Raw genomic sequence first — 56,972 nt, 5'->3', positions numbered from 1 at the left:
AATAGGCCGTGGCCTGGCGCAGGTGCGTGGGCGCGAAGTGGGAGGCGAAGGCATAGGGCAGGCCGTACTTGGCGGCCAGCGACGCGCCGAACATGGAAGAGCCCAAGATGTACAGCGGCACGTGGGTGTTTACGCCGGGGATGGCCTGCACGCCGGGGACCAAGGACTTGCCGGAGAAGTAGCCCTGCAGCTCTTTAACGTCCTCGGGGAAGCGCTCTGCTGCGTGGGCGTCGCGGCGCAGTGCGCGACCCAGGGTGTGCATGTCTGTGCCGGGCGCGCGGCCCAGGCCGAGATCGATGCGGTTGGGGTAGAGCTCGGCCAAGGTGCCGAATTGCTCGGCCACTACGTAGGGGGCGTGGTTGGGCAGCATCACGCCGCCAGCGCCAAGACGGATGGTGTTGGTCTTGGCGCCGATGTGGGAAATGAGCACCGCGGGCGACGAGGAAGTGATCGTCGGCATGTTGTGGTGCTCGGTGTACCAGATGCGGGAGTAGCCGGCCTTCTCTGCAACTTGTGCAAGCTCGACGGAGCGGGCCATCGATTCTGCGGCGGTCTCGCCTTCGTAGATGGTGCAGAAGTCAAGCAGGGAAAGCTTTGCGCGGTTGGTCACTAATAGTCCTTAAGTTGCAGGTTGAAGTTGCAGGTTGGAAAGTGCTCTTATTTCCAACGCTACGCCCGGACTATTTATTTCGCTGTGCGAGGTCGATGCCCATGCCGATGAGGGCTGCAATCGCGGTCGGCGCGAACCAGCCCAGGCCCACGGCCTGGCCCGGTGAGATGTCCAGCAGCGGCTGGATGCCTGCGAGCCAGCCCTGGCCCGCCAGGACGGACAGCGCAGACCAGATGACCGAGGTCCACAGCGCGAGCAGGAACGCCCAGCGGAAGCGCACGGCATTCTTGACCACTGGCTGCAGCAGCGTCAGCGCAATCAGGGTGATGGCTGGCGGGTACAGGAAGGTGATGAATGGAACTGCGATGGCCAGGACGGTCTCCAAGCCCTGGAAAGCAAAGGCGATGGACAGCAGGGTAAAGAGCACGGCCCAGAAATGGTAGGTGGTCTTTGGAACCAGCTGCACGAAGAACTCAGAGGTGGCGACGATAAGTCCGACCGCGGTGGTCATGCACGCCAGGATGACGATGGCGGAGAAGACTGCCTGGCCGATGCCGCCCATGGTGGAATTCGCGGCGTCGGCAAGCAGGGTAGCGCCGGATTCATAGCTCTGACCGTTCGGGATGGTCTGGCCGATCCAGCCCAGGCCGAGGTAGATGGCTGCCAGCAGGCCGCCGGCAATAACGGCTGCGGTGATGGTGCCGGAAACCACCGGCTTGCCTTCCTTGAAGCCCTTGGACTTCAGGGAGGTGACGATGACGATGGAAAAGGCCAGGCCAGCGATGGCGTCCATGGTGTTATAGCCTTCGAAGAGGCCGGTGACCATGGCGGAAGAAGTGTAGTCCTCCGAAGGGGTGGCCGGGACGCGTTCGGCGCCGAAGGAGGCCAGGGTGATCAGGACGAAGAGCAAGATGACCAGCGCAGGGGTCAGGAACTTGCCCAGGGTGTCGATGATGCTATTCGGCTTCCACGACAAGACGAGCGCCACGAGGAAGAAGATGATGTTGTAGGTGACGTTGGCGCCGAAGCCTTCCCAGCCGAACAGCGGGGTGATGGCGGTTTCCATGGAAACTGCGCCGGTGCGTGGCAGGGCGTAGAAAGCGCCGATGGCCAGGTAGGCCATGGCGGAGAATACGATGCCGAAGAATTTGCCGCCGTGGTTTCCGATGTCGCGCACGGATTGGCCGGAGATGGACACAGCGACGACCGCCAGGACCGGCAGCAGCACGCCGGCTGCCAAAAAGCCCAGGATGGCCGGCCAGAAGTTGGTGCCGGAGGCTACGCCGACCATGGGTGGGAAGATAAGGTTGCCGGCGCCGAAGAACATCGAAAAGAGCATCAGCGAGGCCACCACGATGGTGGTGACGGAGCCGCCCTTTTTGCCGGTCGGAGTCGCAGGTGTTTGTGTTTGTGTTGTCATATCTTCCCTCTGGTTTCCCACTATTTGGGATAACTGTCTCATAACACGTTATACGGTGGAGGGAAGTCTGGCAAATTTCTAATTGCTATTAGAAAACCTTCTCCAAACGGTCGAGTGCTTCTTCCAAGATCTCGCGAGAAGTCGCGAAATTCAAACGAGCATGGTGGCTGCCGCCGGTGCCAAAGGTCTCGCCCTCGTTGAGGGCCACCTTGGCGTTCTCGCGCAGCCACTTCGCGGGCTGGGGGCTATCACCAATCGCGGTGTCCCGGAAATCGAGCCAAAGCAGGTAAGTTGCCTGCGGAACGGTGGTTTTCAGCCCCGGTATGTGCTTTGGCAGCTCCTCGACGAGCCAATCGCGGGTCTGCCGTAGATACTCAATCTCCTGGTTTAGGAACTCATAGTCGCGGTAGGCGGCCTCGGCTGCTAGCACGCCTAAAGTTCCGGTGCCGTCCTTGGCCACGCCGCTCAAGCTATTCCAGGTGGCAACGTCGCCAGCGTTAGAGAAAATGATCTGCGCGCACTTTAGCCCCGCAATATTCCACGCCTTGGACGTAGCGGTCACGGTGATGGTGCGCCGTGCGCCGGCCTCGCCCAAGGAAGCGACCGGAATGTGCTTGCCCTCGTAGACCAGAGGAGCGTGGATCTCGTCAGCGAGGATGCGCGCGTCATATTTCTCCGCCAGCGCTACCAACTTAGTGAGATAGTCTTCCTCAAAGACGGTGCCCAGTGGGTTGAAGGGATTGGCCAGCAAGATGGAGCCAGCACCTTGCTGGAAGGCGCGCTCGATGTCTGCAAGATCGAGAGTGGTCTCAATCTTTTCGCGGCCGGCGGCTTCTGGCAATTCCAAAAGCGGCGGGTAGGAAGGAACCGGAACCACCACTGGGGAATCGGGCCGCGTGAAGTAGTTCAGCGCCAAGAAAAGGCCCCGGACTACATCGCCGATCCAGAAAATCTGCCGCGGGTTGGGGCGCCAGCCGTAGCGCGTCCCATAAAAGTCAGCCACGGCGTCATTAAGCCCGGCCGACTTCGGCGAGGGGGTGTAGCCAAAGGCCTCGGCATCCACGGCGCGCTGGATTGCATCCTTGACCGCAGGAGAAGTTTCAAAATCGGACTCTGCAATCCACAGCGGCAGTACGTCATCGCCGTACACCGTCCACTTCCGGGTGCCGCGGGCTTGTAACTTTTCTAGTGATGGAAACTGCATAAGCCCCACACTAGCGCGGGGCAAAAGCAGGCAACAGGTTTATTATTCTTCCGTCTCAGCGGCGGTGTTTTCGACGAATCCGTAGCGCTTCAAACGCTCACGGTCTGCACGCGAGCTGGACTGGGTAAGGCGCAGCAGCTCGGCATAGATGCCGCCGGACTGGGACAACTGCGCCGGCGAACCAATCTCATCAATGCGGCCTTTATCCAGGGTGATGATGGTATCCACGTCGGCGATGGTGGACAGGCGGTGGGCGATGATCAGCGTGGTGCGATTCTTCATCAGCTCATCCAGGCCTGCTTGCACGGCGCGCTCGGCCTTGGTATCCAGCGCGGAGGTGGCCTCGTCCAGGACCAAGATCGGCGCGTCCTTGAGCATCGCCCGCGCCACGGCAACGCGCTGTTTCTGTCCGCCTGAAAGCTTTAGGCCGCGCTCGCCAATGACGGTGTCGTAGCCCTGCGGGAAAGCCTCGATGAAGTCGTGAGCATTGGCGCGCTTGGCGACGTCGATTATCTCCTGCTCGCTCGCACCGGGCTTGCCGTAGGCGATGTTTTCGCGGATGGTGCCCGAGAACAGATAGGACTCCTGGAAGACCACGCCGACAGAGGCGCGCAGGCACGCGGCCTTGAGTTCGTCGACGTCGTGGCCCAGCACGCTAAGGCGGCCGGCGGTGGGGTGGTAGAGGCCGAGCAGCAGATTGACCAGCGTGGACTTGCCACCGCCAGATTCGCCGACCAAAGCCACCTTGTGGCCTTCCTCGGCAGCAAAGGTGATTTCTTCGACCACGGGCTTGTCTTCTTCATAGGAAAAGGACACGTCCTGGAAAGCAAAGACCGGCTTGCCCGGCGTCGGCTCCAAAGGCTGAACCGGTTTGAGGTCAAGCACCGGGGCGTCGGAAGCCGTGGTGGCCTCGATGAGGCCCTTGTTCGCCGTCGGCTCGAAGTTTTCCTCCATGACCTTGAAATAGTCCTTGGAACCGGCGATGGCGCGCTGGGCCGTGTCCACAATCCAGCTCATCATGAACACCGGCTGCTTGGCCAGGTTGACCAGCTGCAAGATCATGACCATATCGCCGATGCTGAAATGGCCATGGAGGGTGCGCCAGAACACGATGGCGTAGATGCCCAGGAAGATGAGGGACATGGCCACGCCGCGCAGGGTATCCATGGAGTGCCACCAACGCGACTGCGGCTTGGTGGTATCGACGATGCGGCGGTAGAGCTTGCCAAAGCTATCTAGCTCGCGCACCTCCGCCACGAAGGACTTGGTCACCTTAACCTGGCCGATGACCTCAGCAAAGCGGCCATTGGCCTGGTCCACATCGGCATTCTTTTTCCCCTCGTATTTTTGCCAACGCGTCGAGGTCATGGCGGTAAGCCACATGTACAGCGGAAACAGCAGCGCGAGCAGGATGGCCAGCGGCCAGTAGTAAATGCCCATGATGACCAACACCGCGATGGCCTGAATCAGCATGGTGAAGAAGTTGTTGGAGAAGGACTGCACAAACTGCGTGATATTGGAGATCGAGCGATCCAGCCGGGCGATGATGGTGCCGGTGACCTGATTGTCGTAGTAGGCCTGCGGCACGGAAAGCAGCTTGGCAAAGTAGCGAGTGGACAGGATCTGACGCAGGCGCGCCACCATGACGTCGCCGATATAGCCGCCGACGTTTTTAATCAGGTTGCCCAGGGCGTCGGCAGCAAACAATGCGATGACGAGCCACATGACGGTGCGCAGGGCGCTTTCGGCCGGGGTGTCGCCCTGCAAGGACTCAACGATGGCGTCGGTTGCCTCGCGGACTAAGAAGGGCGAGATGAGCGAGAGCACCGCGGTCACCGTGGCGGTGGCAAGCACTCCCAAATAAAAAGGCCACAGCGCAGAAGCACTGCGAGTAATGCGCAAGATGGAATTCATAAAGCTAGCTAGCGCCTCTCAATTCTGAGGTAGGGGTGAGAAGGATTCGAGAAGGGACAGTATGCCACCTGTACGGCAATAAACACTGACTAGGTTAAGGTATTAAAGAAAAGTTTTGATCCGTCCCAAAAGCAAAAGGAATTCGCGGTGAATAGGTCTCTGAAGTTGATTGCTGCTGTGGCAGCAATCGGTACCCTTGCCTCCGGTTGTGCCATCCTGCAGCCAGAGGAAACCGGATTGGGCGAAGACATCGTGGTTTCTAGCTCGGAAGAGCCGCCTTATGAGCCCAAAGATGTAGACAACAAGGAGATCGCCTCCGACTTGGGCGCCAAGGTCAAAGACGATGGCCTGAACGTCGAGTGGGATCTGCAGGGCGTATATAGCGACTCCGTGCAGGGATCCGTGGTGACCATCAAGCTGCACAACCTCAATGACCAGGCCCTGCCTGTTGATGCTTTCGAGGAGCCCGTCCTCGAGCGCGCTGACGGCAATGGCGGTTGGTCCAAGATTGAGCTTTTGCCTTATGACCCAGAGGCCAACGCCGACGTAGCCGCGCCGGGCCTGGACCTGCCTCTGGGCGCGGGTGCTTCGACGAACCTGCAGTACCGCTTCAACGTCACCCCGGGCAACCTCTGGAATGCCCGCTTTAGCATCGGCAATGTCACCTACGTGGGAGACCTCAACCTATGACAGAACTCGTAGTCCTCGCCGGCCCCGACGGACTACCTGCCGGAACAGCTGATAAAGCGGCCGTTCACACCACGGATACCCCGCTGCACTTCGCGTTTTCTGCGTGGGTTATAGCAGGCGGCAAGGTGCTTGTGACCCGCCGCGCGCTGGCAAAGCAGACCTGGCCTGGCGTATGGACCAATTCTTTTTGTGGCCATCCAGCGCCGGGGGAGGACAACGTCTCGGCGGTGCTGCGTCGGGCGCACTTCGAGCTGGGCATCCACGCGGAGGCGGACCAGGTGCGCGAGGTTCTACCAGACTTTTCTTATCGGGCCGTTGATTCCTCCGGCATCGTCGAGCATGAGATCTGCCCGGTCTTCGTCTTGGAGCTCCCGGAGGATGTGCAGCTGCACCCGAATCCTGATGAGGTGGATTCCATCGCGTGGGCAGCACCCGCCGCGCTTATCGACGCCGCGGATTCCGCCCCGTTTGCTTTTAGCCCCTGGATGGTTGAGGAAATTGCAGAGGTCCCGCTGCGCGAGGCCATTTCTGCGCTATAGCAGCCCGCCGGCGCGGGTGTCCTCGCTGAAAGCGGCGGCCACGTAATCGAGGCTGGCGTAAGCAACTCGCTGCTTGCCGCTATCCATCTCGTATTCCCAGATGGCGTGGTCGGGGCGATACTCCGGGAAACCGGTCTCGCCGGTGCAGGTAAATTCTTGCAGCCAGCGGTTGAGTCTTTTCGTGGAGTCGTTGTTGTGCACGCCGAAGAGATAGCGCAGCTCGGCGCAGTGGAGTGCCGGGCCATCGGCGCGGGTGAATTCGATCATCCAGGTAGGGCCAGGGGCGTCGGCGCCTGCTTGTGTCACCCAGCGGCGAATATTGCCATCGCCAATCATGCGGCCCAGCGGGCGGGTTTCGTCCAAATAGTTGGCCACCTGCATCCAGGTATCTACCGAGTTGCGTGGGAAGCCGAACTTGGGCGCGAGATAGCGCGCGATAAGCCTGCGGAACGGGCTGGCGTCGGCCTTCTGTGCGGAGGCTACGTCGTAGAACTCATCGCGGGTAGAGCCGAGCACCAGCGGGATGTCGGCGAGCTCGCGGGCGTCGAAAGGCGCGGGGCCCAATGCCATGCCGTACTTGTACTTCTTTGCAAACTTGCGGTAGCCCGCCTCCAGCTTTTCTTGTGGCAGGCTCTCTAGCGAGCCGCGGGTAATCGCGGTGCCCATGGCCTGGCGCAGCGTGGCCTTGCGCTCCTCGAAGGGCTGCAACGGGAAGGCCGGGGAAAGCGCGACAACGCGGCGGAAAGCGCCACGGTAGTGGTCGCGGCGCATCAGCCACAACGCGGTGGTGGCGCCGGCTGATTGGCCGATGAGCGTGACGTTAGTGGGGTCGCCGCCGAAGGACTCGATGTTGCGCTGGATCCATTCGAGCGCCAGCTGGCAATCATCGATGCCGCGGAAGCGGAAGGCCTCGTCGTCGCGGAAGCTCGCAAAGCCTGGCAGCCCCACTCGGTAGCCCACCTGCACCTGCACGATTCCGGCCTGCGCGTTGGCGGTGCCTTCGGCGCGTGGATCCTCGTGGGTGCCATGCTCGTAGCGCCCGCCGTGGATGTAGACCAACACTGGGGCATCCGTGGTCTCGGCAGGCGCGGTGATAGTCAGCGCAACCGCCTCCGGACGGGGAACACGTGCGTCCTGGTTGCGAGGTGTCTGAAGCGGCCGCGCATCGGCGAAGTCGCTGGGTATCTCCGAATAGTCCACGGAGTGGAAGTAATTGACCGTATCAGTGGTGTATCCGGTGATCGTGCCTGCCGGGCAAGTGACGTGAACTGGCGTGTTAGTCATACGGGCTAGAGTACTCGGCTAAAATCCCGCTTTATGGAATGGTGGACAAATTTGACCGGTGCTCTATCGCAGGCGATGGTGCAGGCGCCGGTGTGGCTGCAAATGCCGGTGCTCATCGCGGTGGCGGTGCCGCTGCTTGCGCTCGCAGCCTGGGCATTGATGTTCGCCATCGACTTCACGGCCCGCCACCTGAAGTGGCCGAAGAAGACTTCCACTTCCGCCACCCGCTAAGCTTGGAAACCATGTCAACGCCCGAAGATCCGCGCGAAGGCCTCTGGGATCCCGAACGCAATCAAACTCCCGCACCCCGCAAGCGCGCCCTGCCAAAGTCACGCGTCAGCCTGACGCTGTGGACGATGATCGCGCTCGTCGTTGTGGTGGCAATCATCGGCCTGTTTATTTAATCGTCTTATTTAATCGCCGCGGCGGGCGCTAGCGCGTGCCATTTTCTGGAAGAACTCGTTGCTTTCCAAGTCCTCAATGAGCACGGGCGTGCCCGTTGAATCACACAACGGCACGCACCAGTTGGGGTAGAGATCCTTCGTGGTGCCGGGCTGGTTCTGCGCGCGAACGTCGCCCACCATGTCCACCAGGCTCGTACTTGTTAGCGCCGAAGGCGTGCCGGCGATGTAGCGGTGCAAAGCCAAGACAACCTCTTCCTCTGGCTCGCGCCGCGGCAGCAGCCCGGTGCGCTCCACCTCATTCAGAAGCCGTGCCTGCCACTTGCGGTCATCTGCTACTTCCTCGGCCACGGAGCGGGTGAGCACGCCCAGCCGTGCACGCAGCGCGATATGCTCGCCGCGCAGATAAGCCAGGGTCGGCGGAAGATCATGCGTGCCCACGGAGGCAAGCGCCAAGCGGCGATATGCGTGCTGCGGCAAGGGCGACTCGTTATCCTCGGCGCGCTCGAACCACACGATGGAAGTTCCCAGCACCCCGGTCTCTGCCAGCACATGCTGAATCCACGGCTCGAGAGTGCCCAAGTCCTCGCCCACGAGCACCGCTCCAGCTCGTTGGGCCTCTAGCGCGAGAATGCCGAGCATGGCCTCGTGGTCGTAATAGACATAGGTGCCGTTCTGCGGCGACGTCATGCGCGGAATCCAAAACAGGCGGAACAACCCCAAGATGTGGTCCACCCGCACGCCGCCCGAGTGACGCAGGATGGTCTGCAACATCTCTCGCCACGGCCTATAGCCCGACTCCGCCAGGCGCACCGGGTGCCACGGCGGCTGGGACCAGTCCTGGCCCTGCTGGTTGTAATCATCAGGCGGGGCACCCACGGAACTCTGCGGCGCGAGGTACTCGGCGAGGTTCACCGCGTCCGCGCCACCCGGGTGCACGCCCACGGCTAGGTCGGTGACCAACCCGATGCGCATGCCCGCCTCCTTGGCGCGACGCTGCGCGGCAGCCAACTGCTCGTCGCACAAGAACTGCAGCCAGGCATAAAAACGCGCGAGTTCGCCGGCCTCTTCCTCCACCGCGTGACGCTGGCCCGTGCGCAGCGAAAGCTCTTGCTCGGCACACCAGCGCGCGAAGTCCTGTAGGCCTTTTCCTTCTGCCTGCTGGAATTCCAAGAACTTATTTTGGCGCTCAGCAGAAAATTCCTGGTTATAGAGCTCTCTTAATACCTGGAGCTTGGCTTCGTAGATGCAATCGCGCTCAATTTCAGCGGCACTGCGGTTGCGCTCGCGGAACTCGGCAGCGAGCTCGTGGACGTCGTCAAGCAGCTCCGGGGAAAGCTGCTGCAGCTCCGGAATGGACTCGATGTTGAGGTAGAGCGGATTGATAAAACGCCGCGTGGTGGGAAGATACGGCGAATCCTCCACAGGCGGCACCGGCTCGGCGGCATGCAGGGGATTAATCAGCAGAAAATCGGCGAAAGGCGCCACGGTCTGCGCCAGGCGCCCCAAATCCTGGAAGTCGCCGATGCCCCAGGAATTTTCCGAGCGCACCGAATACAGCTGCGCCATCACGCCTGCGGCAGGGCGCTCTAAGTACGGGTCAGCAGTGTTAAGGCGTGCCGGGGTGATGATCAGCGGGCATGAATGCGCGCCTATGCCCGGCGAGGACATTTGGATTTCGTGAAAGCCCAGCGGCAGATCACCCGGAATGTGGAAGGTGGCCTCGCCCCAGTGGGTACCGGCGACGTCGGCAGGCGGGGCGTTGTTTTCGTCCTGATAGACCTGGCGGAGCTGCCCATCTTCGAGCTCTACCTGGATATCCACCGGCTGGCCCGCATGCACGTGCACTAGGAATTGCTTCTCGACGCCCTCTTTGGCCACCACGCACGGCGGCAACGGGCGCGATGCCCGCTCTAAGTAATCCTCGTAGAGCAGGTGTGTCAGGCGCTCCTCGCTCGCGCGGTCTTCCACCGCCACGCCCAATGCGCGCAGGGTATAGGCGATTGTTTCATCCGTTACATAAATGGGGTAGCCGGATTGGGAGGAGTACTTAGCGGCAACGCCATGGCGCTGGGCGAGTTCTTCGAGCAGTTCACGCGTAGTCACATGCCACATTCTGCCACGGCTTTAGGTCACACGTCGGGGTATCGGTTGATAGAGTGGGCTGGAGTTATATAGATGTGCGAAAGGATATCCAGTGACTATGCAAGAAGCGCACACTCCTGCGAAGTTTGAAATCGAAGACGGTGAAACCTGTCTAACCCGCATGATGGCCACGGCGAAGGCGCGCCCACACGGCGTGATGTTTACCCGCCCGGCCAGTTATGAGTGGGTTAACGTCACTGCCAAGCAGTTCGTCGAAGAGGTCTACGCAGTTGCAAAGGGCCTTATCGCCGCTGGCGTGGAGCAGGGCGATCGCGTGGTCTTGCTATCAAACACCCGCTACGAGTGGTCGCTTCTGGATTTCGCTATCTGGGCTGCCGGCGCAGCTTCGGTGCCCATCTACCCATCCTCCTCGCTGCCCCAGGTGCAGTGGATCGTGGAGGACTCCGGCGCGGTGCTGGCAATTACTGAATCGCGCGAGCACTCCGAGCTGGTTGCGCACCTGAAGCTGCAGGATGACGGCAAGCCGGCGCTGAAGAATTCGCCTTCACAGCTGCGCCGCATCCTGGAGATCAACTCCTCGGCCATCGATACCTTGATGTTTGAGGGCCGCGAGCTTTCCGACGACGTCGTTGACGCCCGCATCGCTGCCACCAAGACCGATGACCTTGCGTCTTTGGTCTATACCTCCGGTACCACCGGCCGCCCGAAGGGCTGCATCCTGACCCACCGTAACTGGCTGGCGGAGACTTTGGGCCTGCTGACCAACCCGATTGGCGGCATTGCCGTGCCGGGCAACCACGTGTTGACCTTCCTCCCGCTGGCCCATGTGCTGGCGCGTGCAGTATCCCTGGCCGTTGCCATGAGCGGTGCTTCGCAGAATCACTGGTCTGACTTCAGCACCATCACCATCGAGTTCCAGCGATCCCGCCCGAACCTGATTCTGGGCGTGCCGCGCGTATTCGAAAAGGTGCGCAACGGTGCGGCTGCCAAGGCCAAGGAGGGCGGCCCAATTAAGGCGGGCATCTTCCGCGAGGCCGAGAAAGTGGCCATTGAGTATTCCCGCGCGCTGGATACCCCGGAGGGGCCGGACCGCTTCCTGCGTGCAAAACGCCAGCTCTTTGACCGTTTGGTCTACTCGACCATCCGCAATGCCATGGGCGGCGAGGTGCGATACTGCATCACCGGTGGCTCCGCGATGAGCCATGACCTTCTGCACTGGTTCCGCGGCATCGGCGTGACCGTCTACGAAGGCTACGGCCTTACCGAGGTTGCGGCAGCTGCAGCCGTGAACTTTGAGGATCTGAAGATCGGCACCGTTGGCCCGCCACTGGAGGGCACCACCATCCGTGTCAACGAAGACGGCGAAATCTTGATCAAGGGCGACATCGTCTTCAAGGGCTACTGGAACAACCCGGAGGCCACCGAGGATGCGCTGGAAGATGGCTGGTACAACACCGGCGACTTGGGCGAAATCATGGATTCCGGCCACGTTGTCATCACCGGCCGCAAGAAGGACCTCATCGTTACCGCAGGCGGCAAGAACGTCTCTCCAGGGCCGATGGAGGACATGCTGCGTGCACACCCGCTTATTTCCCAGGCGATGGTCGTGGGTGACGGCAAGCCATTCATCGGTGTGCTGCTGACCCTGGATGAGGACCAGCTCAAGCGATGGAAGGCTGACCACAATATCCCGGCCAACCGTTCCATGCGCGAGGTGTCTACCGACGCCACGCTGCGTGCGGAAATCCAGGACGCTATCAACCAGGTCAACACCACTGTCTCCCATGCGGAGGCTATTAAGAAGTTCTACATTCTGGAATCTGACCTGACTGAGGAAGACAACGAGCTGACCCCAACGATGAAGGTCAAGCGCTATGTTGTGGCACAGCGCTACGCTAACGCGATTGACCACATCTACTCGAAGAAGCAGTAGGCATCTAGGGCCGGCGGGTGCTTCGCCGGCTCCCCGCAATTTTCAAGTCTGTGAGTTTGTTCGGAGTGTCGCGCAGATCGTTCACAGGATCTGGAATAAAGTCAGCACTCGTTACAGAGAAGTCTCAACCTCAACTAGAGGTTAGTTTGCGGAAAGGACCGGCATGCACAAAATCGCCGCCGAGCTACGTCACCGCGAGCTGACCCAGGAGATTTACAACATCGGCGACGAAGTTGTCGAGTATATCGAGCACCTCATCGAGGCGATTGAGGATTGGGACGATGAACTCGCACTGGACTGCCTGGCGGAACTCGGCGACATCGTCGAGGACGCCCGCATTGATTCCGGGCGCTGCGTAGGCGAACTGATTGGCCTGCGCCACGCGCTGGTCTCAGGGGTGCGCTCGGGCACTATCTCCGCCGCCGCATCTGGCAACAACGATATCGCCGAGCCAGAGCAGCTCACCGCGCGCAGCCTGGATGCCGCCTTTGCGATTGATTCCCCGACCATCGTGGTCTCCGAGCTCGCTGCCACGCTGCGCGGCCGCACTGGGGCGGTGGCGGATTACCTGCGCGAGCTGGTGGATTATGTGCTCGGCCAAACCGACGCCGTGGCCCGCAACTTGGACATGATTTCCCTGCCGCACCTGTACAAGCGTGCCGGTCAATCCGCGCTCATTGCGGTGCAGGCTTGGCGCCATACCGTCGTCGAAGCCCACCCGGCCTACGTGCGCACGATGCGTGGTCACAACCCGCCGCCGTTCTTAGAAGAGCGTGCCCGCGTTAACGCTGTGGTTGCCCGCGTCCGTGCCAAGCGCGAAGCCGCGCGACAGGCCGCGACTACCGCTTAAAAGCCAATAAATAGACTTCCTTGTTGCCAACACACAAGGAGACACCAACACCGCCGATTCCCTCGTTCGGCGGTGTTTGTCTTTTCTAGCTCGCCTTAACCGCGTGCGCCTGCGCCAGCATGTGCAGGGTCCTCCGGCAGGTATCCGGATCTTTGGCTAATTGCTCGGGCGTAAATTGAACTACTCGGTATCCCAAGGAGCGCAGGTATGCCGTGCGGCTCGAGCGCCGAGATAGGACCGCTTGCGGGCCAATCTCGACGATGATGGCCTCTTCGATGAGCAATGCCTCGATGCCAGGGGCCACGCGTTGCCGCGGCTTGGCGTCTAAGCCCAGCTCCACAGCCAGTGCGCGCACGAGTGACTCGAAAGGCGAGCGCGATAGGGAGCTGGCGCAGGCAATTGCCTTGCGGGCTGCTGCGGCATTATGCACGCGCCCTAAGTCATCGACCTCGGCTTGCAGCCGGGCAGGGCTAATACCCATGTTTAACGCCGAGTCTGCGGCGATGAGGCCGTGGCGGAAGCCGTGGTAACGCGCGACGTCGGCAACCGCGCGGGCAATGCTAACCACGCGCGCACCGTCGATGGTTTCTACGTCCCCGACCATGGTCTTGCGGTAGCGGCGTCCCGGCGCATGGCGGTTGTGGCGGGGCAGGCTGCCGCAGGGAAGCGCTAGCTCGACCGGGTCTTCGGGGCAGGGGAGCAGCCAAAGGTCATGCAGGAGTGCGGCGGACTTGCTAATCAGTACCGCGGTATAAGAGCTGCGGGCTATGGCTATGCATTCGAGGCGCTGGCGTTCGACGGCGGATAGCGCTAAGTATTCCTCGCGGTCTACGGCCATGCGCGGTGCTAGCTGTAAAAGTGTGCCGGATTTAAGGTCGTTGGACGTGGCGGGTTTGGCTGGGTGGATGGTCTCAAGAGTGGTCATGGCACTAGTTTCGCCCGCCGCGGGTGTGTAGCTCTAGAGGCAATTTTGAAAGCTGTGGATAACTTGTTGGCGGCGTCAACAACTGGGTGTGAAATCTTGTGGCTGAACCCCCAGCCCTAGAAAACCAGCCCTGGAAACCCAGACGTCGTGGTCGCGATTTTTAAGAGTTGAAAAATATTTTCTCGCGACCACGACGTCTGGGGTTCCAGGGCTGGGTATTTGCGGGGAAGGGGTAGAGGAAGCGGGAAGGGGGGCAGGAAGGAGGGCTGCGCGTTAGTTGGCCAAGTCCAACTGCTCCGTAATCTGCGGCCACAGCTGGCCCATGATGTCATCCCACGTCAGAATCCACATCGCTTTATCCTTGTCCGCCTTGCCCACGGCCACGAGCTGCTCGTTGCGAGCGCGCATGTGGTCCAAGGTCTTCTGGACAGTCAGCGAGGAGGAAACCGTCAGCGCGGGGCGGGAGAACTCGAGCACTGGCGTGTCCGGTTCGGCGAGGAGCGTATCGCGCACGTGCACGATGCGCGGCACGCGGGAATCCTTCGGGAAGACCAGCACGCGCATGATGGACTTGCGGGTGACCAAGTCATGGAGTTCAGCCACCGTAGCGTCGGGGGACAGCGGGACGACCTGGGAGCCGTGCTCGCGAGCCAGCGCGCCAACGGTAGAGGCCTCCAACTCAATTACGCCGGTGATCTGGTTCGCCGAATCATCGTCCAGAGTGCCCGTCTCGCGGGAATGCTCCACCAAGTGGCGCAGGGTATCTGCGTCGTAGCCGGCGGCACCGGCCCTGTCGACGGGCTCCTCGCCAGTCCAGCGCACCATCGCATTCGCCATGTGGTTAATCCACTTCAGAAGCGGGCGGAAGAGCCAGATGAAGCCGCGGGCAGGAACCGCGATGAGCTGCAGCGCGGTCTCCGGGTGGGTAATCGCCCAAGACTTCGGAGCCATCTCGCCGATGACCAGGTGCAGGAAGGTCACGATGAACAACGCCAAAATAAACGAGACCACGTCGGCCACGCCCAGCGGCAGGCCGAGTGCCTCCAGCGGGGTCATGAGCAGGTGGTGGACCCACGGCTTGGTCACTGCACCCAGCACGAAAGTCGCCGCCGTAATACCCAGCTGCGCGCCGGCGAGCATGATGGTCAGCTCGTTCAAAGAGCGCAAGCCCGAGCGCGAGGTGCGGGAGGTCTCAGCGGTTTCTTCCAAACGGTTGCGGCGCGCGCCCATCATCGAAAACTCGATGATGACGAAGAAGGCCGAGGCGGCGATGATGACAAGCGTGATGAGGAGGTTAAACCACCAAGTATCAGTCATTAGCTCTCCTCCTCCGTTTGATCGGCGTATTCCTCAACGAGCTCCAGTGCCAAGGTCGCCGGCACGTGGCGGTCAATCTCCTCGACACGCAGGTGCAGCTTTCGCACTGGGGCGTCGTCGCGCTCTACCCAGTCATCCGGCTCCGCCTCGAGCTCGATCGTGTACTCCTCGCCCTCCTCAGGCAGCGCGCCGGAGTGGGAAATCAGCAGGCCAGCCACGGTCTCGAAGTCGCCTTCTGGCAGATCGTGGCCGATGGCGCGCTCGATTTCGTCAATCGGTGTATCGCCATCGACGAGCCAGTGGGACTCATCCTGCTCGGTGATTTCCTCGGTCTCTTCGATGTCGTGCTCGTCGCTGACATCGCCCAGGATCTCCTCGGCTAGGTCTTCCATGGTCACGATGCCGACGAAGCCGCCGTACTCGTCGATGACGCAGGCCAGCTTGTCGTTGGCGTCGCGCAACTCGGTCACGACGTCGGGAAGCGGCATGAGCTCTGGCACCACAACGGCGGGCTGCATGATCTCGGTGGCCGCGGTGGCGTCGGGAAGTTGCGTTCCCAGCACGTCGAACAAGTGCACCACACCGATGGGGTTGTGTTCATCGTCGATGATGGGGTAGCGCGTGTGATCCGTGGACATCATCTCGCGAACCTCGCCGATGGTGGTCTGCGGATCGATGACGTCGACGCGGGAACGCGGAATCATCGCGTGCTCGACGTCGTGTTCTGGGAAGTCCAACAGGCGGTCCAACACGAGGTAGGTTGCCTCGTCGATGTCGCCGGCCTCGTGGGAGGCATCCACGATGGACTCGAGATCATCGGTGGTGGCGGAAGAATCCACGTCTTCTACAGGCTCGATGCCGAAGACCTTCAAGATCGCATTCGAGGCGTACTCAAAGAAGTGAATAAGCCAGCCGAAAATGCGCAGGTACCACATGGTGGAGGTGGACAAGAACAATGCCGTCTTCATCGGGGCTGCGATGGTGTAGTTTTTGGGGAATAGCTCCGCAAAAAGCATCGTGGCGATGGTGGAGATGAAAAGCGCTGCCACCGTGCCAATGGTGATGGAAACGCCGGCGGGAATGCCCACGCCGCCCAGCAGCTCACCCAAGCCGCGGCCCACCAGGGGTTCGGCCACATAGCCAATCAGCAGGCCCGTGATGGTGATGCCCAGCTGGGCACCGGAGAGCATGAAGGAGGTGCGCTGGGTAATTTTCAGGGCACGCTCAGCTGTCTTATTGCCCTCGGAAGCCATGGAGCGCAGTTGTGCGCGGTCCACCGACATGAAAGAAAATTCTTGCGCAACGAAGTACGCGTTCGCGACGATAATCAGGCCAATGACCAGAAATCCCGCCAAAATCATAAGGATTGCTTGCACCATGGCCTACCCCGCCTGCCATTCGGTGAGGCGGGGACATCGACTCGGAGGTTCCACTGAAGCTGCCTTTCTATTTATGGGAAACTGCAGAATAGATTACATCCTTCAACGTACCGGTGGGTTATTTAGTTCCTGGCCCAAGCTAGCCTAGAGGGCATGTCTCAAGACTTTGGCCTCTATATCCACGTTCCCTTTTGCTCTTCGCGGTGCGGGTATTGCGATTTCAATACCTATACCCCAGGTGAGCTGGGCGGCGATCTGACCGCCGCATACCTGGACGCCCTCGAGTGCGAGCTGGGCATGGCGGCGCAGCAGGTGGGAAGGCCGGCGCAGACCGTATTCATCGGCGGCGGCACGCCTTCGATGTTGGGCGCCGAGGGGCTTAGCCGCATTCTGGCCCGCGTGAAAGAGACTTTTGGTTTGGCCCCAGGGGCGGAGGTGACCACGGAATCGAATCCGGAGTCGACGGACCCGCGCTATTTCGAGCAGCTGCGCGAGGCGGGGTTTACGCGCATTTCGCTGGGCATGCAGTCGGCGTCGGATAGCGTGCTGCGAGTGCTTGAGCGTGCGCATACCCCGGGCCGGGCTTTCGACGCCGCGCGTGAGGCCCGCGCCGCAGGTTTCGAGCACGTAAACCTGGACATGATCTATGGCACGCCCACGGAGACTGACGACGACGTGCGGCTTACCCTTGACCGCGTTCTCGAAACGGGAGTCGACCACGTCAGCGCGTATTCGCTCATCGTAGAAGACGGCACCCGGATGGCGCGCAAGGTGAAAAAGGGAATCTTGCCTGCACCCGACGAGGACGTGCTGGCAAGGCGCTATGAGGCCGTCTCTGCGACGCTCGAAGCGGAAGGCTTCGAGTGGTACGAGGTCTCCAACTGGGCCAAGCCCGGCGGCGAATGCGAGCACAACCGCATCTACTGGGTCGACGGCAACTGGTGGGGCGCGGGCCCTGGCGCGCACTCGCATTTGAACGACGAGCGCTTTTATAACGTGAAGCTGCCGCGCCGCTACATCGAGATGCTAGGCCGCGGCGAGTTGCCGGTGAAGGAACGCGAGGTTTTAACCGAGGTCGAGCGGCACACCGAAAAGATCATGCTCGGTTTGCGCTTGCGCGAGGGCATTCCGGCTGGCTGGCTGGCTCCGGGTGCGGAGCCGGTCATCGCGGACTACATCTCCCGTGGGTTGCTGCAGCGCGCCGGCGACCGGCTGTGCTTGACCAAGCCGGGGCGCCTTTTGGCAGACGGCATCATCACCGACTTGTTGGTTGCCGAGGAAGCTTAAAGGCCACGGCGAAGGTAGGTAACATAGGGCGCATGTCCAATTCCACTGATGCTCGCCGCCGCGAGGTTCTGCGCGCCATTGTGGCGGACTATATTGCCTCCCAGGAACCCGTGGGGTCCAAGACCCTGCTGGAGCGCTATCAGCTGGGCGTTTCCTCCGCCACCATCCGCAACGATATGGCGGTGCTGGAATCGGAGGGCCTGATTGCCCACGAGCACACCAGCTCCGGGCGCGTGCCCACGCAGAAGGGTTACCGCCAGTTCGTCGATTCGCTGCACGACGTAAAGCCTTTGTCTGCGCCGGAGCGCCGTGCCATGCTGACCTTCTTGGAAGGCGGCGTCGACCTGGAGGATGTACTGCGCCGCAGCGTGCAGCTGCTTGCTCAGGTGACCAAGCAGGCGGCGGTGGTGCAGATGCCCAACCTCAAGGTTTCGCGCGTGAAGCACTGCGAGGTCGTGGCGCTTTCGCCAGTGCGCCTGTTGTTGGTGCTCATCACGGATAACGGGCGCGTCGATCAGCGCAACGTCGAGCTGGACAGCATCATCGACCCACTGCAGACCGCACGCCTACGCGACGTCCTCAACAACGCCTTGGAGGGCAAGACGCTAACCGACGCCTCGGTGGAACTTGCCAGCCTCGTCGAAACCTCCCCGCTGGACATCCGCCCGCACGTGCTCAATGCCGCCACGACTCTCATCGAGACGTTGGTGGAGCGCCCCTCCGACCGCCTGATCATGGCTGGTACCTCTAATCTCACGCGTATCGCGCGAGACTTCCCAGAAGGGCTGCCCTCGCTCATCGAGGCTCTCGAAGAGCAGGTCGTGGTGTTGAAGCTTTTGGCTCGCGTGCCGGATTTGGGCAACGTCTCCGTCGTCATCGGTGAGGAGAATGAGGAGGACAAGCTGCGGCAGGCATCCGTCGTCGCCACTGCGTACGGCGCCGGCAATGAAACGTTGGGCGGCCTTGGCGTTGTAGGCCCGACCTATATGGATTATTCGGGAACAATCTCGAAGGTTGGCGCTGTTGCACGCTATGTAAGCGAAGTTCTGGCCGGCGAGTAAGCTGGCACGGAAAACTTTTCCCAGTGACTCTAATTTTAGATAAGGACTTTCATTAAGTGGCTCGTGACTATTACGGCATCCTTGGTGTAGAAAAATCCGCAACCGACGCCGAAATTAAGAAGGCCTACCGCAAGCTCGCCCGCAAGTATCACCCGGACGTTAACCCGGGCGATGAAGAGGCGGCGGAGAAGTTCCGCGAGGCCTCCCTCGCGCAAGAGGTGCTCCTGGATCCGCAGAAGCGCCAAATCGTTGACATGGGCGGCGACCCAATGGAAGAGCGCGGCGCTGCCGGCGGCGGCTTCGGCGGTGGTTTCGGTGGCGGCGGCCTAGGCGACATCTTCGCTGAGTTCTTCGGCGGTGGAGCAGGTGGCTCCCGCGGCCCGCGTTCGCGCGTGCAGCCGGGCAACGACGCCCTGCTGCGCACCACCATTAGCCTAGAAGAGGCCTATTCCGGCCTGAAGAAGCAGGTCACCGTCGATACCGCTGTGCTCTGTGACCGCTGCGAGGGCACGGGTTCTGCCTCCAAGTCCAAGCCAGTTACCTGTGATGGTTGTGGCGGCATGGGCGAGGTTCAGGAGATGCAGCGCAGCTTCCTGGGCAACGTTATGACCTCCCGCCCGTGCCCGAAGTGCCAGGGCTTCGGTGAAGTCATTACTGATCCTTGTAACCACTGTGGTGGCGATGGCCGCGTGAAGAAGCGCCGCGATCTCACCGTAAATATCCCGGCCGGCATTGGTGATGGCATGCGCATCCGCATGGCTTCCCAGGGCGAGGTCGGCCACGGCGGCGGCCCGGCGGGCGATCTTTATGTGGAGGTCTCCACCAAGCCGCACGCCGTCTTTGAGCGCAACGCCGACGACCTACACCTGACCGTGCGCGTGCCGATGGTCGATGCCGCACTTGGCACCAACTTCACCATCGATCAGCTAGATGGCGAGGAGCTCAACATCGACATCGAGCCAGGCACCCAGCCGGGCGAGTCCATCAAGGTCGAGGGCAAGGGCATGCCGCGTCTGCGCACCGACGGCTTTGGCAACCTCTTCGCGCACGTCGACGTCGTGGTGCCGAAGGAGCTGGACAAGAAGACCCGCGAGCTGCTCGAGAAGGTCCGCGATTCTCGCGACGAGGGCGCCCGCGTCCGCGAGACCGGCGACGGCCAAGAGGAGTCCTTCTTCTCCCGTATCCGAGATAGGTTCCGCCGTTAATGTCTCTTCCCGTCTTTATCCATCCTGATCTCTCGCTGGCTAGCGTTGGCGAGCCGGTGGGGCTCGAAGGTCCCGAGGGCCGCCACGCGGTGACGGTCAAGCGCCTTAGCGTAGGGGAGCGGCTCAAACTCATCGACGGCACGGGCACCGCCGCCCTGGCCACCATCCAGTCCGTTTCGGGCAAGGATCATTTGGCCGCGCTTGTCGACGCCGTGACTTTTGCGCCCGAGCCCAACCCCCGCGTTGTGGTGGTTCAGGCCATTCCGAAGTCGGAGCGCTCGGAGCTCGCGGTGGACCTTGCCACCCAGGCAGGCGCCGATGAGATCATCGCTTGGCAGGCAGATCGCTGCGTGGCCAAGTGGGATGGAAAGAAGGCGCCGAAGGCGCTCGCGAAGTGGGAGTCGGCGGCGGTTGCTGCCGCGAAGCAGTCCCGCCGCGACCGCATCCCGCAGGTTACTGGCCCCTTGACCACCCCGCAGCTCGCTCAGCTCATTGCCGGGCAGACCGCCTACGTGCTGCACGAGGAAGCCACCGACTCTATTCGGGAGGTTCCGCTGGAGGGCACCATTTATCTCCTCGTCGGACCCGAAGGCGGAATCGGTGCCGAGGAGCTGGAGCGCCTGCAGGCCCATCCGGTTAAGTTGGGGCCGGAGGTGTTACGCACGGCGTCGGCAGCCATGGTGGCCCTTGCCGCAATCGGCGTGCGCACCGCACGCTGGTAGCCTGTTGGGGTGCCTATTATCACCAAGAAGTTTGAGCTTGACTCCGTCTACGTCGCGACCGTACTCGGCAACGCTGACGATAACCTGCGGGTGCTCAACAACCTACTGGATGCAGACTTCTTCGCGCGCGGAACCACGGTCACGGTAACCGGCCCTGACTATGAGGTGGCCCGCGCCGCGAAGGTGCTCGACGAGCTCGAGGCGATTGTCCGCCGCGGCCATCACGTCAGCACCGATACCGTGAAACACACCGTGGACATGATTGCGGTGGAAGCTCCGCAATCGGTCTCTGCGGCGATGGCGGCGGACATCGTGCGCCGCCGTGGCAAGTCCGTGCGCCCAAAGACGGTGGGCCAATCCGAGTACGTCCAGGCCATTGATGACAACACCGTGGTCTTCGGCATCGGCCCCGCAGGCTCTGGCAAGACCTACCTGGCGGTGGCCAAAGCCGTGCAGGCCCTGCAGGCCAAGCAGGTCTCGCGCATCATCTTGACCCGCCCGGCAGTTGAGGCCGGTGAGAAGCTGGGCTTTCTGCCCGGCACGCTAAATGACAAGATCGACCCGTACCTGCGCCCGCTTTACGACGCCCTGCGCGACATGATGGATCCAGAGATGATCCCGAAGCTCATGGAAGCCGGCATTATTGAGGTCGCCCCGCTGGCATACATGCGTGGCCGCACGCTCAACGACGCCTTCGTCATCCTCGACGAGGCCCAAAACACCACGCCGGCGCAGATGAAGATGTTTTTGACCCGCCTGGGCTTTGGATCGAAGATCGTGGTCACCGGCGATGTCTCGCAGGTGGACTTGCCGCGTGGCCAGGTCTCTGGCCTGCGCTTGGTGCGCCGCATCTTGGACGGCGTGCAGGATATTCACTTTGCGGACCTGGGCTCGAGCGACGTCGTCAGGCACCAGCTGGTCAGCCGTATCGTGAATGCTTATGATGCTGCTGAAGCCGCAGCGCAAGCGGATAAGGAGAACTAAATGTCCATCGAATTCATCAACGAGTCCGGTTTCGACGGCGTCAACGAGGAGATGCTCATCGACGTCGCCTCTTATGCCTTCGGCGCCATGGACATCAACCCGGATGCTGAGTGCACGATCACCGCAGTGGACTTGGATACCATCGCGGACCTGCACGTGCGTTGGATGGACCTCGAGGGGCCAACCGATGTTATGAGCTTCCCGATGGATGAAATCACCCCAGGCGCACTGGGCGCGCGTCCCGACGCCCCCGAGATGGGACCGTCCATGCTGGGCGATATCGTGTTGTGCCCGGAGTTCGCGCTGCGCCAGGCCGATGCCGCCGGCCACTCTCTGGGCCACGAGCTTGCGCTGTTGACGGTGCATGGCTGCCTGCACCTTTTGGGCTATGACCACGCCACCCCGGCAGAGGAAAAGGAAATGTTCAGCCTGCAGAACGAGCTGCTGGCGGACTGGTACGACAACCTCGCCGCCCGCGGGGTGAGCTACCAGCCGAAGCCGTCTGGCCCCAAGGCCTTCCCCGACGCGGCCGAGCGCGCCAACCTTGACAAAGAGGTCCCCGGCGGTGGAATCCCGGCGGTGGGCGAGCCACAGGAAAATTAATTTCCCCGTTTCGTTGGTGACGTGTTGCGTTACGTTGCACAATAGACGGCATGAATATTCTGTCGATCCAGTCTCACGTCACCTTCGGCCACGTTGGCAACTCCGCCGCAGTATTCCCGCTCCAGCGCGCGGGCCACGAGGTATGGCCGGTGCACACGGTGAACTTCTCCAACCACACCGGCTACGGTGATTGGGGCGGGCCGATGCTTCCGGCATCGGATGTCACCAGCATTATCGACGGCATCGAGAAGCGCGGCGCCTTTGAGAAGATCGACGCAATCCTCTCTGGCTACCAGGGCGGGCCAGACATCGCCGGCGCAATTATCGATGCCGTTAACCGCATCAAGGCCGTCAACCCCAAGGCTTTGTACGCGTGCGACCCAGTCATGGGCAACGCGAAGTCGGGCTGCTTTGTCTCAGATGAGATTCCGCCGCTGCTGCGCGATAAGGTCGTGCCGGTGGCTGACATCATCACCCCGAACCAGTTTGAATTGGGCTACTTGACTGGCCACGAGGTTGGCACCTTGGAACAGACCCTGGAGGCGGTGAAGGCGGCGCAGGAGATTGGTCCGAAGACCGTGCTGGTCACCTCGGTAAAGCGCCCGGAGACCCCTGAGGACACTATCGAGATGCTCGCCGTGGACGGTGACCGCGCCTACATCGTTGCCACCCCGCACCTGCCATTCAAGCGCAACGGCTCCGGCGACGTGACTGCCGCGCTGTTTACCGGCCACTACGTCGAAACCCACGATGCGAAGCTCGCGCTCAAGCGCACCGCGTCTTCGGTGTACGACCTGCTACACAACACTTATGAGGCAGACTCGCAGGAGCTGCAGCTCATTGAGTCCCAGGACGTGTTTGCGAATCCGCAGCTGCAGTTCCAGGTCGAGGAGCTTTAGCGCACCCGCCCCACGCCTTTGGGCAAATACCCAGACCTGGAAATACAGCTTTCTGGTGGATTGCGGGGCGTCGGCAAGCGCGGCGAAAAGCGAACAGGAGGTCTGGGTGCCCAGCCCTGGGAATTTGACCATCTTGGCCGCAGTTGCCGCGCGCCAGCACCTACCGCCGGTTAAAAGTAAGGCATGGACAACGCACTACTTTTTGACACAATCGACGCCCACCTTATCGACCTTCGCCAACTATCCAACGAAGACCCGCGCTGGCTGCAGCTGCACCACGGCAAAATCGTGCGCGCGGCCTGGTGCTTTGCGCTGCCGAAGCAATTCTGGAACCGGCTCAAACCCTGGGAACGCGACATAGCGCGGGTGTATATCCACGCACGGACCGTGCATAAAGCCGTGTTGATCGGAAAGCCCGCCGCTCTGATACACGGCATTCCCACCATTAGCCGCCCCACCGAATACCCAGCAGTGCTGCCCTCGGGCTCGGTGCCGCAGAAATCCAAGGGGCATTTCTTCGCTTATAAAGCCGCCCGCCTGCACGGGCAAACCACTACGGTCCACGGCATTAAGCTCACCTCGCTGGAGCGTACCGCGATTGACATGGCCCGCCTGCACGGCTTCGAAGAAGGGCTGGTCGCCGCGGATTATGTGCGTGCACAGGTGGGCCGCCGTCGCATGCAGGATACGTTGGGCGCGCTGGGCCGCGTCAAGGGCGTGGCGACGGCGCGCGCCGTGGTGGCCGCGGCCGTGGTTGATTCTGAGTCGCCGTGGGAGTCCTACGCCCGCGCGTTGTTGCTGCGTGCGGGCATAAACGTGCGCCCGCAGTACATAGTGGGCAAGTACCGCGCTGACTTGGCAATTGACGGCTGGTTGCTCATTGAAATTGACGGCGATGTCAAATACCAAGACAGGCCTGTGGAGGCGATTCGCGCGGAGCACCGCCGCCAGAAGGAGCTGCTCAACATGGGTTATGTGGTCCTGCGCTTTAGCCCTGAGGAGTTGCGCGCCCGGCCGGAGGAGTTTGTCGCGACGGTGCGCCGAATGTTGGCGATGGGCCCGAGGCGCGCGGCATAGATACCCAGCCCTGGAAACCCAGAGGTCCTGTTCGCGTTTCGCCACGCGTGCCGACGTCGCGCAATCCACCAGAAAGCTGCATTTCCAGCCCTGGGTATTTGCGAGACGAGAACGCCGGTGAAGAGGCCCACGGGCAGCCTCAAACGCGTATGTACTACTGTGACGCGGCTGGGCTATGATGACTAGCAATGAGTACCGATTTTGACGCCGCCTTTGAGAACCTTCCCGCCGATGGGGAGGCGCTGGACTATACAGAATTCACCGACACGCCACAGGGCTTCCGCTCTGGCTTCGTGTCCTTCGTAGGCCGCCCAAACACGGGCAAGTCGACTCTCACCAACGCGCTGGTGGGGCAGAAGATCGCCATCACCGCGAACCAGCCCGAGACCACCCGCCACCCCATCCGTGGCTTGGTACACCGCGAAGACGCCCAAGTTATCGTCGTGGATACGCCGGGCCTGCACCGCCCGCGCACGCTGCTGGGCGAGCGTCTCAATGAGGTAGTCAAGGACACTTATGCCGATGTGGATGTCATCGGCCTGACCGTCCCTGCCGATGAAAAGATTGGCCCGGGTGACCGCTGGATTCTGGAAAACGTCCGCAAGGTAGCGCCGAAGACCCCAATCATCGGAATCGTGACCAAGCTGGATAAGGCCAGCAAGGATCAGGTCGGCGCGCAGCTTTTGGCGCTGCATGAGTTACTCACCCAGGAGGATCCGCAAGCGGTAGTCATTCCGGTCTCCTCCAAGGAGGGCGTTCAGCTTGATGAGCTCGTGCAGGTCATCGTGGACCAGCTGCCAGAAGGCCCGAAGTTCTACCCCGATGATCACATCACCGACGAAGAGCAGGAAAAGCGCATCGCCGAGCTCATCCGCGAGGCCGCACTGTCTGGTTTGAAAGACGAGCTGCCGCACAGCGTGGCCGTCGAGGTTGATGAGATGCTGCCCGATGAGACTCGCCCCGACGTCATGAACGTCCACGCGGTGCTTTACCTGGAGCGCCCAGGCCAAAAGCGCATCATCGAGGGCAAGGACGGCCGCCGCTTTACCCGCATCGTGGGCACCGCCCGCAAGGAGATCATCCAGCTGCTGGGCCAGAACGTCTACCTTGACCTGCGCATCAAGGTGCTCAAGAACTGGCAGTCTGACCCGAAGATGCTGGGCCGTCTCGGCTTCTAAAACCCAAGGCTTAAAAATCTAAGTATGCCGAGGGAGAATTTTCGCGACCGCGCCTTGGTCATCCGCAGCTATGACTTCGGCGAGGCCGACCGCGTTATCGTGCTGCTTACCCGCAGCCATGGCTTGGTGCGCGCGGTGGCCAAGGGCGTACGCAGGACGAAGTCGCGTTTTGGTTCGCGCCTCCAGCCCTTTGTGAACCTGGATGTGCAGCTGTATCCCGGCCGGAATCTATACACGATTTCGCAGGCCGACACCGTGGACTTTTTTGGCGCCGCCATTATCGGTGACTATGAGCGCTATACTGCCGCCTGCGCCGCACTTGAATCTGCCGAGCGCCTGGCCTTCGCAGATTCTGACCAAGACCCGTTCCTTTATAATGCGCTGGTCGCCACGTTACAGCGCCTGCAGCACGACGATCCGCTCCTGACGCTGGACCAATTCCTACTTCAGGCAATGGCGCACGCCGGCTGGGCGCCGGGGCTTTTCGATTGCGCGCAGTGCCAGAAGCCCGGCCCGCATCATGCTTTCCACCCGGCCGTTGGCGGCGCGACGTGCCACGAGTGTCGCCCGCCAGGCGCCGCCGAGGTGGACCCGGAGACGTTGCATCACATGTGGTTGCTTGCGCATGGACACCCCACGAGCCCTACCTTTGAGCAGCGCGGGGAGGCGCATCAACTCATCCGCGCGCATCTGCAGTGGCATTTGGAACGCAAGGTTACCGCGTTAGGGGTCATGGACCAGTAAGATAAGGCGCGTGATTACGCCAGATCCGAACCGAGTTTTAAACCCGCCTGCCATCCCTCAGGAGTTTCTGCCCCAGCACATTGCGCTGGTCATGGACGGAAACGGCCGTTGGGCCGAGGAGCGTGGCATGAAGCGCACCGAGGGGCACCGCCGTGGTGAGGCAGTGCTTCTCGACGTCGTCGATGCCTGCCTTTCCATGAACATCCCGTACCTTTCGGCTTATGCCTTTTCCACGGAAAATTGGCGCCGCAGCCCCGAAGAAGTGCGCTTTTTGATGGCGTTTAACCGCGATGTGCTGCGTCGCCAGCGCGAGTGGCTTAACGAGAAGGGCGTGCGTGTGGTCTGGGTGGGCCGCCGCCCGCGCCTGTGGCGCTCCGTCATCAAGGAGCTCGAGACCGCACAGGAGCTGACCAAGGACAATACGCGCATGACGCTGGCGATGTGCGTGAACTACGGTGGGCGCGCCGAGCTTGTCGACGGCGTTCGCAAGCTCGCCGATCAGGTGGCCAAGGGTGAGTTGAAGCCGAGCGCGATTAACGAGGCGTCGCTAAGCGCGGCGCTCTATGATCCCACCATGCCGGATGTGGATCTATTCCTGCGCCCGTCGGGGGAGAAGCGCACGTCGAACTTCCTGCTGTGGCAGTCGGCATACGCGGAGATGATCTACCAAGACAAGCTCTTCCCAGATTTCACTCCGGAGGACTTGTACGCCGCGGTAGAAGAATACGCGCGGCGGGATCGTCGTTTCGGCGGTACAAAATAGCTAAAGCTATTTGTTACGTGGTGCTGCCTAGCTTGCGCGGCAATTGGAGCAGATGCCGAAGATTTCGGCATCGTGGCCGGTTAGCTCAAAGTCGTGCTCGGCAGCCACGTTGGATGCCCACTGCTCGATGGGGCCGCCGTCGATTTCCTCGGTGCGGCCGCACTTGGTGCATACCAAGTGATGGTGGTGGTTAGCGGATTCGCAGTGGCGGTAGAGCGTTTCGCCAGAAGGCATGTGAAGCGCGTCCACTGCATCAATGTCGGAGAGGGATTGCAGGGTGCGGTAGACCGTGGTCAGGCCTACTTTGTGCTCGCGGTCTTGCAACGCCCGGTGAATGTCTTTTGCCGAGGCGAACTTATCTAGTTCACGCAGAACCTCAACAACTGCGGTGCGCTGCTTGGTGTTGCGAGCCCCAAGCTTAGGGATGCTTTCATGGAGAGCCATGACCGCTAGTTTATCAATTAGTTTCCAATAAAGTTAATGGTTAAACAGTGCTGCAGCCTGCTCCAACAAAGGAAGCACCTCGGGAGAGGCCAGCGAGTAGCGCACTTCGCGGCCTGAACGCTTGGAATCGACGATTCCGGCATCTTTTAGTACGCGCAGGTGTTGGCTGATTAGCGGCTGGGATTTGCCGGTGGCGGCCACCAGCTCGTGAACGTAGTGATCGTGGCGGTTAAGGGCTAATACCAGGGTGATGCGCAGGGGTGAATCTAAAGCGCCAATGATGCGGGTAGCGGCGTCGATGTCGAGTGTGTGAAGCGCCGTGGAGGGCTGCGTCATGCAGATCACCTTCAATCCAATTTCTGTTAATCGCTTGAAACAGTACGATACCCCACATCTTGCACAGTGTTGTATAAAATACAAAATTTATTTTCACCCCTCCGCCCACAGGCGGAAGGAGGCAGGATAGACTAGGAACATTGTTCACGGCTGTCCCTTAACAGAGGAGTCTTTTTTAACCATGGCAAGCGTCATCGATACCGTTGTAAGCCTGTGCAAGCGCCGCGGATTGGTCTACCAGGCAGGTGAGATCTACGGCGGTTCGCGCTCTGCGTGGGACTACGGCCCCCTCGGTGTGGAGCTGAAAGAAAACATCAAGCGCCAGTGGTGGCGCCACATGGTGCAGTCCCGCGAGGACGTCGTGGGTGTTGATACCTCCGTCATCCAGCCGCGCCAGGTCTGGGTTTCCTCCGGTCACGTTGAGGTCTTCACCGATCCGCTGGTGGAGTCCCGCCACACGGGCAAGCGTTACCGCGCTGACCACCTGCTGGAGGCATACGAGGAAAAGCACGGCCACGAGCCTGCAAACGGCCTAGCAGACATCAACGATCCTGAAACCGGCCAGCCGGGTGACTGGACCGAGCCGAAGGCATTCTCCGGTCTGCTCAAGACCTACCTGGGACCGGTTGATGATGAGCAGGGTCTGCACTACCTGCGTCCGGAGACCGCACAGGGCATCTTCGTTAACTTCAAGAACGTGAGGACTTCCGCTCGTATGAAGCCGCCTTTCGGCATCGCGAACATCGGTAAGTCCTTCCGTAACGAGATCACCCCGGGCAACTTCATCTTCCGTACCCGCGAGTTCGAGCAGATGGAGATGGAGTTCTTCGTCAAGCCGGGCGAGGATGAGCAGTGGCACCAGTACTGGATTGATGATCGCTACAACTGGTACGTGGACCTTGGTATCAAGGAAGAAAACCTGCGCCTGTACGAGCACCCGAAGGAGAAGCTGTCCCACTACTCCAAGCGCACTGTCGACGTCGAGTATGCATTCGGCTTCACCGGCTCCAAGTGGGGCGAGCTCGAGGGCGTGGCTAACCGCACCGACTATGACCTTTCGGTTCACGCGAAGGGCTCCGGCGAGGACCTGTCCTACTACGACCAGACCACCGAGGAGCGCTGGGTGCCATACGTCATCGAGCCGGCAGCCGGCCTAGGCCGTTCCATGATGGCCTTCTTGGTCGATGCATATGACGAGGAAGAGGTGCCAAACGCCAAGGGTGGCACCGATAAGCGTGTGGTCCTTCGTCTGGACCGCCGCCTTTCCCCGGTCAAGGTCGCGGTTCTGCCGCTTTCTAAGAAGGAAGAGCTGTCCACCCCAGCCCGCGAGCTGGCTGCCAAGCTGCGCCAACACTGGAACGTTGACTTTGACCTCTCCGGTGCCATCGGCCGCCGCTACCGTCGTCAGGATGAAATCGGCACGCCTTTCTGCGTGACCTACGATTTCGATTCCCTGGAAGACGGCGCAGTTACCGTCCGCGAGCGCGACACCATGGAGCAAGAGCGCGTCAAGATCGACGAGCTCGAGGCATACCTGGCCGCCCGCCTCATCGGCTGCTAAAGGCCAAGTAAAGAAGAAAGTAGCGATGCAATACACCAGCTGGGACCGCACTGACAGCCAAAAGCCTGTCCTGCTGAAGGAGGATGGGCCCCTGGCCTTCGGCGTCTTTTCTGCAGATCAGGCAGAAATTGACGGCGAGGTTTGGCAGCTAGCGGCGGACCCGAAAGAAGGCGCCACGGCCCGCGTGGATAGCCGCGTCTATACGCTGCAGGGCCCGCTGGGCCGCGCCAAGCGCCTAGAGGCGGATGCTGCTGGCCGCGAGTTTTCCTTTATCAACGAAAACGGCGGCGATTGGATTATTGAAGACGCCGTCGGTTACAAGGTCGCGCAGTTTTCGACAAAGAATTCCGGCGTGCGCAAGGCCATCTTGGAGTTCGACGCGGAGCCCGAGGCCGCCGCGCTAAACGACGCCGAGATCATCGCCTTGAGCTGGTTTACCCGTCTCATTCTGGAGGCCAAGACCCGCGGCATGGCGGTACCCGTCATTGCCACGCTGGGGCTTGCCTCCTTGGTGGCGCTGCTTTCCCTTTTCGTGTTCTAGGCATTAAGCGATACTCGTGAGTACAGAACACCGGCATTGGACGTGGGCCGAAGATTGCCTGCGTGATGAAGAAGGAACCGTATGGGCCACGGTGCGCGCTGACGTGCTGAACGTCAATGAATCCCAGCTGGCTTCGGCGCAGGAGCGCATTTTGCTGGAGCACTCCATCGACAGCGGCAGCAGGCGTTTCTGGGTGCGCGGCACGGCCACCACGGGCCAGACTCTGCACGTGGGGCAGCAGGGCGTATCAATCAGCCATATGCAGGCCAAGTGCATGGGCCGTGAGTACACGCTGGATAGGCCTAACCCTTTCCGCAGGGAGCGCCGCATTTATGACGCTTCCGGAAACGAGATTATCCGCACTCGCCCCACTTTCAAGGGCGTGCTGGAGATTACGGATATGCGGCCGCAGCAGGTGCCGGACGTCGACGCCGCGTTTTTAACCTATTGCTGCGCGCTTGTCGACGCCCCGAAGCGCCGGCGGATCTAGAAGGAACCGCCGCGGAAGCCACCGCCCCCGCCGCCGGAGTTTCCGCCGAAACCGCCGCCAAAGCCACCATGGCTGTGGCCGCCGCCGAGCATCTGGCCGATGACCATGCCGGTGATGATGTCTCCCGCGGTGGAGCCGGCAGACTGGACCTGCTGGCGGCGCTGATAAGAGTTGATGTCCTGCTGCGCGGTTCGCGCCGCATTTTGTGCGGCGTTAGCGGCTTGGCGGGAGGCGTCGATGGCGTTGCGCAGATCGGAGTTTTTCAGCTGCATGGCTTGGGCGTGCAGGCGTTTGGCGTCGGCAAGCTGGGTGCGGGCGGTGGCACCCACCACGCGGCCGCGGGTGGAGATGACGTCCTCGGCGGCCTGGATTGCGGCCTGCGCGGAGTGCATCTGCTGGTTGTATAAGTCGAGCTGGCGGGCACGGGTGGCGGTGGCTTCGCGGACGGAATCGAGGCGCTCGTCGAGCTCGGAGTCGAGGGTAGTCAACGCGGTGTAGTGGCCGAGGGGGTCGCTGGCCTGGCCGGTTTCGGCCGCAGTGACGGCGTCATGGGCGCGCGCGGTGACGTCGTCGAGTGCCTGCCAATCGGCCGCAGTGCCAAGCTTTTTGCCTTGCTGCTCCAACTGGCGGGCCTCGTCCACCTCGCCGCGGACCTCAGCGATGAGCGCGGCAAGATTCTGCTTGGCGGCCGCGAGGTTGGACTCGGCGTGCTCGACGCCGGAAAGGAGGCGGTCTGCCACCTCGATGGCGTGCTCGGCCTCGCGGATGAGGGCCACCAGGCCGCCTTGCTGGCCGGCAGGTGCCGCGGCGAGTTCACGGCCACGGTCGAGCTGCTTTTCCGCCTCGCCCACGGAGACTTCTGCCATGTGTGGGTTATCGGCAATGGAGTCCAGCGCGCCCGGGTGGTCTTCCTGCAGTTGTGCCAGAATCTGCTGGGCCTGCGGGATGCGGGCGCGCACGTCCACGCTGCGGCGCGTGAGCTCGTCTAGTTTGGAATCGGCGTTGATCAGCAGATCGCGCATTGCGGCGAAATCCGCGGCTTGGGCATCCAAGGCATCATCGGCCTGGCCGCACGAGGAGATGATCTCGATGAGCATCTGGCGGCGCTCGGCCTCGGATTCTGGCGCGGCGTCGTCAAGCCGGCGCTGCATAGCAAAGGCCTTCTGCAAGGTGGAGGTGGAGTGGTTCATCGCGCGGGTGAAAGGACGCGTGCGCTCGGGGCCGAACTCGGCGGTGGCGATGTCGAGCTCCTCCTTGCCGCGGCGAATGGACTCATCGGTAGAGACCAGCTCCTCGCGCGCCAAGGAATCGAGCGTTGCGGTATCGAGCCTGTTCAGCGAATTCGTATCGCCCGGCTCGATGGCGCGCGCTGACTTGAGCGTCTCCGCGGAATCTTTCTTGGTCTTGCGGCGGCCTGCCAACCATATGCCGCCGCCGGCCAGCGCCAGGGCACCGGCACCGCCGGCTAGCCAGCCGGCGCCTGAACCAGAGTCAGCGGAGCTAGAACTAGAAGAACCCTTCCCGCGGCCCGAGGCAGCTGCGACTAACTCCAAAGCAGAACCGCCTAAGTCATCGTCTGCCAGGCGTGCTGAAGCTGCTTCATACATGGCATTCAGCCGGCTCTTTGGCCAGGCCCCACCCGTTTGCACGCCGACCTTGCGGTCTTCGACGGAGACAACATAAATGGCGGAGTTCGGGCCCTTGGAGGCGACGAATTGCTGCGCGAAGTCTTCCGCGGAGCCAGACAGAGTCTTTTCAAAGACCACGTAGAGTACCAGGCCCTCGTTCTTCTGCAGCGTCTTGATTTCATCTTCCATCTGGTCTTTTTCCTCAGCGGAGAGCACCCCAGAGTTGTCAGTGACCTTAGAAGTAATGCTGGAGGGGGCAGCCTGCGCTAGCACCGCCGGCGCGTTGCTGTGGGGTGGTGTTGCTGCAAAAGCAGTAGGCTGCGATAGCCCTACGATGAGTGCCGCTAGGACGGCTGAACCGATACGCGCAGAAGAAGTCATGCCCACCAGAATACCGTTAGGCTAGTGCAAATGAGACGCGTTAGCTGCTGCAGGAAAGCACGGAAATCCCGGGAAAAGATTGCCCAGAAATTTAATCTGGTGGAGCCTGAAGCACAGGCAATCATCGTGCTCGGCGCGGCTCAATACGATGGCAGGCCCTCGCGCATCCTGCAGGCACGCCTCGACGAGGCCCGCCGCATTGCGGTTGCTACACCGGGCGTGCCCATCGTTACCGTCGGTGGCAAGTTGCCCGGGGATCGCTTCACCGAGGCAGAAGTCGGCGCCAAGTACCTTAGAGGCCACGCCACTGTGTTGCCCGTGCCGGAGGGCAACGACACCGTGGAATCCCTGCGCGCCATCCGCCGCAGGCATGGCTTCGAGCGCGTCATCATCGTGACCGACCCGCTACATCGCTTGCGCGCCTGGCTAATCGCCCGCGACGAGGGGTTTGCGGCACGGGTGGTCGGTGCAGCCGGCTATCCCACGCCCACCTTCGCGCCGCCGTGGTGGCGCTATTTGGCCCACGAGTTGGGCGGCCTGGTGGTCTTCGGCGCGCGGAAGGTACTAGGGGAGGAGCTAGCTGAGCATCTGCGCAGCGGTCTACACCGCTTCGAGGGGCTCATCCGCCCGACGCGACGCGCCCGGCACGAAGAAATTCGCAATAAAACCGGGAAATAAAGCGCCTTGCCAGCGGCTTTTTGAATGTTTTGCCAGCTATCGCAGGAAATTCCCAGTTGATTTTGGTGGCAAAACCACTTCCTGCTTGCTAGCGTGGTTAATGCAAGTTGCGCATATCGAAAGGAAAACTCATGTTGGACATCATCAACAACGTCTTCAACCTCGTAGCAGACACCCTGCAGGCACTGGTTAACCTGCCTTTCTCCTTCGCTGACAAGCTTTCCAGCGCTTTGTCCAGCAAGTAAGCTCGGATAGCGGTTAAAGCTCCTGCCCAAGGTTTCCCTTAATAAGGGAGACTGGGGCAGGAGCTTTTGCTTTGCAATGGCAGCCAGACACCCCTGCCAGAATCAGAAAAGTACAAGCTCGTTGCGCCTACACTGCACTATGTGAGCTATTCCTATACCCCGCACGACGCCGCCCGCCTCTTCGACGAGAGCCCCAAGGGCTCCGTGTTTAGTGGCAAGTCTGGCTCGGCCGACGAGGATCGCCGTGGCGCCTTCGCCCGCGACCGCGCCCGCGTGCTGCACTCTGCTGCTTTGCGACGCCTCGCTGACAAGACGCAGGTGGTTGGCCCCCACGACGGCGATACGCCCCGCACGCGGCTGACACACTCGCTGGAGGTGGGCCAGATTGCCCGCGGTATCGGCTCTGGGCTGGGGCTTGACCCAGACCTGTGCGACATGGCCGGCCTGCCCCATGACATCGGGCACCCGCCGTATGGCCACAACGGCGAGAACGCGCTCAACGAGGTAGCGGATATCTGCGGCGGCTTCGAAGGTAACGCGCAGACCCTGCGCATCTTGGCTCGTCTGGAGCCGAAGGTGGTCGATGCGGAGGACAATTCTTTTGGGCTGAACCTCACGCGCGCCGCATTGGACGCGGCGTGCAAGTACCCGCGGACCAAGACCAATCCGGATGGCAGCGTGAACCGCAAGTATGGCTGCTACGACGAGGACGCCCACATCTTGGCCTGGCTGCGCGAAGGACACGAAGACTCCCGCCCCTCGATGGAGGCACAGGCGATGGATTGGTCCGATGACATTGCCTACTCGGTCCACGACGTCGAGGATGGCATCGTTTCGGGTCGCGTTTCCCTCGCCGTGCTCTGGGACTTGGTGGAGCTGGCTGCCCTCGCGGAGAAAGGCGCCAAAGCTTTCGGCGGCAGCGCGGACGAGCTTCTCGACGCCGCGGATTCCCTGCGTGCCCTGCCCGTCATCCAGCAAGTCAGCGAGTTCGATTCCTCACTGCGCGCCTACACCACGCTGAAAAAGATGACTTCGGAGCTAGTGGGCCGCTACGTTGGTGCCACGGTGCAAGCCACCCGTGAGGCCAATGGCCCGGAGATGGTTTTGGGGCGCCAGCAGGGCAACCTTGCCGTGCCAGCGCGCGCGGCAAATGAGGTCAAGCTTTTAAAGACCATCGCGGTGCTCTACGTGATGGATGAGCCGGTGCACTTGGCGCGTCAGGATCGCCAGCGAGAGCGCATCTACCGCGTTTTTGATTATCTTTCCGCCGGCGCACCGGGCGCCCTCGACCCGATGTTCCGCCTGTGGTACAACCGCGCTGAATCGGATGCCGAGCGCCAGCGGGTCATTGTGGATCAGATCGCCTCGATGACCGAGTCCCGTTTGGAGCGGCTAGCGCGCCAGACCGCGGAGTTTTCTGGGTTTATGGGGTAATAGTGCGTGGCCGATACCTCAATCCATAATCCAATCTCTATGCAGCTTTTTAGACGGATTCAGCGTTAAGAGAGGGACTCCCCAAACCTCGTTTTGTTCCGACATTATGGGAACGCCCAGTTCGTGGAAAGCAACCCAGCGCAATGGAAAGTCATTGAATCTGTAAGCGATCCAGCTCGTCGCTGAGAGATACCAGGAATCGGGGTGGAGCGTATGGTTGGCTTTTATCTGTTCCTTGGTTTCCATGAGTTCTATGGAGTGGGAGCCAGACCGCAGCGCCATGCCGACATCGATGCCGAAAATCGAATTGTCAAGTTTCGCGCACCATTCAGGTTGCTAAATGGTGCGCGAAAGTCCCGCAGCTGAAGACTTTTTCTTGTCCTTACACGGAGAGATTGTGGACGAGGCGAAGAGAAACCGCCAACGGCGTAGAACGAGGAGCTGACAAATTGACTGTCATGCTCATCGTTACAGTTACCAGCTGGAATGTCTCCGTGGCGCTGGGCACCCTGACTCTGGAGGAGACACCTTAAATCCAAGCTCTTGAAGGGCCTTCATCGCCACTGCAGGGTTATCTCGAACGGCAGCTTGTAGCTGAATATCAAACCATGAATTGCGCGAAAGTTTCAGAGCCTTCTCCCAACCTTCATTTCTCTGAAAGCCGCACTCTTCAATCGTGAAATACAAGAAGTCTTCGAGTGAAGGCCGAAACCGATGACCGCCGACAGGAATGTGGAGAGCCTTCAGATTTCCGTCTTTGCGAGGGTCATTTTTCTTTGTCTTGCCGTTTTCATTAGCGCAGGGCTCAACAAGCCGCCGATCCCAGAAAATGGATATGTGCTGCTGGTGCGCGCTCTTTCTCACGTTCGTATTCAAATTTAATTGCAGATTGAGTGTGAACACGAATCTCGAATGCGCTGTTCCTGACGGTTAAGAACTTCGAATCGCGATCCTGCGTGAGTTTGTATTCCACAACTAGGGCATAAAGATCGCTGCGTTCTGATTCGACTCGCTTTTCTGCTGAGGTTGTTTTCCGTCCGTAGTAGAGCGGTGCTAATACCGACAAAACGAAGATGCCGTTGCTTTCATTGAGTATGAAATCGGCATCTAAATCGTTGTCTGAAACAGGTAGTGCAGCTTTGATCGTTGAATGTACTTCGTCCGCGAAATCTCGTGCTGCGTCCTCCCCGAAGATTCTCGGGTGTGGGTATTCACTCATCGAGGTCGAGCATCATTTCGACACGGCGAAGCTCATCATAAAGCTCACGCTCTTCAAGAGTGAGACATCCCATGGAGGCTAGGTCTCGCAGATCGCGTCGAGTGATTGGTTGTCCCTCTATAGAAGAGTACTTATCCACGAGCTGATGAGTGAGCATTTTTCTACGAGTTTGCAATTCTGAATTGTTTGTTCGACTGATGGTCAATGACATGGTGTACCTCCTCTAATTTGATTATCTCGCAATCTACATGTGGGGGTAGACATTGTGAGTTGATGAATTCGAACAAATCTAAGTCCATTCGAAAATCCGAGCTGCGATTCCAGATAAAACTACATTTTAACCGCGTATTCTGGGCCATCGCATTTTCTTTTTATTTGCAGAAATGAGACGTAGACACGGCACCCCTGTTGACTGAAGAGTGAGGTTAGAGTTTTGGTTGGAAGTCTTACTACTTACTGCGCTTTGACTGGTATGGGCAGGTGAACTTGGAGCTCCCAGTGCAAGAAGATCAGCGGAAGAGACGAACGCCGTTGTCCCCAAGCACCTCGAGAACCACCGCGGTGTCAGTGGTGGACAGCTTCCATGCTGAGGACACGATGGTTTCCACTTTGTGCTCGCGCAGGAAGTCCGCCAAGTCGTCGAGGTTGTGCGGGGCAGTGCAGGTATTGCAGCCACGGATGGTGCCGAGCGCGGAATACAGATCTGCGCGGCTTTCAAGCGGCTGAGTGATTAGAACTTTGGAGAGATTATTCAGCATCGGGGATCTCGCAGAAGGATTCGTAGTGATCGTCGGTGTAGTACCAGACATCGGGGTCGGTTTCGCTGCCGCCGCCGGTGACGATGCGCTTGGCGCCGCGGTGGTTTAGGCCGGGCGAATCCACGGTGTATTCGCGGTAGTAGTTCTTGGACTCTTTGGGCAGTACGCCCTCGTAGTTTCCAAAACGCTTGTTGTCATTATCCGGATGGTCGTAGGGGCCGCCCGCCAAGATATCCTCGGCCGTTTCTTCTGCTTCCTCGGGCAGGGTATCCATCGCGCACGAGGCGTAGTGCCCGGAGAAATTTGCGGCGTTGGATGATGAAGCGGAGCTTGCAGTTGAACTCGTGGACTGCGAGCTACCAGAATCACCGCCAAGGTCGATTCCGAAGTAGCCAGCGGCTGCGACTAAGAGCAAGCTGCCGAGGACGGCTAAGGGCTTCTTCTTGGAGGAGGGGGGATTGGCCATACCCCCATCTTTGCAGGGATTTTCCTGCAATGAAAATCTAGCTAGCACTGGGAAAACACTCGGACCTTCTGCATTTTCCAGGTTTGGCTTTTGCCGCTTTTTGTCTACCCCAAGGGCGGGTAAATTTCTGTCCTTTCCAGCGGCTTTTCCATCTGTAGTTGTTGGGCAACTGTATCTGCACCCCAAGGCAAGCCAGCAACCTACAAGCGGGGTAGTCTTTAGCGCATGGCACAAGGCAGAATTCCGGAGAGCGACATCCAAGCAATCCGTGAACGCGCGCCTTTGGAAGAGATCGTGGGCGAGTATGTACAGCTCAAACCAGCTGGTTATGACTCCTTGAAGGGGCTGTCGCCCTTCAAGGAAGAGAAAACGCCTTCCTTCCACGTGCGCCCGCAACGCGGTTATTATCACTGCTTTTCCACGGGCAAGGGTGGCGATGTTTTTAGCTTCCTGATGGAAATGGAGCAGGTCTCTTTCCCCGAAGCAGTCGAGGCGGTGGCTCAAAAGATTGGCTACCACATCAATTACCAAGGCGGCAGCACCGGCAATCGCAACGAAAAACCTGGCACTCGGCAGCGCCTTATCGCGGCGAACAAGGCGGCACACCAGTTCTACCGAGAGCAGCTAGAGACCCCGCAAGCAGCCAAGGCGCGCGAGTTCCTACTCGATCGTGGCTTTGGCCGTGAGATCATCTATGACTTTGAGTGTGGTTATGCCCCGGAGGGGTGGGACACTGCCACCAAGCACCTTCTGCGCATGGGCTTTTCCTTTGAGGAGCTAGAGGCTGCTGGCATTTCCAAGATGGGCAAGCGCGGGCCTATTGACCGCTTTCATCGGCGCCTGCTGTGGCCCATCAAGGACCTTTCGGGCAACGTCATCGGCTTTGGCGCCCGCAAGCTTTTTGAGGATGACAACCTGGGCAAGTACATGAACACGTCCGAGACCATGCTCTACCACAAGTCCAAGGTGCTCTTCGGCCTGGATTTGGCCAAGCGCAACATCGCGGAAGCACACCAGGCGGTGGTGGTGGAGGGCTACACCGACGTCATGGCGATGTATGCCGCGGGCGTGAAGACCGCCGTGGCCAGCTGTGGCACCGCGTTCGGCGGCGATCACCTGCAGGTCCTGCGCAGGTTGATGCTGGATGATTCCTACTTCAACGGCGAGCTCATCTACACCTTCGACGGTGATGAGGCGGGGCAGAAAGCCGCGATGCGCGCCTTCCAGGGTGAGCAATCTTTTACTGGTCAGTCCTTCGTTTCCGTGGCCCCTGAGGGCATGGACCCTTGCGATCTGCGCCTGGCCAAGGGCGACGCCGCGGTGCGTGAGCTCATCGCGGACCGCATCCCGATGTTCGAGTTCGTCATCCAGTCGGTGCTTAGCGAATACCGCATCGATACCGCAGAGGGGCGTCTGCAAGCATTGCGTCGTGCGGTGCCCGTGGTGGCACAGATTCGCGACGCCCCGCTGCAGCGTGAGTACGCCCGCCGCCTAGCTGGCTGGGTGGGTTGGCCCAACCCGGAGGAAGTCCTGCAGCAGGTCCAGCAGGAGGCTCGCCGGCCTAAGAAAAAGGACAAGAAGGCACGGCTTGCCGACGCCCCGATCAAAGCCGGCACGCCCGCTCCCGCACAACAGAACACTCCGGTCTTCCACGTGCCAAGCCCCCGTGAGACCCACCTGTGGCCGCAGCGGGAGGCCCTAAAGCTGGCCTTGCAGTACCCGGGCCTTGCCGGTTCTTACTTCGACGGGATTACCGCCGATGCGTACTCGAACGAGTCTTACCGCATCATCCGCGAGGCAATCTCTACTGTCGGTGGCGTTGCTGCCGGCGCCAACCTGCCCAGCGTGGAATGGATCGCCGCTGTGGCAGGGGAGATGCTCGATCTCACTGCGCGCAACTTTGTCAGTGAGCTTGCCGTGGAACCCATCAAGGTGGGCGATGAGTCCGATCCCAAGGCTTGGGAGGTTTATGCTGACAGCGTGCTTTCCCGCCTCCAGGAAGCCCGCGTGGGCGACCAAGTAGCCCAAATCAAGGCCCAACTAGGTCGCATGCGCCCCTCCGACGACGAGCAAGCCTATAACTCGCTCTTCGCCGATCTCGTCGCCCTTGAGCAGGCCCGCCGCGAGCTCAATGACAGGGCATTCCGTGGGCCGCAGCCTAATTAGTCTTCGTCGGGCTCGTAGATACGGTCGTGGCCGTCTAGCTGGTTTCCTTTGATGCGGCGGCCGCGGCTTAGATCCTTTACCTCTTTCATGCGGGGTTCTGGATCGAGCTTGTTTGCCACTGCCTTGCGGGTGGCGTTTACTGCGTTCTTGGTGACGGGGGAGTTGATCGCTTTTTCGTACGCGCCCTTGATCTGGTGATAACGCTTGCGGCCGGCCTTGGTACCAAAGACATAACCTGCGGCGGCGCCTACTACGAACTGGATCATGGTTGGAGTATCTCACCCTTCAGGTAGTGATTTAACGCTAATAACCTCACCCAGCCTACCTGTATCGGTGGTGTAGTGGTGGGTACCCTCATTGATGAAATTTATTGTGACCGCTTCCCAACGCGGGTAAAGCACGATAGCTTAAAGACGTGACCGCTCGATCCTGTCTCCCGCAAGCGGCATCAGCCGCAATAGCCATCGCCGCCCTGACCACGGCCGCCATCGGTGTTGTTCCTGTCAGCTCGGATTCGAACGAAGATAAAGTAAGCAGCGTCCGGAGCTAAGCCCAACTCGGCTAAGGTCCTCACTTTGCCGCAAAAGATCATCTTTTAGCCGGAAAAATTTAACTTTCTCGCCACCTTATGCAGCTAGCGTTCTGTGCGTTCTTGTTGCTAATTCAATGGAGAAAGTAAATATGGTTCGTCATCGTTATTCGATAGTTGCTACTTCCCGCCGTTCTGTAGCGGCCGCAATTCTGGCAGTGGGTGTAGCGGGTGCAGGCGCACATGTGAATCCTGCGCCAGCTAGTGCACAGTTATCGTCTTCGATGCCAGCGCTTACGGGGGCTGTTACCGGCTCGAGCAGTGGTGCCCCAGCAGTCCAGCATGACGGCGCACCAACCCCAACTCCATTCACCACCGACTACTTGGTTGGCTTTCCTTCCGATGTCTCTTCCTACCAATACGGCGTCTACTGGGAAGTAGTCCGCATGTTTGACCATGTGAAGACCCAGCAGCCAATCATGGATGAGAACCTCGAAAAGGCCATTGCCATCAACAACGCTGCTGCCGATGATCCAGCGCTGATTAAGCGCGCTCAGCAAGATGCGGCTGCCGACACTGACGGCGTGATGCTTGCGGTTTCTGACGCACTGGGTGAGGAGTTTGGCGGCGCTTTCCGCGATGCTCTTGCCGAGCACCGCCTGCCAAAGACGGAGTACCTGTTGGGAAATGGCTACCTAGCTCGTGCGGGCGGACTAGCTAGCTCTACCTTCGCGGAAAAGTACCACTTCAACGTGCGGCGTCCTTTCCAGGTAGCACCCGATGCTATTCACAAGTACAACGACGGTAAGAAGGACTATTACGGCACCACGCCGGCTTTCCCGTCTGGCCATACAAACCAGGCAACGTGGATCACCACGTTGATGGCCCACATGCTTCCGGAGGTCGCACCGCAGCTCGTGCTGCGCGGCGCGGAAGCCGGCAACCACCGCGTGGTCATGGGCGTGCACTATCCGCTCGACGTTATCGGTGGCCGTATGACGGGTCAGGCGGCAGCGGCCGACCGTCTCAACGATCCACGTATGCACGATGCGCTTGACCAAGCAGCAGCCGAAATCCGTGCCGAGATGAAGTGGCGCACTGGCAAGGACATCTCCGAGCTCGTAGCCCAGCAGGCTGATGCGGGTAAGAATTACGCTACCGACGAGCAGGCGGTTGAGCGTTATGCTCCGATGCTGGACTACGGCTTTAAGCCTGCTTATGCCACCGATGCTCCAATGATTGTCCCGAAGGCCGCGCCGGTCCTGCTCGAATCAACCCATCCCGAGCTCACTTGGGAGCAGCGCGCCGAGGTGCTTCGCCAAACCGCAAACCCCGCTGGCCACCCTCTCGACTGGCAGGGCGAAGCAGGCTCCTGGCAGCGCCTAAATCTGGCAAAGGCCATGGCTGCGACGGTAACTGTCAATCCAGATGGAGTAGTTCAAGTCTCTAATTAAACAGATCGCAGGGGGAACCTCCCCCAGTCTTGGTCATACCTGCGCGCGAAGAGACAGAAACGTGTAATCATTGGCGAGACAGCAAATGTTGGTATGACACCTAAAACGCTTTCAAGGAGCACAATGGCTAAGCCGAAAATTATGACTGTGTACGGTACTCGACCTGAAGCAATCAAGGTCGCACCGGTCATCAAAGCTCTAGAGGCTGATGATCGCTTCGAGTCCGTTGCAGTCTCTACTGGCCAGCACAAGGAAATGCTGGAGCAGGTAAACACCATGTTTGGAATTACCCCCAAGCATGACTTGGGATTGATGAAGCCGGGACAGACCCTCAATGAGATTGTTTCCCGTGCCATTGCCGGCCTCGATGAGATCATCGTTGCTGAGGAGCCGGACGTCATCATTTCCCAGGGTGATACATCAACGGCCATGGCAGCGGCTCTTGCTGGCTTCCACCGCGGTGTGCAGATCGTTCACCTGGAGGCAGGACTGCGTACCGGCAACATCTTGTCCCCGTTCCCGGAGGAAGCAAACCGTAAGATCATCGGTCAGGTTGCAGCCCTGCACCTTGCGCCGACTGAAGGCGCAATGGAGAACCTGCGCCGCGAGGACGTTCGTTCTAAGGACATCGTTATAACCGGCAATACGGTTATTGATGCTCTCCTTGAAGCAGCAACTTGGGACATCGAATTCTCGGATCCAACTCTTGCTGAGGCCGCTAACTCGGACAAGCGTTTCGTTGTTGTCACCACACACCGCCGCGAGAACCTTGACGCGATGAAGGAGATCGGTGGTGCTGTACAGGATCTAGCAAAGGCATATCCGGATACTATTTTTGCGCTGCCGCTGCACCTGAACCCAAAGGTCCGCGAAGCAGTTCTTCCGGAGGTTGAGGCGCTGGAGAACGTCATCATCACGGATCCTCTTCCGTATGATCAGTTCACTAAGCTCCAGAACCGTGCGGCCATTATCCTGACCGACTCTGGCGGAGTCCAGGAGGAAGCACCTTCCTTGGGCAAGCCAGTTTTGGTCATGCGCCAAAACACTGAGCGCCCAGAAGCAGTGGTGGCTGGCACCGTTAAGCTCGTCGGTACCGACCGCAATCTGATCGTGGCGGAAGCGAAGCTTCTGCTTGATGACAATGCCGCTTATTCTGCAATGGCTAATGCCGTTAACCCATATGGCGATGGCAAGGGCGCTCAGCGCGCAGTAGCGGCCATCGCAGAGTTGACCGGGGTAGGCGAGCGCGTAGAAGATTTTTTGCCGGAGGCAGGTTCCTCTAAGGACTCCCAAGGCAAGGAATAACTCGCGCGCCTGCCGGAGAAAGCTGATATATTAAAGGTGTGAAACCTCTGGATATCCGCTGTAACCACCGAGAACGCATGAAAGCTGCAGATTTCTTAGGAGATGCGCTTTCGGCAGGGCAGATTGACCTCGATGATTTTGAGAAGCGTTCGGCCGCCTGCGTAGATGCAACAACCCGCGCTGAGCTTATCGAGCCGCTAGCCGACCTTGTAGAGAACCCAGAAGTTCTCCTTTTTGGGCAGGAACGAAAAAGCGCAAAGGCCTATGCGGGCCAGCAAGAATCTAAAGCCATCGCCAAGGTAGAGCAGGCCATCCGCCAGGTGCAGCCGAGCGTGCAGGAGACCCGCTCTCTTGCGGTGGGGATTTTCGGCGGGTCCACTGTCAGCGGTGGGGCAGTAGCTCATTCCCTGACAGCCCTCGGCTTTTTCGGCGGCGTGGACATTGATCTCACGGGTGTTGCCTTGCATAGTCGTACTACCACCATCGAAGCGGTGGGGGTCTTTGGTGGCGTGGATGTCTATATTCCCGAAGGCTTCCGCGTCCACGTCAGCGGCGTAGACCTTTTTGGTGGGCATGACCTTAAGGTAGAGAACGGCGCCATCCATCCGAATGACCTGCCAGTGGACGCACCAGAAATCAACGTCAACTGCTATAGCCTCTTCGGCGGCGTAGACGTTCACGTGGGGCGCCGCTACAAAGGCTAGAGCGGGGCGTTTAAGTCAAGAACGTGGTTATACACGCTTTTACGGTGCCCCACCCGCTTTGAGCAAGTCCACGCCTTCATTACAGAAATCTCGTCGGCCGCAACCTCAAGAAGGCCCTGCTGGAGCTCGGCGGCACCGATCCGTACATAAGTCTCGATGCCGCCGATGTCACCAAGGCGACTGAGTAAGCCTAGGTCAAGCGCATCATCGTCATGGAGGATATTTGCGATGAGTTTGTTGATGAAATGGTGTGCATCGCCGAGGGAAGGGAACAAGATGTTCCTTCCAACCCAACGAGCACTACCCCTTGCCCTCGCACAACGTCGCAGTGAACCTAGACAAGCAAGTCCAGCTTGCCGTGCACGATGGCGCCACCATCTGTACCGGTAGCGAGCTGCATGGGACTGCGAACTACAACACACTAATCGTGCTTACCGACGCCCGTAGGCTCCGACTCCTACCATGAGGAGTTTTGGCCCCGTGGCCGACTTTGGGCGGCATCAAGAGCGACGGCTATGGCTGCCATCTTTCTGGCTTTGCCCTAGATGAGTTCGTAAACAAGCAGTGCCTGTACACCAACGAGTAAGGCAAAATCCGTTCTAGACCGGAGGCAATCGGGATACATACAAAAGTTCCCGCTTAGGAAAGCGGGATTTTTGCTCCTCCAACTGGGCTCGAACCAGTGACCCTTCGATTAACAGTCGAATGCTCTGCCAACTGAGCTATGGAGGAATATGTGTGCGGAAAGCTGTTGGAAGTGCTCTCTGCGACGTGAAGTAACTATATCTACCTTTCGAGATTGTTACAAATCGCCAGCTCGTGCTGGGTTTTTCAGTTCGGAGGTGTCGGTAAAATTTCGAGGCTTGAAAAGGGGCGAACTTCAGTTGCTTCAACGCTAAAATCGGTAAAGTGTTGCTGTGGTCGAGGTAGGAAGTGGTCACTGATTGAAGATCGTCGTTTTCTCCCAGTTTTGGGCGCCGGAAAATGGGGTGCCCCAAAGGCGCTGGGTGTGGCTTTCTAGGGTTCTAAACGATCTAGGGCACGAAGTTAATGCTATTGCGCCTTTTCCGCATTATCGGATGAACAAAACTTTGGCTGATTCATTCAACTCGTTTAAGAAAATCGGTCTTGCGGAAACCGGAGGGGCTGGGGAAGTTGTATTTCGTAGCCCATTCTTAATTTTGGGAGATTCACTATCTGCAAGAGTCATAGCTCAAGCTGTGAACGCGGTTGGTGCGATTGCTACTGTCGCTGTACGTCAAAAGGAAGTTCGTGAATCTGACGTTGTGTTAGGTACTGTCCCCGCGATACCGACAGCGTTCATCTCGTTCCTTGTGGCGAAAATCTTCCGAAAATCATTAGTGATTGATCTTCGCGATGCTTGGCCTGATCTTTTAGACGTCCGAGAAAAGTGGAATGAATCAACCGGTAAACGATCGTTGCGTGAACGTATTTTCAGCCAGGGGCCGGCTCAGCTGCTTAGCTTTATCGTTAAGCATGCGCTCTTTTATGTGCTAGATCATGCAGATGGAATAGTGGTTACCTCCGAGGAACTCGCTCAAAGTTTGGAGCTGCGTGGTTTAAAGAGTGGAGCAAGATGCCGTCGCATTTTTACGATCCCAAATGTTTTCCCTTCAGCTCCAGGGGTTGAAGACATTGTTCGTCAGGCATCCGAGCATGAAGAGCTCCGGGTTCTTTATGCTGGCACTCTCGGCCGTGCTCAAAATCTACAAAACGCGATCCAAGCCGTTGAACTGGCTAACTCCCGCGGGGCGAACGTGCGGTTACGCTTTGTAGGTGCAGGAGCAGCGCAACCGGATTTGGTTTCTTCGGCAGCTGGTAAGGACTCTGTCGAATTTCTAGAGTCGAGGTCGCTTAGTGAGCTCAAAGAGCAGTATCTTTGGGCCGACACAGCTTTGGTTCACTTAGCCGGCTGGGGGCCGCTAAAGATGGCAGTGCCTTCGAAAACGTTTGAATTGATTTCGCTTAGTCTGCACATAAGCGGCGTGGTCGAAGGCGAGGCAGCAAGATTGATATCAGATTTGGAGGTCGGGACTGTTGTTAAGCCAGATGATCCAGATGCCCTCGCAGAAATGTGGATCGAAATGTTTAATGATCGGTCTCGGCTCGGAGTGGGCACTAAAGGCATTCGATGGCTTGAGGAACAACGAAATGTAAAAGTCCCGATGAAGCTCTCGAAGTTGATGGCTGCTCTAGAGAAAAAGGGGGAAGAGTGACAAACGTAGGTCTTCCACAACTATTCAGGCAGTTAACTTGCATTGCGACTTTTTCTCTTGTCCAAGTTCTCGAGGACCCGAAGGGATTCGGCAGGAAAGTTACTCTTAAGCTGAGCCAATCTCTCTCTTCTTCTGGACAAGTCGATGCTGGTTTCGAGAATCGTCCTTTCTTCCACAATCCTTTCACTAGTTTGGCGAAAGCTTTCGAGGGGAGTCGTTTAGGAGCGGTGTCTGGGGGGAAAGGCACTAACCAAAAGCAGATGATGCCGGCGAAAGGGTTTGTCCCTTTTTTCGAAGAGAAGTTAGAAGTCGGAATTCCACCTTCGCAAAATTGGAAAGCATCAGATTCAGTGACACCGCTGTTTCTGGTGAACAGTTCGCTCCCATACACCCAATCGGGCTATACAATTCGGACCGAACACTTGCTCCGTTCGTTGGCCAAATTATTTCCGGATTATACGGTAGTTACCCGTTTTGGGTACCCGTCGATTATCGGAGAATTTCAATCGAGTCAAAGGAACCCTAGCGTCATTCATAACGTGCCGTTGGTTTACAAGAGGAGCTATAAGAAGAACGTTCAGAATCAGATCGATTTCGTATTAAAACTTTGCAGGGAGAAAGAAATTGATCTAATTCACGTAACGACTGATTTCACTAATGCTCAAGTGGCTGCTGTCGTTGCCCAAAAAATGAATATACCTTGGGTCTATGAGGTGAGAGGGGAGCCTTATAATACTTGGCTCTCTCGTTTTCCTTCGAGTGAATGGGCTCAAAAAAGAGAAAGCGATTTCTACAAGAGCTTTAAACGCAAGGAGCTTGAGGCTTGTCGAGCGGCATCTGCAGTAGTAGTGCTAAGCAATGTGCAAAAGCAATTTTTGATTGATGAAGGCATTGCAGGAAAAAGAATTACAGTAGCACCCAACGCTGTCGATCCGGACGAACCAGATGTACCTTCTGCCGTTTTTTCTGTGAGGGAGCAATTAGGTCTTCCCGGAAACGCACGTGTCGTCGGTGCAATTACTTCTGTAGTTAAGTATGAAGGTCTTGAATATCTGATTCGTTCAATAGATTTTCTGCCCGATGAGGTTCACGTGGTTGTGGTCGGTGATGGAGAGGACTTGGACAGGCTCAACGGAATACGTCTTCAGGTTGAAAACCAATACAAAGTGCATCTGGTTGGACGACGCCCGAAGAGTGAGATGAAGGCTTGGTATTCTGAACTGGATGTTTTTGTGCTACCTCGGATTGAAGCCGAAGTTTGTAGGAACGTCACCCCGATCAAGCCTTTGCAAGCACTTTCATTAGGCGTCCCAGTGGTTGCATCTGATTTGCCTGCGATTAGGGAAGTAACGGGAGGATTTGCTAGGTACGTGGTCCCCGGCTCTGTCAATGCGCTAGTCGAAGGAATTCACGAAGCTCTAGATAACCCAATCGAGTACATGGCAGATGAAAAGTGGTTAAAAGAACGAACATGGAAACAAAGCGCAGCTAGTATTGCAAAATTGTACGATGAAACCATGCGAGCAAAAGGGAAATAATGTCAAAAGTAATTGATGCGTGGAACAACGCCGATTTCGAATTCGTGGCAGCGCAGAAGCTCAGCAGATTTAAGCGCAAAGATATTCGGCTTGCGATTCGGGAATCGCGTTATGCACTTAAATTGATAGATGCCGCCCGTACGGACGGCTCAGTACGTGAACCGGGCTCTTCTACTGATGCTCCAAAAGTAGTGACGATCCTGCATGCAAGCCTGCCGAATCATACAGGGGGTTACACCGGACGTGCACAAGGGCTCCTGAAAGGCTTAGCGGAAAACGGCTTGGAAGTCCGTGCCTACACACGACCTGGATTTTATAACGAGCGAGTTGATTCCAGTGCGGAGTTTCCATTTCCGGTAGATGAAGTTGATGGCGTCAAATACCATCACTTGCCGATAGATGTATCACGTACCAAGGGCGAATTCGAGTATATGGTTTCGTGTATCGCTTGGTATCGAGAAGTATTTCTTGCTGAGCGTCCGAATATTGTTCATCTGAGGTCTACTTACCTTATTGCGTTACCCGCTATGATCGCGGCTCACCAATTGGGAATTCCAGTTCTTTATGAGGTATCAGGACTCTGGGAACTTGTTTACGAAGGACGTGGCCAGACTGGACGTGCACGTCGCACAATTCGATGTGAAGACTTGGTCTGTGAGTATGCAGACCGCATCGTATCGATGAACAATTCAATGGCAAACCTGTTGGCGGAACGCAATTCAAAAGCCATCGAGGTAGGCCTTGTTCCCAATGCAGTGGATGCTCAGCGGTTCGCTGTCATTGATGACCTGAACCGAGTCGATAATTTCAAGTTTGATTTTGGTTACGTAGGTTCTCTGGTCGATTATGAAGGACTTGACAATCTTATCGAGGCAGTTGCTATCGCTAAGAAAAAAAGCAGAACCTTAACAGGAAAGATCGTCGGCAAGGGGCAACAGTACGATTTGTTGAAGGAAAAAGTCGCTGAGTTGGGGTTGGAGCAACAGATTGCACTGCCAGGTCCCGTTTCAGCGGATCAAGCTGTTTTGCAATTCCAAGATGTGAACATCGTGGTGTTGCCGCGTAAAAGTACCCCTGCAACGGAAAACGTTACTCCGTTGAAGCCGTTTGAAGCGATGGCTGCTGGTCGGCCTCTATTGGTTTCGAATGTAGCTGCTTTGGAAGAAGTATCGGGAAATGGCCGATATGCGGAAGTCTTCCAAGAAGGGGATCCTCAGGACCTGGCAAACGCTTTGGTTTCCCTTTTAGACGATCGGCAACGTCAAGAAAAGCTAGTGGTAGAAGCCCGAAAACTTGTAATTGAAAAGCATAATTGGACCTACGTGGCTAAAGCGATGGCCGATGAGCTTCAGGAGTATTCGAGTGTCGTCACAGCGCTTCCAAACGTTGTTTACGATCAAACGATCATGCACAACGGTGACTTAGTGATTTCTTCGATGGAAAGGTAACCATTATGGCAAAGCGAATGACTAAGCGGATGGTGCTTGCTGCGGTGACGTCTCTGGTAGGAGTCGTATTCACTACGGCGTACGCGATTACCGGAAAAACGTGGTTTGAGATTGGTTCGGTCGTAGCCCTATTCGGCGTGCTCTTACTAGGCATTGATGCGGTGGAACGGGGAAATATTCTTGGATTCCGAAAGTTGGAACGAGTCAATAAGAATATTTCAAAGCAGCTAAACGACTTTCGTCTAAAGGCGAATAGCGCCCCCTCTGACTTAAGCCGCACTGAACGCGATGATTTGCGATCACAGAATCGTGAACTGATGCAGACGCTTCAATCAGTGTCGAGGTATGTTTCTGAAAGGGAGCACCTTCAAAGCAGCAAGCGTAAACCGACACCAGCGCAGCTTGACTCGATTCGAGAGCTTATTGAGTGGGCTGAACCGACCACTATCTACTGTTCTTACGAGTGGCGCTCTGAACTGTCTGACGTTGAAAAAGTTGCATTTGAGTCCGGAGACGTGCCTGCCAATATTGATAAGCGTCGTCCGATGATTTTGGTTGATATAGAGGACATTTCTAACTTGCACCGTCAACTTCTGAGTTCTCCAGGGCTGCGTCAATCAATAGTGGTCTTGCGCAAGAACGCAGGCTCGAACTTTGTTGAAAGTTTGAACGGGTTTAAAGAAATTGCTCCGGTCCCCGTGCTCTTTGGAGTTCAGTGCTTTTATCCTGAACAGTACGTTTCGGATAAAAAGTTCTCTAAGCTTCTTTCTTATCAGTAAGTAGGTAGTAATGGAAAATGTAAAACTATCGGATTTTAATCCGAAGATGGCCCCCGTCGAAACGTCTGAAAGCTACTCTGAATACCGAGCGATAGTTGAGGTAGATAAGGTAGCTCTTCCAGTCTTGGTGCGGAAAAGGGCTGGTGGCTCGGATGGTTTAGTAGTTTTGTACAATGGAGCTATTCAACGCTCTAAAGCACCCGATGGCGTGGTATTTCAACGTTCGTCATGGTTGGACGACATTAACGCAGATGTAGTCCAAATTGCTGACCCAACTCTGGTCAAGCACCAAAGATTGCAGATCGGCTGGGGACAATATTCAGCGGAGAATTGGGCTCTCGATAGCTACAAGGCTTTGCTAGACCATGTCCGTTCTGAATTCAAGCTTGCGGAAGTTGTTCACACGGTCCATTACGGAAGCTCAGCCGGTGGATTTCAGGCGGGCGTCGTTGCGACCTTGGATAGAGGAAGCTTAGCTGTGGTGAATAATCCGCAGTTGGATTGGTCTAGGTATAACCTAGTTTTCGTGAAGGCTCTATTGCGGGACGTTTTTGAAGGAGCTGAAGTCGAGAAAATCCTGGAGGAATCTCCATGGCGTGTAAACCTGATCGAGTTTTTCAAAAAACAGAACTATATTCCGCCAATCGAAATCTTGACGAACCTAGCTAGTGATGGGGATTATGAGCAGCAATTGCTTCCTTTCCTTGAAGGACTTCGTCAATTGCACTCCGGTAATCGAACCCCGCGGGTAAACTTCAGGAGCTATGCCGATGCTAATCTTGGCCATAATCCGTTGAGTAAACCTTATACGTTGCGTTTGATAAACGAATCCATCGAGCGAGTACTAAAATAGCGATTTAAAAGTTTTGTTACGTCAAACTGTTTTAGATTCGTTGTGCCCTTTGTCGATGGGGAGATTATCGCTGAAGCGTATCGGTCGAATGAGCTTGGGGACTTCAGCAATTCTCTGGCTAAATCGTGCGGTCTTGGCTACCCGGCACTTCATCATCCGAACTCTGCTACCACTGTTGTTGTCGAGAATGAGCTCGATAAGAGCTATCCAAAAACAACAGCAGTTTCGCAAGGTTCGAGCTCGAGTTGCATCAGGGCATAGCGGAAATGCTTGGACGTACGATCCACGTGTGTTTAACCAATTTCCTAGCGTTTCTTTTAACCGCAAACTAACGAGGCAGACACGTTCTATTGAACGTAAACAGTTGGATTTGCTTGAGCGAATTACTGCTCTTTCAACAGAACTTGATAGACAAGTTCTGAGTGGTAGTACAAGCGATCTTGAAAAGGCTTGCGAAGATAACCTTAATGAGAACGCAATGTACCTAATTTCTGGAAACCACTCAGAAGAGATACACAGAGACAGTTCACCGTTGCTGTCAATAGTGGTTCCAGTCTTCAACAACGGGCGTTTTTTGTTGGGTAAGTGCTTACCGAGTGTCTTAAGTAACCAATTTTTTAGTCAATTTGAAGTACTGCTCGTAGATGATCATTCTTCGGATCACCTAACCCGTACGATCTTGACTTATTTGGAGCGACTTCCAAACTTTAGAGTAATCAGGTTGCAAGGCGCACCAAGCGGCTCTGCTTCACGGCCTCGAAACATCGGAATCGAATGTTCGAGGGGGGAGTACGTCACCTTTTTAGATCCGGACAACGAAATTAGCTCCGGAGGATACGATCGTCTTTTGTTGCTTGCGCAAGATAACCGGAAAAGCGAATTCGTCACTGGTTATCAGAAGAAGATTCAAACGGTAACCACGGAAACTGGAAGGCATGTTCTCTATGGCTCTCTGGTATTGGATGAGCCGCGAAAAGCGCTTTTTTCTGGAAAGCGCTTCCCCGTTGTGTCGACTCAAGCCTGTGTAATCAAGAGATGCATCTTAGCCGATAGCAATATTAGGTTCGTTGAAGAGGCGGTCGGACAAGATACGCTATTCGGGTGGCAAATAGTGCTTGCTGCTAATTCCCCAATCGTCACCAGCAGAGCCCATCTCATCTATTATGCTGGCCGAAATGACTCCGTCACGAACTCAATCGATGTCAAGTATTTCTTGAGAGCAGAGAAGAGAGAGAAGGCACAAGCTGCGTTTCTCCGTCGGGTCGGTCTTTTAGACGATTATCGGGCGTATCATCTTAGCTTTTACTTCCGACATTGGTATCTTGTGAAGCTTAGAAAAGTACCTCTAGATGAGGTCGGCGAAGTGAAAAAGGTTCTGGCTCGAATCGCTGAACTATACGAAATGTAGATGTGTTTGAATACAATTGATGTAGCTTTCGGTCCGCCATCTAAATAGCGGGTTCAAAGGCGTGTACATCGTTTGAAAGGCTTTCATTTGAGGGACGAACAAGAACTCGAGGCTGTAGCTAAGTTAGCAGCGGAGTCTAGCCCGGATTCAAATACCGTGCTGGCGGACGATACAAACCTAAATTTCACTCACGTTCGTCTACCTGTATCTCAATACTTAGCTGAGATGTGGCGGTACCGGAAATTTACAGTCGCCAATGCTCGTTTTCGAGCGAGCGCAGATAACGACGATATGTTCCTCGGGCGGTTCTGGACCGTTTTGGAACCGCTGCTGCGTATTGCGATGTACGGAACTATCTTTGGATTGCTCTTAAATACGTCTCGTGGTATTGACAACTTTTTGGGATTTCTTGTTCTTGGATTGACCTTCTTCTCCATGATGTCTCGAGGGTTGGGCAACGGTGCGGGCCTGATCCAGCGTTCACGCGCGATGATGCGTACTTTTAAGTTTCCGCGTGCATCTCTTGTAGTCGGTGAGTCATTACGAGGATTCTTTAGCAACTTGATTCCAGCGGGATTGGCGGTCTTAGCTGCCCTGGCTTTTCAATTTGGCGAGCCGCTCCACTGGACCATCATTTTTGTCGTACCGCTGATTCTCTTTATGAATATCTTCGCGTTGGGGCTTTCGTTTTTCACGGCTAGAATTACCGCTTTTTGCCCGATGCTAAGAAGGTAGTATTTTTTGTCAACCGAGCTTGGTTCTATGTGTCAGGCGTATTTTTTTCAATCGAACGTTATGACTCAGTACCAGAGCTACAGCGAGTAATGATGCTGAATCCCGCTTACGAATTCTTGAAGTCGATTCGAGGTGCGACAATGTACGGCACCGCACCAACTTGGGAAGCTTGGGCACTCATGATCGGTTGGTCTCTTGGAACATTGGTTCTAGGGTTCCTGTTTTTCTGGGCGGCAGAGGAAAAATATGTACATGTTAAATAATCCGACCGTCTTAGTGCGAGAGGCGTCTCGATTTTACCGCTCGGATAATAAGCGCAGTATCTTCAAACGACCGAAATTAACAGATGAACGCGAAGGCGACTACGTCCGTGCATTAGATGGCGTAACCATGTTCGCTGACCAAGGCGAATGCATTGGAGTTTTGGGGCGCAATGGCTCTGGAAAGTCGACTCTGATGCGCCTGATCGCCGGAAACGAAGCTCCAGATCAGGGGGAGGTGTTCGTTAGTGCGACTCCGACTTTGCTCAACGTTTCAGCTGCATTGCAACCACGCTTAAGCGGATACAAAAATATACGTCTTGGTCTCTTAGCACAGGGCGTCGACGAGGAAGAGATTCCGAGGCTCACTGAAGAAATCGTCGAGTTTGCGGAGATTGGCAATGCTGTTTACCGGCCAATGAAGACATACTCTTCTGGCATGGGAGCTCGACTTAAGTTCGCTATTTCCACGGCTATGCAAAGGGATCTGCTACTTATTGACGAGGCTTTGGGCACCGGTGACGCGAGTTTCACGGAGCGAGCACAGGAACGGATGAAGTCCTTCCTAAATGACGCTGGAACTATCTTCTTAGTCTCGCATGCGATGGCATCGATTCGAAGTATGTGTACTCGAGTAATTTGGCTACACGACGGCAAAATTATTGCCGATGGTGACGTCGATGCAATTACGTTGCTTTACAACAAGTGGACAGCGAGAAGCGCACGTAAGAATTTTGAAGCTGCGAATGATCTAATTAAAAACGTGCGCAGTGCGTACTCGAAACCCAACGTGTTGCTTCAGAGCGAAGTCACACCGTACCTAGGTGGATAAGCGTCGGCAGCGGGCACTAATTAGACGAAAATTAAAGACCTCGTTAGCGATTAAACAATCACTAACGAGGTCTTTAATTTTTGAGTTTAGGGGAGGTGTAAAGGATTGGTCGATGAAATATCCAGATCAGTCTCGGCTTTAGCCTCGTATTCCTTCCAGGAAATCAGTCTCGTCTTACTGACGTTAGACCATGCCTTTCCGACTGAGCGCGTCGGGCGAATTCCGGCGTCTACGGTATCGCCGCATTGCAGACCGCGGATAGTTACAGTCCAAGGGGCGTTGCCGTTGCCTAGGTAGCTCGCGCCGAGCACCTTGTCATTTACTCTTACAAAGAGTTCCAATGCATTGGCTTCTCGGCCAATGTCGTAGCTATTCTCCAACGTGAACTGCAGTGAACCCTTTGTATTTTTAAAGTCTCCTTGAAAGAACACCTCAAATCCCGATTCCAATTCAGGCTCTTCGAGCTGAATGACATCAGGTAAGTTCTGCTCCCTAACATTCGTACTTGAGCTATGGGGGTGCCGCTCGCATACGCTTACGTTGGGGGTCAGATCGAAAGCAGATTGGAAGAACGGCTTTCCGTTTACGTCGAATGCCGCGATAGGGGGATACACAGTCGCGATGAACTTTCGAGCGAAGAGGTTGTTCTTTCTGTCATAGAAGTTCATGTCTTGAGCGGCTTCGAAAACTTTCCTAATCGCAAGGGGATTAATAGGTAGGAAAGCGGTAGATTGACAATTGATAGCTTCTGACTGGAAACGACCAGCTCGAAGCTCCCAGAATAGACAGTTGGCTATTGGAAGGCCGCTATCGCGAACTCGGTTGAAGTCGTACTTGTTCCAAAACTCCATTGCTTCTTCTGGTGCAAGGGTGTGCCCGCGCTTTTGCTCCGAAAAGCCAGCAATGCTACCTACCAGCCTTTTGAAAATTTCCTTGCTGGACATCGGTTTGGCAATGCTTACAAAGTAGTCTTTGAAAATTTCCATTCCACTGCCTACATAGCAAACTGAAGGTTGCTTACCAAGAATATTCTCGTAAAGGCCCTGGAAATTAAGCGCGTGTTTGCCGATGTAGTTTTGGGAAAGAGTATCCCTTTCTGCTTGCGAAAGGCGATGATTTCCTGCTTCTTCGATTGGCAGTACGACGTTCGGAACCTCCAATGCCGTCGCGATGCGATTCGCCATTTGAACGTCCTGTTTATAGGAACGGGCCGTCGTTGCATCGTCTGCAGATGGTGCACTAGTGCTGCCATAGGTTACGAAAGTCAGGTCTTTCGTCACGGACAGAGCAGCAGCGGCGCAAAGACGCGTGTCCATTCCTGCGGTTAAAGCACAGTATTTTTTCTCCGGACGGGACTGCCAGTACCGAATGGAATTGCCGGCAAGCAAAGTAGCTTGCTCCAAAACTTCGGTTGCGGAAGAATCGCCTATCTTTGTCTCCGAGTGTGGGTAAAAACGGACGATTTTGTTTTCTGTGAAATCGTATTTGAAATTCGGGGGAATTGCACAGACCCTGGGATCTTCTGTTTCGTCCCATAACTTGTGCTGTCCGAGTTGCGTCAGTTCAGCAGTCGGATATCCGCGTGCGTCGATCTCTTTGGAGATGAGCGGCAAATGGGAACCAATCAGGAAGGACTCTTTGTGTACATACACGGGCTGGCTTGCAAGCGTGTCGTTGTAGACGAAGTATTGTCCGTCCATTGCGACACAGCATGCCCAGCGCCCAACTACAAAGTCAAGGAATTGTTCGAACTCCCCAATCCCTTTAGACAGAGCTGAAAAGGCATCAACAATGATGTGCTCGCTATTTAATGAATTTTGAGCATTCGTTGCGTGACCAAGCCAGACTATCCCTCGTTCTGAGTCACCTTTAACGGCGACGGGCTCGTCATTTTGAGCGTACAAAAATAGTTTGTCGAGGACTTTGGACTCAGTAAACCCCATAGTTTCGAAATTTTCCAAAGACAGTGGGGCGTCTGTGAGAACGAAGCCGAACGGGTATAGGCGAATGGCCACGGGGGAGCTCCTATTGCGTGTGTTAGTTAGTTCCAAAGACCCTTTGTATCCACAACGGCCTTTCCGGTCAGCTGTGCGCTGGAAAGTTCCTTGAACTCCTTGTGATCGACGAGCAGGACGATGACGTCGGCCTGCTCGAGAGCGTTGGTGTAGCTGACCAATTCGACGTTATCGAAGCCCTTGAGTCGCTTTGGAAGCTCGCTAACGTTTGGCTCGACAGCGAGAATCTGCTTATCCTCGAGTTCTTCTGCAAGATCGACGGCGATGTTAAGAGCCGGGGACTCGCGCAGGTCGTCGATATCTGCCTTGAATGCCAGACCGAAGACAGCAACCTTGGAAGCGTTGGACTCTGCCACAGCCTCCTTGACCTTCTGCTTAACCCATTCCGGCTTACCGTCGTTTACCTTGCGGGCGGTGTGGATCAGCTTCGAGTTCTCCGAGTCAGCGGCAACGATGAACCACGGATCGACTGCGATGCAGTGGCCACCGACGCCAGGGCCTGGCTGCAGGATGTTCACGCGTGGGTGGTGGTTTGCAAGGTTAATGAGCTCCCAGACGTCGATGCCTAGTTTGTCGCTGATGAGGGAGAGCTCGTTCGCGAACGCGATATTGACGTCGCGGAAAGAGTTCTCCGTAAGCTTTGCCATTTCGGCGGTGACATCGTTGGTCGGCAGAAGCTCGCCCTTGCAGAAGGTTGCGTAAATCTCGGTTGCGCGGCGGGTGGCCTCTGGGGTTTGGCCGCCAATAATACGGTCATTCGTGCGCAATTCTTCCATTGCGTACCCAGGGAGGATGCGCTCAGGGCAGTGTGCGAAATATATGACTGGCTTGTCATCAGGATTGTCGGCGCCATCAGCAACGAGGTCAGTGCGGATTTCGAGAATACGCTCAGCCATCTTTGCGGTGGTCTGTGGAGGAGAGGTGGACTCGAGAACAATGAGTTCATCGCCAACAAGCTGAGGGGCGATTGCCTCTGCCGCCGAGTAGATGAACTTCATGTCAACGTCGTAGGAATCGGTGAACGGGGTTGGAACCGCGATGATGTAAGCATCGGCGTGAACCTGCTCAGTGGTAGCGCGGAAACGACCGGAAGAAAGTGCCTCATTCAATTCTTCCTGGAGGCCTGGCTCGACGATAGTCACTTCACCGCGGTTGATTTTCTCCACGTTTGCAGCATTTACGTCGACTCCCGTTACGTCAACACCGGAGTTTGCCATTACTACAGCCGTTGGAAGGCCAATGTAGCCAAGTCCGACGAATGCAACTTTCTGTTTTGTCATTTTGGAGTTCCTAACCTACCTGCGTGCAGTTTTGAAACCGAGTCCCGTGTGGAAGAAACGGCTAACAGGAAGAACTTAGCACTTTTTATTCGTCTTTTTTGATTTAGGGAGAAAATGAGGTGACGAGTGCTGAGAGCGGCTTGTTGGTAGGGG

General features: G+C 57.6%; 55 protein-coding genes and 1 tRNA gene (1 of these 56 running past the window's edge). 35 read left to right on the top strand and 21 right to left on the bottom strand.

The window, feature by feature from the left end; genetic code table 11:
- The 4 genes from HMPREF2935_RS05725 to HMPREF2935_RS05710 form a co-directional block, all read right to left on the bottom strand.
- Positions 1–610, bottom strand: the 5' portion of a protein-coding gene (locus HMPREF2935_RS05725) for an LLM class flavin-dependent oxidoreductase (RefSeq protein ID WP_070732351.1). 383 nt of this gene lie to the left of the window's left edge; 610 of the gene's 993 nt are visible here — the first part of the coding sequence; it begins with the start codon at positions 608–610; the stop codon falls past the left edge of the window.
- A 70-nt stretch (positions 611–680) separates the two neighbouring features.
- A complete protein-coding gene (gene brnQ / locus HMPREF2935_RS05720; protein WP_070732349.1) occupies positions 681–2,030 on the bottom strand; it encodes a branched-chain amino acid transport system II carrier protein in 1,350 nt (449 codons plus the stop codon).
- Positions 2,031–2,118: 88 nt separating this feature from the next.
- Complete coding sequence (locus HMPREF2935_RS05715; RefSeq protein WP_070732347.1) at positions 2,119–3,234, bottom strand: MalY/PatB family protein; 1,116 nt, start codon at positions 3,232–3,234, stop codon at positions 2,119–2,121.
- A 42-nt stretch (positions 3,235–3,276) separates the two neighbouring features.
- Entirely contained in the window at positions 3,277–5,148 is a 1,872-nt protein-coding gene (locus tag HMPREF2935_RS05710; RefSeq protein ID WP_061925777.1) for an ABC transporter ATP-binding protein, read from the bottom strand.
- A 147-nt stretch (positions 5,149–5,295) separates the two neighbouring features.
- On the opposite strand from HMPREF2935_RS05710, the gene HMPREF2935_RS05705 reads away from it, so the two are divergent.
- Positions 5,296–5,838 (top strand): hypothetical protein, encoded by a 543-nt coding sequence (locus HMPREF2935_RS05705; protein WP_070732345.1) that lies wholly within the window; start codon positions 5,296–5,298, stop codon positions 5,836–5,838.
- Entirely contained in the window at positions 5,835–6,377 is a 543-nt protein-coding gene (gene idi, locus HMPREF2935_RS05700) for an isopentenyl-diphosphate Delta-isomerase (RefSeq protein ID WP_061925785.1), read from the top strand. The genes HMPREF2935_RS05705 and idi overlap by 4 nt, the downstream gene beginning before the upstream one ends.
- On the opposite strand, the gene HMPREF2935_RS05695 is transcribed toward idi, so the two are convergent.
- Positions 6,372–7,661 (bottom strand): carboxylesterase family protein, encoded by a 1,290-nt coding sequence (locus HMPREF2935_RS05695; RefSeq protein WP_070732343.1) that lies wholly within the window; start codon positions 7,659–7,661, stop codon positions 6,372–6,374. The two genes, idi and HMPREF2935_RS05695, sit on opposite strands and share 6 nt — an antisense overlap.
- Positions 7,662–7,694: 33 nt before the next feature.
- On the opposite strand from HMPREF2935_RS05695, the gene HMPREF2935_RS05690 reads away from it, so the two are divergent.
- Together HMPREF2935_RS05690 and HMPREF2935_RS13185 are read left to right on the top strand one after the other, a co-directional pair.
- Positions 7,695–7,892, top strand: coding sequence for a hypothetical protein (locus HMPREF2935_RS05690; RefSeq protein WP_070732341.1), 198 nt, complete (start codon positions 7,695–7,697; stop codon positions 7,890–7,892).
- A gap of 11 nt (positions 7,893–7,903) precedes the next feature.
- Positions 7,904–8,065, top strand: coding sequence for a hypothetical protein (locus HMPREF2935_RS13185; RefSeq protein WP_162839579.1), 162 nt, complete (start codon positions 7,904–7,906; stop codon positions 8,063–8,065).
- Positions 8,066–8,074: 9 nt separating this feature from the next.
- Here HMPREF2935_RS13185 and malQ read toward each other — a convergent pair whose 3' ends face one another.
- Complete coding sequence (gene malQ / locus HMPREF2935_RS05685) at positions 8,075–10,168, bottom strand: 4-alpha-glucanotransferase (RefSeq protein ID WP_061925793.1); 2,094 nt, start codon at positions 10,166–10,168, stop codon at positions 8,075–8,077.
- Between the two features lie 97 nt (positions 10,169–10,265).
- Here malQ and HMPREF2935_RS05680 point away from each other — a divergent pair, with 97 nt between their 5' ends.
- Both HMPREF2935_RS05680 and HMPREF2935_RS05675 read left to right on the top strand, forming a co-directional pair.
- Complete coding sequence (locus tag HMPREF2935_RS05680) at positions 10,266–12,101, top strand: AMP-dependent synthetase/ligase (protein WP_070732339.1); 1,836 nt, start codon at positions 10,266–10,268, stop codon at positions 12,099–12,101.
- A gap of 163 nt (positions 12,102–12,264) precedes the next feature.
- Positions 12,265–12,951 (top strand): hypothetical protein, encoded by a 687-nt coding sequence (locus HMPREF2935_RS05675; protein ID WP_061925799.1) that lies wholly within the window; start codon positions 12,265–12,267, stop codon positions 12,949–12,951.
- A gap of 85 nt (positions 12,952–13,036) precedes the next feature.
- On the opposite strand, the gene HMPREF2935_RS05670 is transcribed toward HMPREF2935_RS05675, so the two are convergent.
- From HMPREF2935_RS05670 to HMPREF2935_RS05660, 3 genes are all read right to left on the bottom strand, one after another.
- Positions 13,037–13,876, bottom strand: a complete 840-nt coding sequence (locus HMPREF2935_RS05670) for a PDDEXK family nuclease (protein ID WP_061925802.1) — start codon at positions 13,874–13,876, stop codon at positions 13,037–13,039.
- A gap of 273 nt (positions 13,877–14,149) precedes the next feature.
- Entirely contained in the window at positions 14,150–15,193 is a 1,044-nt protein-coding gene (locus tag HMPREF2935_RS05665) for a CNNM domain-containing protein (RefSeq protein ID WP_061925805.1), read from the bottom strand.
- Positions 15,193–16,572: a hemolysin family protein gene (locus HMPREF2935_RS05660; RefSeq protein ID WP_070433037.1), complete on the bottom strand. Its 1,380-nt coding sequence runs from the start codon at positions 16,570–16,572 to the stop codon at positions 15,193–15,195. The genes HMPREF2935_RS05665 and HMPREF2935_RS05660 overlap by 1 nt, the downstream gene beginning before the upstream one ends.
- A gap of 153 nt (positions 16,573–16,725) precedes the next feature.
- Between HMPREF2935_RS05660 and hemW the strand changes: the two genes are divergently transcribed.
- The 11 genes from hemW (at position 16,726) to HMPREF2935_RS05605 (ending at position 27,095) form a co-directional block, all read left to right on the top strand.
- On the top strand, positions 16,726–17,859 hold the full coding sequence (gene hemW, locus HMPREF2935_RS05655; protein ID WP_070433038.1) for a radical SAM family heme chaperone HemW: 1,134 nt from the start codon (positions 16,726–16,728) through the stop codon (positions 17,857–17,859).
- A 32-nt stretch (positions 17,860–17,891) separates the two neighbouring features.
- Positions 17,892–18,920, top strand: coding sequence for a heat-inducible transcriptional repressor HrcA (gene hrcA / locus HMPREF2935_RS05650; RefSeq protein ID WP_062043673.1), 1,029 nt, complete (start codon positions 17,892–17,894; stop codon positions 18,918–18,920).
- 56 nt (positions 18,921–18,976) lie between these two features.
- Complete coding sequence (gene dnaJ, locus HMPREF2935_RS05645) at positions 18,977–20,125, top strand: molecular chaperone DnaJ (protein WP_062037942.1); 1,149 nt, start codon at positions 18,977–18,979, stop codon at positions 20,123–20,125.
- Entirely contained in the window at positions 20,125–20,847 is a 723-nt protein-coding gene (locus HMPREF2935_RS05640; protein WP_070732337.1) for a 16S rRNA (uracil(1498)-N(3))-methyltransferase, read from the top strand. Before dnaJ ends, HMPREF2935_RS05640 begins: the two co-directional genes overlap by 1 nt.
- 9 nt (positions 20,848–20,856) lie before the next feature.
- Entirely contained in the window at positions 20,857–21,831 is a 975-nt protein-coding gene (locus HMPREF2935_RS05635) for a PhoH family protein (protein ID WP_070732336.1), read from the top strand.
- Positions 21,832–22,434, top strand: a complete 603-nt coding sequence (gene ybeY / locus HMPREF2935_RS05630; protein ID WP_062037951.1) for an rRNA maturation RNase YbeY — start codon at positions 21,832–21,834, stop codon at positions 22,432–22,434.
- A 50-nt stretch (positions 22,435–22,484) separates the two neighbouring features.
- The gene (pdxY, locus tag HMPREF2935_RS05625) at positions 22,485–23,333 is read left to right on the top strand and encodes a pyridoxal kinase PdxY (protein ID WP_061923993.1); all 849 of its coding nucleotides are present in this window, start codon (positions 22,485–22,487) and stop codon (positions 23,331–23,333) included.
- 183 nt (positions 23,334–23,516) lie between these two features.
- Positions 23,517–24,410, top strand: a complete 894-nt coding sequence (locus HMPREF2935_RS05620) for an endonuclease domain-containing protein (protein WP_070732334.1) — start codon at positions 23,517–23,519, stop codon at positions 24,408–24,410.
- 188 nt (positions 24,411–24,598) lie between these two features.
- On the top strand, positions 24,599–25,588 hold the full coding sequence (era, locus tag HMPREF2935_RS05615; protein ID WP_070732332.1) for a GTPase Era: 990 nt from the start codon (positions 24,599–24,601) through the stop codon (positions 25,586–25,588).
- A gap of 24 nt (positions 25,589–25,612) precedes the next feature.
- Positions 25,613–26,332 carry a DNA repair protein RecO gene (gene recO, locus HMPREF2935_RS05610; RefSeq protein ID WP_070732329.1) on the top strand — a complete coding sequence of 240 codons (720 nt, stop codon included), beginning with the start codon at positions 25,613–25,615 and terminating at the stop codon, positions 26,330–26,332.
- 10 nt (positions 26,333–26,342) lie between these two features.
- Positions 26,343–27,095, top strand: a complete 753-nt coding sequence (locus tag HMPREF2935_RS05605; RefSeq protein ID WP_082778635.1) for an isoprenyl transferase — start codon at positions 26,343–26,345, stop codon at positions 27,093–27,095.
- 27 nt (positions 27,096–27,122) lie between these two features.
- Here HMPREF2935_RS05605 and HMPREF2935_RS05600 read toward each other — a convergent pair whose 3' ends face one another.
- Positions 27,123–27,539 (bottom strand): Fur family transcriptional regulator, encoded by a 417-nt coding sequence (locus tag HMPREF2935_RS05600; RefSeq protein WP_070498134.1) that lies wholly within the window; start codon positions 27,537–27,539, stop codon positions 27,123–27,125.
- A gap of 33 nt (positions 27,540–27,572) precedes the next feature.
- Positions 27,573–27,875: an ArsR/SmtB family transcription factor gene (locus HMPREF2935_RS05595; RefSeq protein WP_070732326.1), complete on the bottom strand. Its 303-nt coding sequence runs from the start codon at positions 27,873–27,875 to the stop codon at positions 27,573–27,575.
- Between the two features lie 181 nt (positions 27,876–28,056).
- Between HMPREF2935_RS05595 and HMPREF2935_RS05590 the strand changes: the two genes are divergently transcribed.
- The 3 genes from HMPREF2935_RS05590 to HMPREF2935_RS05580 are packed head-to-tail and all read left to right on the top strand — an operon-like array spanning position 28,057 to position 30,467.
- Positions 28,057–29,436, top strand: a complete 1,380-nt coding sequence (locus HMPREF2935_RS05590; protein ID WP_070732324.1) for a glycine--tRNA ligase — start codon at positions 28,057–28,059, stop codon at positions 29,434–29,436.
- A gap of 25 nt (positions 29,437–29,461) precedes the next feature.
- On the top strand, positions 29,462–29,977 hold the full coding sequence (locus tag HMPREF2935_RS05585; protein ID WP_061923972.1) for a hypothetical protein: 516 nt from the start codon (positions 29,462–29,464) through the stop codon (positions 29,975–29,977).
- A 16-nt stretch (positions 29,978–29,993) separates the two neighbouring features.
- A complete protein-coding gene (locus HMPREF2935_RS05580; protein ID WP_070732323.1) occupies positions 29,994–30,467 on the top strand; it encodes a hypothetical protein in 474 nt (157 codons plus the stop codon).
- Here HMPREF2935_RS05580 and HMPREF2935_RS05575 read toward each other — a convergent pair.
- Positions 30,464–32,476 (bottom strand): TPM domain-containing protein, encoded by a 2,013-nt coding sequence (locus HMPREF2935_RS05575; protein ID WP_070732321.1) that lies wholly within the window; start codon positions 32,474–32,476, stop codon positions 30,464–30,466. The two genes, HMPREF2935_RS05580 and HMPREF2935_RS05575, sit on opposite strands and share 4 nt — an antisense overlap.
- Positions 32,477–32,575: 99 nt before the next feature.
- Between HMPREF2935_RS05575 and HMPREF2935_RS05570 the strand changes: the two genes are divergently transcribed.
- Positions 32,576–33,154: a YdcF family protein gene (locus HMPREF2935_RS05570; RefSeq protein ID WP_070732319.1), complete on the top strand. Its 579-nt coding sequence runs from the start codon at positions 32,576–32,578 to the stop codon at positions 33,152–33,154.
- Positions 33,155–33,540: 386 nt separating this feature from the next.
- On the top strand, positions 33,541–34,833 hold the full coding sequence (locus HMPREF2935_RS05565) for a deoxyguanosinetriphosphate triphosphohydrolase (protein WP_070732317.1): 1,293 nt from the start codon (positions 33,541–33,543) through the stop codon (positions 34,831–34,833).
- Between the two features lie 805 nt (positions 34,834–35,638).
- On the opposite strand, the gene HMPREF2935_RS12980 is transcribed toward HMPREF2935_RS05565, so the two are convergent.
- The 4 genes from HMPREF2935_RS12980 to HMPREF2935_RS05545 form a co-directional block, all read right to left on the bottom strand.
- Entirely contained in the window at positions 35,639–36,052 is a 414-nt protein-coding gene (locus tag HMPREF2935_RS12980; RefSeq protein ID WP_141756023.1) for a hypothetical protein, read from the bottom strand.
- The gene (locus HMPREF2935_RS05555) at positions 36,045–36,263 is read right to left on the bottom strand and encodes a hypothetical protein (protein WP_070455935.1); all 219 of its coding nucleotides are present in this window, start codon (positions 36,261–36,263) and stop codon (positions 36,045–36,047) included. The genes HMPREF2935_RS12980 and HMPREF2935_RS05555 overlap by 8 nt, the downstream gene beginning before the upstream one ends.
- A gap of 298 nt (positions 36,264–36,561) precedes the next feature.
- On the bottom strand, positions 36,562–36,810 hold the full coding sequence (locus tag HMPREF2935_RS05550; protein WP_070732313.1) for a hypothetical protein: 249 nt from the start codon (positions 36,808–36,810) through the stop codon (positions 36,562–36,564).
- A complete protein-coding gene (locus HMPREF2935_RS05545) occupies positions 36,800–37,276 on the bottom strand; it encodes a guanyl-specific ribonuclease (protein WP_062043717.1) in 477 nt (158 codons plus the stop codon). The genes HMPREF2935_RS05550 and HMPREF2935_RS05545 overlap by 11 nt, the downstream gene beginning before the upstream one ends.
- A 225-nt stretch (positions 37,277–37,501) precedes the next feature.
- Between HMPREF2935_RS05545 and dnaG the strand changes: the two genes are divergently transcribed.
- Positions 37,502–39,442 (top strand): DNA primase, encoded by a 1,941-nt coding sequence (gene dnaG, locus HMPREF2935_RS05540; protein WP_062043719.1) that lies wholly within the window; start codon positions 37,502–37,504, stop codon positions 39,440–39,442.
- Here the strand turns inward: dnaG and HMPREF2935_RS05535 are convergent.
- Positions 39,439–39,708 carry a hypothetical protein gene (locus HMPREF2935_RS05535; RefSeq protein ID WP_062043721.1) on the bottom strand — a complete coding sequence of 90 codons (270 nt, stop codon included), beginning with the start codon at positions 39,706–39,708 and terminating at the stop codon, positions 39,439–39,441. The two genes, dnaG and HMPREF2935_RS05535, sit on opposite strands and share 4 nt — an antisense overlap.
- 415 nt (positions 39,709–40,123) lie before the next feature.
- Between HMPREF2935_RS05535 and HMPREF2935_RS05530 the strand changes: the two genes are divergently transcribed.
- The 3 genes from HMPREF2935_RS05530 (at position 40,124) to HMPREF2935_RS05520 (ending at position 43,434) form a co-directional block, all read left to right on the top strand.
- Positions 40,124–41,425 carry an acid phosphatase gene (locus HMPREF2935_RS05530; protein WP_348967642.1) on the top strand — a complete coding sequence of 434 codons (1,302 nt, stop codon included), beginning with the start codon at positions 40,124–40,126 and terminating at the stop codon, positions 41,423–41,425.
- A gap of 123 nt (positions 41,426–41,548) precedes the next feature.
- Complete coding sequence (gene wecB / locus HMPREF2935_RS05525; RefSeq protein ID WP_062043723.1) at positions 41,549–42,730, top strand: non-hydrolyzing UDP-N-acetylglucosamine 2-epimerase; 1,182 nt, start codon at positions 41,549–41,551, stop codon at positions 42,728–42,730.
- A gap of 38 nt (positions 42,731–42,768) precedes the next feature.
- The gene (locus tag HMPREF2935_RS05520) at positions 42,769–43,434 is read left to right on the top strand and encodes a DUF1707 domain-containing protein (protein ID WP_062037991.1); all 666 of its coding nucleotides are present in this window, start codon (positions 42,769–42,771) and stop codon (positions 43,432–43,434) included.
- Here HMPREF2935_RS05520 and HMPREF2935_RS05515 read toward each other — a convergent pair.
- Both HMPREF2935_RS05515 and HMPREF2935_RS05510 read right to left on the bottom strand, forming a co-directional pair.
- Positions 43,431–43,709 carry a hypothetical protein gene (locus HMPREF2935_RS05515; protein WP_062037994.1) on the bottom strand — a complete coding sequence of 93 codons (279 nt, stop codon included), beginning with the start codon at positions 43,707–43,709 and terminating at the stop codon, positions 43,431–43,433. The two genes, HMPREF2935_RS05520 and HMPREF2935_RS05515, sit on opposite strands and share 4 nt — an antisense overlap.
- Positions 43,710–44,093: 384 nt before the next feature.
- Positions 44,094–44,166 (bottom strand) — tRNA-Asn (locus tag HMPREF2935_RS05510).
- Positions 44,167–44,378: 212 nt separating this feature from the next.
- Between HMPREF2935_RS05510 and HMPREF2935_RS05505 the strand changes: the two genes are divergently transcribed.
- The 9 genes from HMPREF2935_RS05505 to HMPREF2935_RS05470 all read left to right on the top strand — a co-directional run bounded on the left by HMPREF2935_RS05505 (position 44,379) and on the right by HMPREF2935_RS05470 (position 53,524).
- Entirely contained in the window at positions 44,379–45,671 is a 1,293-nt protein-coding gene (locus HMPREF2935_RS05505; protein ID WP_062037997.1) for a glycosyltransferase family 4 protein, read from the top strand.
- Positions 45,668–47,209 (top strand): glycosyltransferase family 4 protein, encoded by a 1,542-nt coding sequence (locus tag HMPREF2935_RS05500; RefSeq protein ID WP_070732311.1) that lies wholly within the window; start codon positions 45,668–45,670, stop codon positions 47,207–47,209. Before HMPREF2935_RS05505 ends, HMPREF2935_RS05500 begins: the two co-directional genes overlap by 4 nt.
- Positions 47,209–48,657, top strand: coding sequence for a glycosyltransferase family 4 protein (locus tag HMPREF2935_RS05495; protein ID WP_062038003.1), 1,449 nt, complete (start codon positions 47,209–47,211; stop codon positions 48,655–48,657). Before HMPREF2935_RS05500 ends, HMPREF2935_RS05495 begins: the two co-directional genes overlap by 1 nt.
- A gap of 5 nt (positions 48,658–48,662) precedes the next feature.
- Positions 48,663–49,436: a hypothetical protein gene (locus HMPREF2935_RS05490; RefSeq protein ID WP_070732309.1), complete on the top strand. Its 774-nt coding sequence runs from the start codon at positions 48,663–48,665 to the stop codon at positions 49,434–49,436.
- 10 nt (positions 49,437–49,446) lie between these two features.
- Positions 49,447–50,289, top strand: a complete 843-nt coding sequence (locus HMPREF2935_RS05485) for a hypothetical protein (protein WP_246817785.1) — start codon at positions 49,447–49,449, stop codon at positions 50,287–50,289.
- Between the two features lie 289 nt (positions 50,290–50,578).
- Positions 50,579–51,697, top strand: coding sequence for a glycosyltransferase (locus tag HMPREF2935_RS12665; RefSeq protein ID WP_158510274.1), 1,119 nt, complete (start codon positions 50,579–50,581; stop codon positions 51,695–51,697).
- Between the two features lie 72 nt (positions 51,698–51,769).
- Positions 51,770–52,432 carry an ABC transporter permease gene (locus tag HMPREF2935_RS05475; protein ID WP_083313178.1) on the top strand — a complete coding sequence of 221 codons (663 nt, stop codon included), beginning with the start codon at positions 51,770–51,772 and terminating at the stop codon, positions 52,430–52,432.
- Entirely contained in the window at positions 52,411–52,695 is a 285-nt protein-coding gene (locus HMPREF2935_RS12975) for an ABC transporter permease (RefSeq protein WP_141756020.1), read from the top strand. The genes HMPREF2935_RS05475 and HMPREF2935_RS12975 overlap by 22 nt, the downstream gene beginning before the upstream one ends.
- Positions 52,685–53,524: an ABC transporter ATP-binding protein gene (locus HMPREF2935_RS05470; RefSeq protein ID WP_158510275.1), complete on the top strand. Its 840-nt coding sequence runs from the start codon at positions 52,685–52,687 to the stop codon at positions 53,522–53,524. Before HMPREF2935_RS12975 ends, HMPREF2935_RS05470 begins: the two co-directional genes overlap by 11 nt.
- A gap of 86 nt (positions 53,525–53,610) precedes the next feature.
- On the opposite strand, the gene HMPREF2935_RS05465 is transcribed toward HMPREF2935_RS05470, so the two are convergent.
- Positions 53,611–55,539 (bottom strand): hypothetical protein, encoded by a 1,929-nt coding sequence (locus HMPREF2935_RS05465; RefSeq protein ID WP_062038012.1) that lies wholly within the window; start codon positions 55,537–55,539, stop codon positions 53,611–53,613.
- A 26-nt stretch (positions 55,540–55,565) separates the two neighbouring features.
- Positions 55,566–56,819, bottom strand: coding sequence for a UDP-N-acetyl-D-mannosamine dehydrogenase (wecC, locus tag HMPREF2935_RS05460; protein ID WP_070732307.1), 1,254 nt, complete (start codon positions 56,817–56,819; stop codon positions 55,566–55,568).
- Positions 56,820–56,972: the final 153 nt, after the last annotated feature.

This window comes from Corynebacterium sp. HMSC076D02 (assembly GCF_001813815.1).
Lineage (GTDB): Bacteria > Actinomycetota > Actinomycetes > Mycobacteriales > Mycobacteriaceae > Corynebacterium > Corynebacterium simulans.
The sequence above is the reverse complement of the archived record's forward strand: the minus strand, read 5'-3'. Positions and strand labels throughout refer to the sequence as shown.

Coding starts and splice junctions, on each gene's coding strand:
- brnQ (WP_070732349.1), bottom strand. CDS start 2,030: ATGACAACACAAACACAAACACCTGCGACTCCGACCGGCAAAAAGGGC.
- HMPREF2935_RS05715 (WP_070732347.1), bottom strand. CDS start 3,234: ATGCAGTTTCCATCACTAGAAAAGTTACAAGCCCGCGGCACCCGGAAG.
- HMPREF2935_RS05710 (WP_061925777.1), bottom strand. CDS start 5,148: ATGAATTCCATCTTGCGCATTACTCGCAGTGCTTCTGCGCTGTGGCCT.
- idi (WP_061925785.1), top strand. CDS start 5,835: ATGACAGAACTCGTAGTCCTCGCCGGCCCCGACGGACTACCTGCCGGA.
- HMPREF2935_RS05695 (WP_070732343.1), bottom strand. CDS start 7,661: ATGACTAACACGCCAGTTCACGTCACTTGCCCGGCAGGCACGATCACC.
- HMPREF2935_RS05690 (WP_070732341.1), top strand. CDS start 7,695: ATGGAATGGTGGACAAATTTGACCGGTGCTCTATCGCAGGCGATGGTG.
- HMPREF2935_RS13185 (WP_162839579.1), top strand. CDS start 7,904: ATGTCAACGCCCGAAGATCCGCGCGAAGGCCTCTGGGATCCCGAACGC.
- HMPREF2935_RS05680 (WP_070732339.1), top strand. CDS start 10,266: ATGCAAGAAGCGCACACTCCTGCGAAGTTTGAAATCGAAGACGGTGAA.
- HMPREF2935_RS05675 (WP_061925799.1), top strand. CDS start 12,265: ATGCACAAAATCGCCGCCGAGCTACGTCACCGCGAGCTGACCCAGGAG.
- HMPREF2935_RS05670 (WP_061925802.1), bottom strand. CDS start 13,876: ATGACCACTCTTGAGACCATCCACCCAGCCAAACCCGCCACGTCCAAC.
- HMPREF2935_RS05665 (WP_061925805.1), bottom strand. CDS start 15,193: ATGACTGATACTTGGTGGTTTAACCTCCTCATCACGCTTGTCATCATC.
- HMPREF2935_RS05660 (WP_070433037.1), bottom strand. CDS start 16,572: ATGGTGCAAGCAATCCTTATGATTTTGGCGGGATTTCTGGTCATTGGC.
- hemW (WP_070433038.1), top strand. CDS start 16,726: ATGTCTCAAGACTTTGGCCTCTATATCCACGTTCCCTTTTGCTCTTCG.
- hrcA (WP_062043673.1), top strand. CDS start 17,892: ATGTCCAATTCCACTGATGCTCGCCGCCGCGAGGTTCTGCGCGCCATT.
- HMPREF2935_RS05640 (WP_070732337.1), top strand. CDS start 20,125: ATGTCTCTTCCCGTCTTTATCCATCCTGATCTCTCGCTGGCTAGCGTT.
- ybeY (WP_062037951.1), top strand. CDS start 21,832: ATGTCCATCGAATTCATCAACGAGTCCGGTTTCGACGGCGTCAACGAG.
- pdxY (WP_061923993.1), top strand. CDS start 22,485: ATGAATATTCTGTCGATCCAGTCTCACGTCACCTTCGGCCACGTTGGC.
- HMPREF2935_RS05620 (WP_070732334.1), top strand. CDS start 23,517: ATGGACAACGCACTACTTTTTGACACAATCGACGCCCACCTTATCGAC.
- era (WP_070732332.1), top strand. CDS start 24,599: ATGAGTACCGATTTTGACGCCGCCTTTGAGAACCTTCCCGCCGATGGG.
- recO (WP_070732329.1), top strand. CDS start 25,613: ATGCCGAGGGAGAATTTTCGCGACCGCGCCTTGGTCATCCGCAGCTAT.
- HMPREF2935_RS05600 (WP_070498134.1), bottom strand. CDS start 27,539: ATGGCTCTCCATGAAAGCATCCCTAAGCTTGGGGCTCGCAACACCAAG.
- HMPREF2935_RS05595 (WP_070732326.1), bottom strand. CDS start 27,875: ATGACGCAGCCCTCCACGGCGCTTCACACACTCGACATCGACGCCGCT.
- HMPREF2935_RS05590 (WP_070732324.1), top strand. CDS start 28,057: ATGGCAAGCGTCATCGATACCGTTGTAAGCCTGTGCAAGCGCCGCGGA.
- HMPREF2935_RS05585 (WP_061923972.1), top strand. CDS start 29,462: ATGCAATACACCAGCTGGGACCGCACTGACAGCCAAAAGCCTGTCCTG.
- HMPREF2935_RS05575 (WP_070732321.1), bottom strand. CDS start 32,476: ATGACTTCTTCTGCGCGTATCGGTTCAGCCGTCCTAGCGGCACTCATC.
- HMPREF2935_RS12980 (WP_141756023.1), bottom strand. CDS start 36,052: ATGAGTGAATACCCACACCCGAGAATCTTCGGGGAGGACGCAGCACGA.
- HMPREF2935_RS05555 (WP_070455935.1), bottom strand. CDS start 36,263: ATGTCATTGACCATCAGTCGAACAAACAATTCAGAATTGCAAACTCGT.
- HMPREF2935_RS05550 (WP_070732313.1), bottom strand. CDS start 36,810: ATGCTGAATAATCTCTCCAAAGTTCTAATCACTCAGCCGCTTGAAAGC.
- HMPREF2935_RS05545 (WP_062043717.1), bottom strand. CDS start 37,276: ATGGCCAATCCCCCCTCCTCCAAGAAGAAGCCCTTAGCCGTCCTCGGC.
- dnaG (WP_062043719.1), top strand. CDS start 37,502: ATGGCACAAGGCAGAATTCCGGAGAGCGACATCCAAGCAATCCGTGAA.
- HMPREF2935_RS05535 (WP_062043721.1), bottom strand. CDS start 39,708: ATGATCCAGTTCGTAGTAGGCGCCGCCGCAGGTTATGTCTTTGGTACC.
- HMPREF2935_RS05530 (WP_348967642.1), top strand. CDS start 40,124: ATGGTTCGTCATCGTTATTCGATAGTTGCTACTTCCCGCCGTTCTGTA.
- wecB (WP_062043723.1), top strand. CDS start 41,549: ATGGCTAAGCCGAAAATTATGACTGTGTACGGTACTCGACCTGAAGCA.
- HMPREF2935_RS05495 (WP_062038003.1), top strand. CDS start 47,209: ATGTCAAAAGTAATTGATGCGTGGAACAACGCCGATTTCGAATTCGTG.
- HMPREF2935_RS05490 (WP_070732309.1), top strand. CDS start 48,663: ATGGCAAAGCGAATGACTAAGCGGATGGTGCTTGCTGCGGTGACGTCT.
- HMPREF2935_RS05485 (WP_246817785.1), top strand. CDS start 49,447: ATGGAAAATGTAAAACTATCGGATTTTAATCCGAAGATGGCCCCCGTC.
- HMPREF2935_RS05470 (WP_158510275.1), top strand. CDS start 52,685: ATGTTAAATAATCCGACCGTCTTAGTGCGAGAGGCGTCTCGATTTTAC.
- wecC (WP_070732307.1), bottom strand. CDS start 56,819: ATGACAAAACAGAAAGTTGCATTCGTCGGACTTGGCTACATTGGCCTT.